Genomic DNA, 57,671 nt, shown 5'->3' with positions numbered 1-57,671 from the left:
TACTTTCAAAAGAATTTTTTTTGCTTGTGAACGATGTGTTGCAGATTTACGTGCTGTACTTTTCTTTTGCGCTACCATGAGACTCCTTTTGTTAACCTTATAGAGGTTAATTTTAATGGTTTTTCTTATGTTCGGAACGATTTCATCCGAAAGGCGACAAAATTTTAAGCCCTACTTAAGTGTAAGTCAAATAGGGTAGACGTAATTTAAATATGGCAAATGTAATCTTGAAGGTCAACATTATTCTAAGCAATTTTACGAATTTTTTAAAGCGTGGCAGCTTTTCTAAGAAAAAAGGTAAAAATATACTGCCTATAGGAGTGAAAGTGAATGATCATTTTTATTTATTCTTTCCTTTTTTTGAAAAAGATTGTGTTTTGAATCCTTTTTTGGCAAGATATTTGCTCCAGGAAGAGTGGCAGAGTGGCTGAATGCGTCTGTCTCGAAAACAGATTTACTCGTAAGGGTAACGGGGGTTCAAATCCCTCCTCTTCCGATTTATTTTTAACCCATGCAAGTGATTAATTGTGATAGCAATCATTTTTTCCATCCATCGTTTTTTGAGAAAGATTTTTTAGATTCCCACGCATGATAAAGTCAATGGGCTGCCCCTCTTCTTCAGGAGTATCCATATACAAATGATTAAGGGTCCCCTTAAAAAAGTTGAAAAGTTAATACGGCCGACTCTGAGCATTTTTAAATAGGATAGAAAAATAAGAGATGAATAAGGCCTCGTTTCGGCTTACTCTTAGCTTTCTTCTCCATCTATCAGAGCCCCGGGCTAAATTTAGAGCGTATAATCATTAAAAATCGTATGTCTTACAATTTTTGCTTATTAATAGGGTCTCCTGCCCTTTTAATACAAAGGAAGAAGCGCTATTTTGGCTTATAAATAGAGGGAAGGTGCTGGCCCACGTTTTAGCCTCATTTTCTCTGTAAAAACCGTTCATTGAATATAAAGATAAAGCTGGCGATAAAAAGAGTTTAAATCAATAAGATTATACTCTTTTTTTTTAATGTGTGTTTCCATTTTTTTACATATTTCACAAGCCTTAAAACGACCATAAAAGCCTGCACTGCCGGCTATTTTGTGGACAATGAATTGGAATTCTTCCCAAGGAAGTTGATGGGAATTATTTTTGATTAACTTTTCTAGTATGCCTAATTTTTCATAGCTAGAGCTTTCATAGGCCTTCATTAACTGCTCTGGAATTTCTGCTACCCAGTCGCCTTTAAGTTTTTCGTAAGCCTCAAGCTGGCATAACTGACCTAAGAGATAACGAGCTTCTTCAGAGCTCATCATCTTGCCTACTATATACCGTACTTTTTGGGTTGCTTTAAGCTCCTGCAGGAATGAAACATTAGGCAAATCCACATAAGCTAAAGAAAAGGAAAGTTGATCAAGCATGACTAGCTGCTCGCAGTAAGACGAATTGAAAATACAGGCATACGAGCTTTGATCCCTCATTTTCTCTTGCGCCTGGTCAAACGTCGTTACTCCACTTACGCTCACACCTAAAGCTTCCCCCTCTTTTTTTATAAAATTACAAAAGTTTTTATCCTGATCGACACATAAGACCTGCATGAATACTTCCCTTACAATTTAGCTTATAATTTGCGTTAAAAGAAAGATGAGTTTGAGCTTGATCTTTTCTACTTTTAAAGCTTGCTCGCTGGCTCCCCTACAGCTTATATGACCGCTCAATCCGCCACTAATTGATTGCTTGAATGATGATTTTAAGCCTCATGCTAAAACTGAGGTTTTCTTGACAGCCTCTCTTCCCAATCAAGCTCTATAACTTTGGGGCGGGCTGCAGCAGCAAAGCACAAGATCTATTTGACAATTAACATTCTTATCACATAAAATGCATCTATTAATTTTTTGATTTAAGTATTATGTATGAAAGCCTCATTGAATAAACCTGTTTTCCCCCTGATTTCAGGCTATTCTTCATTCTTTTCCTCCCTTTTTCTTAGCTTGTTACGCTAAAAAACTTAATTTTCTTGCCTATGGTATGAAATTAAGGAAGATCATTTAAAAGATTAGAAAATTTGCTGACCAAGGAACTTTTTATATGTCGCAACCGCAAACAACCACCTGGAAAAGTCAGTCGGGATACGTATGGTCCTTAATAGGGTCTGCGGTAGGCTTTGCCAATATTTTAAGCTTTAGTGCCCAAGTTTACAAAAATGGAGGAGGCGCATTTTTAGTCCCCTATATCCTTGCCGTTTTCATGTTAGGCGTTCCCATGCTCATGCTGGAAGGCCTTATTGGTTATACTTGGAAGCTGCCTATTGTCTCTGCTTATCATAAAGTGTTAGGAAAAAAAGGAAAAGTGCTCGGCTGGCTCTCTGTGGTTGCTTGCTTAACAATAGGCGCCTTTTATATTGTCTTAACAGCTTATTCTGCAGCCTATACCTATTTTGCGGCCTCTAAACAGATCCCTTCTGACTCTAAGTCATTTTTTTTTCAAGAATTCTTAAAGACGACTGAAAGTATTCATCAATTAGGTCCTTTATCTTTTCCAGTCTTGATTGCTACAGTATCCATGTGCCTATTAACTTATCTTGTTATGATAAGAAATGTTAGGGATGGCATTGAAAAAATATGTACCTTATTCATGCCTTTACTAGCTTTTATCATGACAGCATTTGCTATTACTACGATGTTTCTTCCAGGAGGATTAGATGCTTTAAGACATTATCTGTCCCCTGATTTTTCTCGGCTAAATGACCCTACGCTTTGGCGTGATGTGTTTGGCCAGCTGTTTTTTAGCCTTTCTTTGGGTCTAGGAATTATTGTAGGCTACTCCCGTCACACTGATCAAAAAACCAATATAGCTCAGGCAATGTTTTGGGTAACGTTAGGAGACTTTGCCGTCTCATTCATTTCTGGCTTAGCAATCTTTGGATGCCTAGCTCACATCAGCCATATACAAAAGGTTCCGTTTGAGCAAATTCTTTCCTCAGACTCTACTTTTGAAATTGGTTTTATCTTATTTCCCAAAATCTTGCAATCTTTTGGTGAGCATTGGGCTCAGATAGTGGGTACAATCTTTTTCTTCTGCATTTTCATAGCTGGCATTACGGGAGTATTTTCTATAGCAGAGAGTATTGTAGGGAATGTAGAAAAAGAATTTACGCTATCACGTAAGAAAGCTGTCACTGTTACTATGTCGGCACTCCTTAGCATGGCGGTCCTCTTTTGTTTTGGTAATGCCTCGCATATTATCGATGCCCTTGCCCCCATGGTTTTAGGCATCAATATGCTGATTGGAGGGATAGCCCTCATTATTACTTTCCAATATGCTTGCCCTGCTTTGCGAGAAGATGCTATTTGGTATAATAGCTCTCAAGCTAGCTTCTTTTCTGTATCACTACGCTATGTAGGCCCGCTGCTGCTCACTATCATTTTACTTAGCAATCTATGGCATGAATTCCATACGCTTGACTTATCATCTTGCATTCGCTGGCTCTGGTTCACGATTGCCTTGATAGGCTCTGTGCTTATGGCTTATCAAAGGAAATACCAGCCTACACATGCATAAAGGGAATAAACATAGAAGAAACCCAGGGCTCTACATTCCGAGCTAAAAACAACATCTCTAACCTATCACCTTTGCATGAAACTCTAACAGGTGTTGAATCGTTTAGGCTATTTGGAAAAAACGCTTACTATGTCAGCTCACACAGCTTTGTCTAAGCAAGCTATTCAGCGTTTTCAAATGTAGAATAGCCGTAAGTATTTTTAAATTGGGGTGAGCTAAAATGAAATAAAAAGCTTTTAGCCATCTTATCTTTAAACAAGTCATCCGCTTTCCTTCCAGCAACTAAGTAAGCTTGGGCTAGCCTACACATTTATAATGACAAGAAGCTTCTCTCTTTTTCTGCAGATTGCTAGGCTGGCAAAACAACCTTTCTTGACAGGAAGAGGCTAGGCATATTGTATTCAATTATTCGCTAGAAGAATTAAAACATTGCGACAAAAAAAGCCGTTTTTCCCAAATAAGGCAAAGAATCAATCCTATTCTTTTAACCAAATCCAAATTGCCGCGTCACTTAATCGCCAAAACTTGTGGTGTCCTGGATACTTTGGAAGGTCTCCACCCTTTCGCTGGATCTATACGAATTCGTTTGACTTGCTTTTTTAATTTTTTTTATTCTGTCTTAAAGAAATAAAAATGATAAAAGGTCATTACTACTCAAGGAGATAAAATGCATCCTATCTCTTCGGCCTCTATTGAAAGCTTGCCCAATGAATTGCTGCTCCCTATCTTAGAGGCTTGCGCAGTTCCTTCCTTATTTAGCGTCTGTAAAAGATGGCATCATCTGCTGGCTTCTGAAGTGATGCCTTCTCTTTATAAACAAATAGGTAAAGTACATGTTTCCCAAAGAGATATTAACAAGCAGGCTTTTATCTTAGATAGGATTTATAAGCTAGAAAGTAGACTTTCTGAAACAGCTAAGGTAAATGCAATTTTCAGGCAAATCTTTACTTTAGCTAGTTCTCTTTCTCCTCTAGAATTTAAAGAGAAAACAGAAGAAAAAAGAGGCTTAACTCTGGCTAATTACGCTTCTTATCTCTTGAATATTAATCGCCTTTTACTTTGGAAAAAACTTCCTGGTGGGGAAGAATATTTGAGCCGAGAAGGAATTAAGCACTTGCCTCTAGAGAAAAAAGGGAAGCTTCTTAGAAATTGGATTGAAGAAAATTGTAAAAACATCACGATTTTAGATTTATCTGGAGTAGGCTTGACTTATTTACCCCCCGAAATATGCCAGCTATCTAAGCTGCAAGGGCTTTACTTAAATCAGAACCAGCTCTCCAGCCTGCCTGTAGGAATTGGGCAGCTATCTCAGCTGCAAGGGCTTGACTTAAATCACAACCAGCTCTCTAGCCTTCCTGCAGAAATCGGACAACTGTTTCAGCTACAATGGCTTTACTTAAATCAAAACCAGTTCTCTAGCCTGCCTGCAGAAATCGGGCAGCTGTCTCAGCTGCTAGTGCTTGATTTAAGCCAAAACCAGCTCACCAGCCTTCCTGCAGAAATCGGACAGCTGTCTCAGCTGCTAGTGCTTGAGTTAAGCCAAAACCAGCTCACCAGCCTTCCTGCAGAAATCGGACAGCTGCCTCAGCTGCTAGTGCTTGAGTTAAGCCAAAACCAGCTCACCAGCCTTCCTGCAGAAATCGGACAGCTGCCTCAGCTGCAAGGGCTTAATTTAAGCCAAAACCAGCTCACCAGCCTTCCTGCAGAAATCGGACAGCTGCCTCAGCGTGCGCTTATCTTAAATCAAAACCAGCTCTCCAGCCTGCCTATAGAAATCGGACAGATGTCCCAGCTGCGAGCGCTTTACTTAAGCCAAAACCAGCTCACCAGCCTTCCTGCAGAAATCAGGCAATTGTCTCAACTGCAAAGGCTTGAATTAAATCAAAACCAGCTCACCAGCCTTCCTGCAGAAATCGGGCAATTGTCTCAGCTACAATGGCTTTACTTAAATCAAAACCAACTCACCAGTCTGCCTGTAGAAATCGGGCAATTGTCTCAGCTACAATGGCTTTACTTAAATCAAAACCAACTCACCAGTCTGCCTGTAGAAATCGGGCAATTGTCTCAGCTGCAAGAGCTTATCTTAAATCAAAACCAACTTACCAGCCTACCTGCAGAAATCGGGCAATTGTCTCAGCTTGCCAAGCTTGAATTAACGGCAAATCCTTTGAAAGATATTGCAGAAGAAATAAGGCAGCGTTTTCAATTGTAGAATGGCCATAAGTACTTTTTAAATGGGGGGTGAGCTAAAATGAAGTAAAAAACTTTTAGCCATCTTATCTTTAAACAAGTATCCGCATTTAAATCAAAACCAGCCACCAGTCTGGCAGCAGAGATCGGGCAGCTATCCAAGCTGCAAACTCCACTTAAGTGGCAACCTGCTTACCATTTTTCCTACAGAGATAAGCTAGCTATCGCAACTGCAACTGCTCTTCTTGCAGAATAATCAGCTTACCTCCCTTCCTACAGAGATTGGGCAGCTATCGAAGCTGCAATGCTTTAACTCAGATAATAAACATCTTACTAATATTCCTCCGGGAAGTAGGGCAACTTTTTCAGCTTAATAGACTTTCTTTATGATACAGCCAACTAGCCTTGCTTCCTGCACAGATAAGTCAACTTTCTCGGTTACGCGACCTGTGCTTAAGCAATAGCCAGCTTACCTCCATTCTAAGAGAGATAAGGTAATTATCTTAGCTGCAATACCTTTGGCTATGCAATAACCAGCTAACTACTCTCTTCCCGCAAGCATAGGGCAGCTGCCTTCAGCTGCAAACGCTCTACTTAAGCGGCAACCAACTTACAGCCTTTCCGGCAGAGATAGAGCAGCTACTTAAACTATTAAATTTTAAGCTAAAGGGGAATCTACTAGAAAACATTCCAGCGAAAGTAAAACAGTTTTCCAAGCTATAGCTGAAAAGGTAGATGTCTTCACAACCTATAATATTAAAAGGGCAATGGGCATCCTCCAAGGCTTTTAAGAATATAGATTAACGTAAGTTATCGGATAAGAAAACACTCTAAAGGCAGTTTTAAATTATATCTAAACTGTAAGCCAACTCATTAACGTTTGTTTTTCCCTGCAAGTCAATTGAATGCAGGGCTTACAGGGCTCGTAAGCATAGGTCCCTGCTCCGCTGATTAGATTGACAAAAAAATGTCAAGGATTACGCTGGCAATGTTGTTCGATTTGACAAGAGTTTTTTTCAATTTAATTTTAAGTCTTTCAATGATGCCCCGTTTCCTTATTAAAATCTTATCTACCTGTGTGACATTAGCTTGCTTTTCATATTCTTTCTAGGCCTAGTAATAATTCCTAACCTCTTTTTGTAAAGCTTGATAAACATTTGGTAGGATACCTATCTCTTGTCGGTAAACATTTTGCCAAAAATGTTTTTAGGCAGGTCAGAGACAGGGACTGGAGTCTCCCCATTTCCTGGTGCTAACATATAAGCAAGCATTTCCCCTTTATCATTAATAGCTAAGTGTAATTTGAATCCATAAAAGTACCCTGTAGAAGTTTTTCCTCTTTTTGCTATCTTTTTTAAAACTTGGAAGGAAGTTGGATGCGACGAGTATGGCACACTATCAATAGAGTAAGAGTGATAAGCTAAATGCCTGTCCACTCTCTTTAAGCAAGCTTGTGAATAAACAAAAAGTGGAAATAAGCATGTTTTCATTAAAGTGATGAACTTATAATAGGAAAGAACATGAGGAAAATATTAGACCTCTTTCGAAACTGGAATAAAATGTAAATTTTAGTAAAATGGTGACTCAACATTTAAAGGAGGAACCATGAAATTTGATAAGATAGAGAAATTAGATAATGAACGGTTTCGCAGATTGACAGGGGTAAAGCGTAGTACTTTTGATAAGATGGTGCAAATTTTACATGAAGCCGATACAGCCAAGAAGATTAAAGGCGGGCGTAAATATAAACTACGTTTAGAAGATATGCTGTTAATGGCCTTGGAATATATGCGCGAATATAGGACCTATTTCCATATTAGCCAAAGCTATGGAATTAGTGAAAGCTCAGCTTATAAAGCGGTGAAATGGATTGAAGATACGTTAATCAAGCATCCAGATTTTGCTTTACCGGGGCGTAAAGAGCTTTTGAAAAGCGATACGGAATATGAGGTTATTTTGGTTGATGCTACAGAAACGCCTATTGAGCGCCCTAAAAAAAACAAAAGCGCTATTATTCAGGGAAAAAGAAAAAACATACCCTAAAGACCCAAGTTGTAGTCGATAAGAAAAGTAAAAAAGTAATTTGTACCTCATATAGTAATGGCAAAAAGCATGATTTTAGGCTGTTCAAAGAATCCCAAGTTAAAATCAATCCACAAATAAGAGTGTTAACCGATTCAGGGTATCAAGGATTAAGAAAGCTGCATACCCAAACTCAAATGCCTAAGAAAAAAAGTAAGAAGAATCCTTTGACTCAAGAGGATAAAAGAACAAATCAAAGTTTATCCAGAGAAAGAGTTGCCAATGAAAACGTCATTGGCCTCCTTAAGCGATTTAAAATTATAGCAGATCGCTACAGAAATAGACGTAAAAGATTTGCACTTCGCTTCAACTTAATTGTAGCAATCTATAATTGGAAATTAAATACGTGAATTTCGAAAGAGGTCTAATGATAATTTTGATCCTCTACTTCTTTTATTGCTTTTCCATTGAGTGGTTTTTTAAGTGGCTTTCAACCAAAATTTTGTGCCATTCACCCCCGATTGCTTACAAAAATCATCTTCTCTTAAAAAACGGAGATTAACAAGTGGATATCTTTTTCAATCATTTCGACCTTCAAGCTTTAAGTTTTTTTAGTGCAAAATGCTTTTAAAACATGTGAAGGTCTTTTTTCAGCTATTTTTTTATCCGATAACTCGCGCTAAGTTAAATTACTTCCTATTGTTGGCTGGCAAAGGAGCTTAGCTAAATTATTTCTCGATAGGCTAGCTTACTTGGAAGTCTTCATCTCCTTATTGGCTTCTTCAACAGATGGATTTAAATAATCTACATCCGTGGGAAATTCATCATAATTTACATCAGCCACGTATTTGCTATAATTTTGCGTAAGCTTACGAGTAGTCTGAGAAGCACTTTCTTGAAGGGCAAGCTTTAATGCTTGCAAGTTAACTTTACGATTAGTAACAGCTAAAGATGCATACTGCCCTACAACATGAGAGGCAGCCCCTCGAGATGCTATAGCAGTACTACGACATACAGGCGCTGTTAAGCTAGTCATACATTTTCTCCTTAGAAAACATGTGTTTAATATAAATTGTTAATCCCATATTTGGCTGTCTTTTATCCAGAAGAAAGATCTATCTTTTTAGCTTAAGGAATTAAAGAGCCTAAGTGTTTAAACTTTTTGCTTAATTTAACCCTAAGTTTTTCTAACAAAAAAATCAACTTCATTCTAGCGATGTTGCGTAAATGATAAGAAGTGGGTGCAATAAAATTGCTCATTAACGCTTAAAGAGCTATAAAATTTAGCTTGCAAAAGCAAAAATATAGGCAAGCTATGGAAAAGAAGTTCACTTACTCTATACGTCCTACCTCTAAGGGGTTTGATTACAACGAAGCTTTAGTGCAAAGAGGAAGCCTAACTTTAGGGTTTATCGAACATCATTGCCAGCGTAGCCCTTGGAATTTTTTTATCAATCTAATCGGCGGAATAGTAGCTTAGGCTTACGGCCTCTGTAAGCTCTGCATTCAATTGACTTGCATGGAAAAACAAAAGTAATGAGTTGACTTACAGCTTAGGATATGGTTTGAAGGTATCTTAGAGTGTTTTCTTACCCGATAACTCGCGTTAATACAAGGCTGCGTCTTAAAGGGACGAGCTATTAGATTACTTACGCAACAAGGCCGAGCTAAGAATAAAAAGGCCTTTACTGATTTTTAAGTAGATGAATCTAAACGAACGCTTAACAAAAGAAGTTAACAATAAGAGGCTTAACTTAATATAATTTTAAATCTTTCCTATAAGGAAGGCATCATTTTCTATTAAAAATAATTTCCAAGCGCCACCTAATAAAGTATTCCCTTTAAAGCTAAGGATAATTGTCATTGTGATCACTCTCTTAGTATAAAAGACTTTTTAAATAAGCAGAACCTTTGAAAAAGAGGCGCACGGTGCTTAAAAAGTTCCGGCGCCTAGTTTGTTCACGGTCTGAATTTGAATTTTACATGATTAATAAGGAAAAGACAAAAGCGAAAAGAGAAACCGATTCGATAATACCGATAGCAGCAAAGCATTTACCAAATAAGGAAGGTTCTTTTAAAGTAGCTTGAATGCCTGTCGCGCAAACTTTACCTTGATAAATAGAGGAAAGCATGATGGCACCGCCAGCACTTAGTCCAATAAATACCGCTGATAAGGGAGAAAGTGTCCCTTCTTGAATAGCTCTGCTCATTAGCAGCATCTCCAAAAAACCGTAGATACATTGAGAGGAAGGAGCAGCAGACATACCAATAAACTTGCCGTGTCCTTCTTCTGTTCGGCTCATCGCCGCATGAGAAGCAGCGCCTGCAATATAACAGCCAATACAACTGCCAATCAAACTAAGCCCGAGAGCTATTGCAGGTCCTGCCATGCTAAAATCCATGATAATTCTCCTAATTGATGATTGAAAATGTTAATCTTTATCTTTGCTTAAAAGGCGTAAAGGATTGAATTTTTTACCGCCACCCTCGAATGAATAGTGATACCACTCAAGAAAATTAAGGCGTAAGCCATGAATGACACCTCCCATAATGCTTAAAACAATATTAGTCGCATGTCCGAGTATAAAGAGGACTGCACCTATAGCAAAGAAAGTGGCACTGGCAAATTCATTGATGGTAGAGCTAACCATTGCTCCTGCTAAGCCAAGAGCGTAAATACGTAAATAAGACATCGCATCGGCAAAAATTTGAATAATGGTCATAGGCTCAAGAAAACCTTTCCAACGATGTTGGCATAGGCCTAAAATAAAGGCTATCAATATTCCTCCGCCGACAAGATAGACTCCTCCTTCTCCCATTGATTTGGGCACACCAAATGCAAAGTGAATAATTGAGGTAGCATTCAGGTAATAAGGAATATACAGATAAGCTCCAAGCATAAATATTACCCATCCTATAGCACTCCAATTACGATCTAGATATCTAAGGAGGGAAAGAATGATATGGACAACTCCAACCATTAATGCTATTTCGAAAAGGATGTTATCGTAGAATCTAAAATACATCGGGTGCTCAACTTTTCCTTTCTTGATTACTGTGGCATTATCAAAAAATTCTGTCGGTGTTTTAGATTCTTTTAATTGAGGAATCTCTTGGACAAATTCTTCATACACATCATCTTTATGATAAAAATGATACTCCCCTTTTTTCTCTACCAGCCGATGGATTAAAGATATCTTTCTAATAGGACTATGAATATCCAAATGAATGCCAAAATATGAAGCCGTCAAGGCACCCCAAACCATACATGCTATACTCAGGATAAGAGCAAGCTTCCATACGCGATGCCCTAAGCCTTTCAAATTGGCATATTTATAACGGATGAATAGGGCCATCAGTAAAAAGATCAAGCCATATCCAGCATCGCCCACAATCATAGCAAAAAAGGCGGTAAAGGATGTTAAAACCCACCAGGAGGGATCTTTATCAGTCGAGGAAGGTGTGTCATAAATATCAACTAGATCTTCTCCAATCTTTTCATAACCTGTATTCTCAAGGTAGGTAGGAACAATTTCGCCTGGCTCTATAGCGACTTGCTCGATATGCACATCTGTCTTTTCGGCCAATAGCCTTAAATCAGCTTTTTTATCCACAGGGATCCATCCTGTAACGGCAAATAAAAAGCCTTCCAAAGACTCCGAGGAATAGCTTGACGCCGCCTGAAGATGATAGCTATTAAATTTAAATAGTAGGGCGCGATGTAAAAAACTGTTATATTTAGCATAATCCTTGAGGCGATGTTCAACGGTGCGGATCTCTTTTTTAAGGGAAGCTAAATGCTTTTTTAATTGACTCGCCGTGCGAGGAACCTGCATCTCACTCAAACCATCATACTGAATCGGTTCTTTGCTGATAGAGATAAAGTAATCTAGGCCGTGATGATTGCTATTCACGACTATCAGCTCTGTGGGGAGATCCTCGCGTTCTGCGCTTCCAGTTTTAGCAGCAAAGAATTGTATAGTTCGTTTTCCTTCTTTTTCAATAAAAGCTATATCCTCATGAGAAAAATCCCCAAATGCTTCAACACGTATAATTTCAAGATGGGTCAACCTTTCATCTTCAGTAAGCTTAATTAATTCCTGATTTAGCTGAAGAATCTCATTAGCCAGATGATCAGCAAGCTCATATTCTTCTACTTCCTCTTGCTCCATTAAAGGCAAGCTACGTAAAACCTTTATAGCAGCTAGAGTATCTTGAATAGAAGAGGGCAGCTCCGGGGTGCCTGAAGAATTAAGATTAATAAAATGAATAAGCCCAGCTTTTTGAGCTTCCTCAAAGAAATAAGCCCGCTGCTCTTCTGAGCCGACGATAAGAAATTTTTCTAGGTCAACTCTCATAGCTGTTCTCCTGCTTGAAGAGCTCTTTGTTCTAATAAATGCTTTTTACGGCCCTCGATTTTAGATTTAGCTACTTTAGCACGCGATACAGCAGCAAGCTGTTGATCCCCTAAAAACACTTTGATTTTTTTGATATTACCAAGAGCTCGTGGGATAAGGATTTTTTCAAAAAGGTTTACGCGAATAGCGACTTCACGTAATTCATTTTCTAAAGCTGCTTTCTTTTCCTGAGCAATATCAATTTTCACCTGAGCCTCTGCTAAGCCGCGCACACCGAGCACGACTCCATCCAGCCAAGGTGGAGTGTCAAATAAAGAGTAATGGAAATCTGCAAAATCGACCCCCTCAAAGTAAGGAACTTCCACGCCAGCGATATTTTCATAATGTTTATGGACGGACAATATATTTGCAGCACCCATGGGGTCAATCTCTGACTTATCAGACAAGAGCTCTGCATAGCTTTTAACCTCACCGCGCAATGCATGATAGTGATGTTCTAATTTCAAAATTTCAGAACGCGCTTCATTGACTTCAACTTGTAGCATGGCTTTCTTAAGTTGGAGCGTAGGCAAGTATTTTTGTAACTGCGCTAGCTTATTTTGCTGCATTCTAAGTTCGTTTTTCGTTAACTTAAATTCGGCCAACTTTCACTCCTACATTATTTAAGCATCTATTCCAGCTGATTCAATAGCCCACAATCTAAACACATTAAAAAATAAACAAGCAAAAAAGAAGGAGGCAACAACATTTTAAACATTTAAGGTGTATCGTTATAAGTAATTTTACCAGCTTAATTTTGCTTTCTTCTTCTCTGCCCTTATCTTGCCTCTGTCGCTACACTAGAAGGCCAATATTTGGCCACTAAAGCTTGCTTAATGCCGATTTCATCGGATTTAAAACATTCAGCTAAAATACGCCATCCTAGGTCTAAAGCCTCTTCGATAGTAAGATTTACCTCTAATTTCATCATACGCTCTTCAAATAGCTGCGCGTAATGAATCAGCTGCTCATCCCAGTGAGAGAGCTTAAAACCCATGCCTTGGCGCTCTTTAGCTTTCTTAGATTCTGCATAGAGCCGAATCATGCCGTTGGCTAGATCCCCATGATCTTCGCGAGTCACATGGCCAATCACTAGCTGTTTTAAGCGAGAGAGTGAGCCAAAAGGATCAATTTGACGGTTATGAAGATAAAACTGGCCTTCAGTAATATAACCCGTATTGTCAGGTACTGGATGAGTCACATCATCTCCAGGCATCGTAGTAACCCCTACAATAGTGATGGACCCACTCCCTTCAATTAAGACAGCTTTCTCATATCGAGAAGCTAAATCAGAATACAAGGAGCCTGGGTAGCCCCTATTTGAAGGAACTTGGTCCATAGTGATGGCTATTTCTTTAATCGAATCTGCAAAAGCAGTCATATCTGTTAGCAAAACTAGGACATGTTTGCCCTCAATAGCAAATCTTTCAGCGCAAGCTAGCGCCATATCGGGCACCAGCAAACACTCTACAGCCGGATCTGTAGCACGATGGATAAACATAACCGTTTTATTTAAAGAACCTGAAGCCTCAGCATTATCAATAAAAGCTTGATAATCTTTAAAGGTAAGCCCCATACCCCCTAAAATCACTACGTCTGCATCGGTTTGATTAGCAATCCGCATTAAAAGAGGATTGTAAGGTTCGCCTGCCACTGAAAAAATGGGTATTTTTTGAGATTTAACTAAGCAGTTAAAGACATCGATCATGGGGATATTAGTACGTACCATTTGACGAGGAACGATTCTCTTGACAGGATTAAATGAAGGAGTACCAATGTTGATACTTTCGCCAAAAATTTCAGGACCTCCATCAATGGGAAGGCCAGATCCACTTAATCGGCGTCCCAAAAGGGCATCACCAAAAGCTGCTTGCATTTGACGTTTTAAAAAAATCACTTTATCCTGAGTAGAAATACCGCGTGTATTTTGAAAGACTTGTAAGGTTACCCGTTCTCCTTCAATTCGTAAAACGGAAGCATAGACGCTACGGCCATCTTGCAAGTCAATTCGGGCTAACTCTCCTAGGCTAACGTCCGTCGCCATAAGAGTAATCAGATTTCCCCGCATGTCATTAATTCTTTCATAGACTTTTTTCATCTCAGCTGACCTTTTAGTTTGCTTTTTCAATAAGCTGCTCAATACGAGCAAATGTTTCACGATAGTGGCTTGAAGTTGTCGACATAAAGTTCATATTTTTTATCTGGTTTTGAAGGCTGTTAAAATATTGACGTGCCTCATAATGAGTCGTAAATCTAAAGGGCTTGCCAAAAACTTTATTGATTAACTTAAAAGTAATGATCTGCCTTTTGAGAGGAGAATATGCATCTTCTTTATCAAAAGCATTTTGTTGTAAATAGGCAAAATCGTAAAGCTCAGCTTTAAGAAAGATTACCATGTCTTCAATCGCGGTGCCCTCCTCGCCGACTACTTCCATACGCTTACCAATTTCATAACCTTTGCGTAAGATTGTTTCCGCTGTCTGAACCATCTCTCCCCACCCTTCACACTCCTCGTCAAGTTCCTGGCTTACTTGATCGATATATTTAGACCAAGAGATCAAAGGATCAATCGCTGGATATCTGCGAGAATCAGAACGTTCCCTCGACAGACCTAGAAACGCTCCTACAACCGCTAAAGTTGCTTGAGTTACAGGTTCTTCAAAGTTACCTCCTGCCGGTGATACAGCGCCTCCAATAGTGACCGAACCTTGCTTTCCATTTTTTAAAGAAATCGCTCCTGAGCGCTCATAAAAATCAGCAATACGAGAGGCTAGATAGGCAGGGAAGGCCTCTTCGCCAGGAATCTCTTCAAGACGTCCAGACATCTCTCTTAGAGCTTGCGCCCAGCGAGAAGTAGAATCAGCTAACAGAAGAATATCTAAGCCCATTTGGCGATAATATTCAGCAATGGTAATACCCATATAGATCGATGATTCGCGTGCCGCTACCGGCATGGAAGAAGTATTACATATAATTACTGTACGAGTCATTAAAGTCTGATCAGTATGGGGATCAATTAAATGAGGAAACTCTCGCAGAATTTCTACAACTTCGCCTGCACGTTCCCCGCAAGCTACGAGAACAACGATGTCTACGGAGGAAAATTTTGAAAGGTGATGTTGAAGGACTGTCTTACCTGCTCCAAAAGGCCCTGGGCTGCAAAAAGTGCCGCCTTTCATTAAAGGAAATTGCGTATCAATAATCCTTAAGCCTGTGTCCATCATTTTAGAGGGCTTAATCTTCTCACCTTCAAACAGTGAGGTTTTAATAGGCCATTTTTGCACCATCGTAAACTGATGCTCATAGCCATTTTCATCCATTGCTTTAGCTACTACGGTATCAATACTGTAAGTCCCTGGCTTAATAACCCAAGTGATTTTATATTTTCCAAAATGGGAAAAAGGTAACATGATATGATGCTTGAAACGCTCTTCAATAGTGGTGCCTAAAGTATCCCCCCTTGTTAGAACATCGCCTATCTTAGCTACAGGTAGGTATTCCCAATGGCGTTGCCTATCCAAGGCAGGAATATAGACGCCTCTGGATAAAAAGAAGCCTGCTACATCTGCCACATTTTCCAAAGGATTTTGAAGACCATCTAAAATAGAGGTTAACAGGCCAGGGCCCAATTCAGCTTCCAGAAGATCTCCCATGAATCTGACCGAGGTGCCATATTCAATCCCCGTCGTATCTTCATACACTTGAACTTTAGCTTCGTTCCCTATAATTTCAATTACCTCTGCCTTAAGATCAACGCCTTGCACATCAACCATAGCTATTTCGCCCTGACGAATATGACCTTCAAATTCCACCTGCAGCAAGTTGCCAAAAGCTTTCACAACTTTTCCTTTACTCAAGCTTATTTTTTCTTGTTCTACTGTTGTATCAGCGCTCATAGTTTTCCTTTAATGATAGTATCTACAATTTGTAATCCCTGTTCTTTGTCTAAAGCGCTCCACTTCTCCACGAGAATAAAGCTAGCTAGATAAGCTAATATGCTATCAAAGGAAAAGACATTTAAATCTCTTACCTTTTCAAGGGTTTTTAAACGATATTCATTTAATGCTTTTTGTAAAACTAAAGGAGTAGTATGTTTCTCATCTAGAATGTTTTTTAATTCTTCAAAACCTGCTGGAGGCTCAAATGTTTTGGAATCTTTTTGAGAAATTAATTGCACCACTATATCTTCATCAAAATTTTCAAATTGAAGCTCTTTAGCCATATCGCGCTCTAATTTTTTTGCTCTATAGGCGGTTAGGATGAGTCGTAAGTTTTTCTCAAAACTAAGGTAACTTTTTAAGAAACCTTGGGTGCTTACCACCTCTTCTCTAAAAAAAGCTGCCATAAGCTGCGGAAAATGATCAATACGAGCTTCTTTACTTTCATAGCGCTCTAAATATTCCATCATATAAGAAGGCAGCAAAGCCGCCTCATCTACAATGGTTTCTTCTAGTTCGTTCAAGTCTAGGTTACCATATTTATCGATAGGTTCTTTTTTTAGATAAGAACGAATATTAAGGAGATCATGGTAACGCCTTAAAACTTGGGTTTGGACATAGTCAGCTTCTGCAAGATTGTCCGCTAGCAATCTTTGCAAATCTCTCCAACTAATGTCAGGCTTTTCACCTAAATGGAGAGGAGGTAATGAAGTTCCCACAAAATAATATTGACGGTTCATAGTGCTTAACTACCAAAAAAGAATTTGCGAAAGTCTTTACGTACATAACGTGAAATTAAATCTTTTAAAGTTTCATCACTCATATCGATCGTCAAGCATTTGTCAATAAATTTTATCTTTACTCCGCCTTTAAAATCTCCTACCACCACGCTTTGATCTTTCAAGCGCTTAAGGATGCCATCAGCTAGCAAATCATTGACTTCTTTAGTAGAGACAGTATGCGGTACAACGGCCGACAAATCTCCGGCCAGGCCTTCCTTCTCGATGGCTTTTATCAAGGCGGCAATTAGATCAGCGATCACTTTAGGGTTAATCGTTGACTGATTAAGTAGCGTATTGAGTTGATCATTAAAAAGATTATGCTCAATTGTTTGCTTTAGAGCTTCTACAGATTGCTTAGAGGCTTGTTGTAGAGATGAATGGAATACATGGCGTTCTTGTTCAAGAGTTTTACGTCCCGCCTGAATTAAAGTTTCCACATGCTTTTCGGCTTCTTCAATGATACGATCAGCTTTTTGCTCAGCCTCTTGGATGATTTTTTTAGCTTCTTCTTTTGCAGGTTCTAAAATCTCGCTTCTCAATTGCTCGGAAATTTTTTTTATTTTATCTTGACCTTTCTCTAATGTCTTCATTGTACTCATCCTCTAGCGGTGTTATCTCTCATTATAAAAATCTGACAGCTTTAAAAAATAAAGGTGCCAAAGGGGAAAAGAGCCATTGTTATTCAGAATGTTATTTAGCTTGCTTAGATTTTTTCAAGACATTTTGCTCGCTAAAAATATATCTCCCATGGTAATAAATTATCTAGTTTTTCCTACTTAAGGACCTATGAAAAAATTATATAAATTTTTACGCTCTATTTCTTTAATAGGATTGAGTCTAATTTTACTTAGCCGATTAGAGGCCGTTGAAGAATTGGCCTCTCCAAGAATAGACCACAGTTCTAACTCTCCTAGTGTAGCTATTTTTATTCCGCCTAAGGGATGGCTGACAGCGGACCAAGAGGCTTTATCTGCGCATATCAAATATATGGTAGTTGGGCCTAAAGTACAAAATGAAATGCCTCCCACTATGAATCTATTGATTGAGCCTTATGATGGCACACTTAAGGATTACTTGAAAAGCATAAAGAAAATTAATGAGGCCCATGGAGATAGTTGGAAAGATCTAGGAATATTAAAAACAAAAGCAGGCGAGGCTAGTTTATCGCAAGTCGACATGCGCTCGAAATGGGGCGGAGAAAAACTTATGCATGCTATTATTGTCAGAAACAAGTATGCTTATGTGCTGACTGCGACTGCAGCTAAACAGGAATTCGCCAGGTTTTATCAGGAGTTTTACCAAGCATTACGCTCCTTACAGATCTATGATAACATTTTAGATGTAATAAAAGATCCTGTGAAAAAAACTCATCTTGAAAATGCTTTTGCAAAAATTCAACAGGCTTTCGATGCAGCTTTAGCTAAGGGGCAGGCTACCCCCTCTTCTCTCTCTCAAGCTAACTGGAAAGAACAAATCTTTTACCATCCTGATTTTCAGAGTCATCATTGGAGCCCTTTTAAAGCCATGCTAAAACGCGATTATAATGAGCTAAGCCCTGAAGAACAAAACGCTTTAATTGCAAACTACTACACTAAGTTACTGAATTAGAAGGAACACAACAAAAGGAAAGAAGATTTTTCATCTTATATCTCTTTAATACACAAGGAGAAAAAATTTTTTTCTCAATAGCTAATATAAAAGAAAAGAAAAAAAATTGCAGAAAATGATTTTATATGCCATAACAGCATTGATGCATATATTTATAATTTTTAACACCAACACAAGGTACCAAAGGAGTACGTAAACATGAAAAAATTCAAAAAGATGATTGCTTTGACAACTCTGTTAGCGATATGCGGTTCCACTGTAGATATTAGTGCTCAAGAATATGTTAGCAATGTAGGTGGAATTTGCTATGAAGAATCTCGCCAAGCCCATAGCTTAGCACCAGCGATTGCACTTGGAACCATTGCAGCTGTTGCTATTATTGCTGTAGCGGTACAGAATAGAAGCCACGGACATGGACACGGCCACGCTCATTAATTCACAATGTAATGCATGAGATGCTACAACCATGCAAAAAGATTACAAAGAAAGGGGCTCATCTAGCCCTTTTCTTGCTTGTTATACTCTCCTCCTGTTCAACATCTATGAGACAGTGGAAGCTTAAATGCAATAAAGCATCCTACCGCAAATTCACAGGCTCGCGTTTATACCTTCCTGCTGAGAATGCACTTTCTGAAGTAGAAGTGGAGATCATTAAAACCTCTCGAGAACAGTTAATCTACCTTAATGCTAAAGGCTTAGAGTTTCAAACTGAAAGAAAAGACCTCGCTGGACACGCTACTCTTCCCGTCGCTATTCATGTGGATGAGCAAGAACACTACTATTCGGCCTTTCTTCTCCAAGGTAACCAGCGTATTTTGTTACCTGAAAATGCCTGTTCATTAATCATCTCCTCGCTTCTTGACCATAAAAAAGTAACAATAGTGGTATCTAATCGATCGACCCTACTTACCCACGAGCATTTTACAGCCCATTACAGCAAGCTAACTTATTGACCACCAATCATCCGCCTTTTACCCCACTTCTTCTTTTAGGATCTTATTCCCTCTTAAAAAATTTTAAGAGGAGCAGAGGAGATAGCTTACAATCGCTAAGCTTATCCCCCAAATGAGAGACTTTTAAAAATAGCTCGGCATGTAATCATCGTCTTAATATAAGCCTGTTTATCATGAAAAAGCCAGCTTTCACAAAGAGCTCATCCCTGTAGGATCGTACAAACGCAGTTTCTTTAAACACAATGATTACCTCGATTAGCTTATACCTCACTCAGGAAACTTTTTTAAAATTTGCTTGCTTGTATCGATTATCAGCTCTTCGGTAGAGGTTTTTTACCTAACTCTTTCGAACAACTGAGGATAACTTAAGAATGGATATACTCGTTCATAAACTGAGGACACCTTTTATATTTTTTAACCATACAGATCATTAAAAATCTATGGTTTCAAAGGGAGCTACAAAGGCTTTATAAAGTATGCCTTTGCTCGCGAGACGCCTAATTTTATCGAAAGCACAAATAGCATTTTGATAATCCTTCTTTCCCTAAATTATTATAGCAAAAGTTTCACAATTTCTGTAAGTTTGCTCACTTTCAAACTCTACCTAGCTAATTTAAATAATCTTAGCAAGTATTTCTAGTTTAACCCCGCAAAATGACTAAAAAAGTTTGCTCTATTCCTAGGTAAGCTGTAAAATCGTGAAAAAAAAGGAACAACTATGCAAAAAGGACATATTCTTCAGTTTGATTGCCAACAATGTAAGCAACAAGTCTCATTTTCGATCTTTGAACTCGATCAGCTTAGCCATTGCATCCAATGCTCCAGCTGCTATAAAAAATATGTTTTCCATGATGAAACACTGATTAGGCAACTTAAAAAATTCGCTTTACTGTGCCGTCAAATTATCGATTCGGAAGAGATTTTAGGCAATACGGTAGTAGGGATTGATCTTCTAGATAAACATGTCAAAATTCCTTATAAATTGCTACTTACGCGTTTTACTTCTAGTTTAGACTTGCTAATAGGTGATCAACCTGTTAGCATCCGATTTCGTATAGAACCTCTTAAAGATACTCCCTTAGAAAAGGAAACTTATCATGTCTAGTCAACTTGAACAGCTTAAACAAATAACTACTATCGTGGTAGATACGGGCGACATTGATACTATAAAAAAGTTCACCCCTACAGATGCTACCACTAATCCCTCCTTAATTTTGGCTGCTACCCAACAATCGCAATATAAACATTTGCTTGATGATGCTGTCCAATACGCTAAAAAGAAAGCTGCCAATTCTAAAGAAATGCGTACTTTAATGATGGACAAGTTATTCGTTAACTTTGGAATAGAAATCTTACGACTTGTTCCCGGACGAGTTTCAACGGAAGTGGATGCGCGTCTTTCATTTGATAGGGATGAGAGCATTCGTAAAGCGCATACTCTTATAAAATTATATGAAGAGGCAGGAATCAACAAGGAACGCGTGCTTATCAAATTAGCTTCTACATGGGAAAGCACACGAGCAGCACAAGAACTTGAAAATGAAGGCATTCATTGTAATATGACTCTATTATTCAGCTTACCACAAGCCATAGCTTGTGCGGACGTTAAGGCTACTCTTATTTCTCCCTTTGTAGGGCGCATTTTGGACTGGTATAAAAAGAATGAAAATGCAAGTGGTTATGCCCCTTCAGAAGATCCAGGTGTGCAATCCGTTACCCAAATTTACAACTACTTGAAGAAATTTGGATACAAAACGCAAGTGATGGGTGCAAGCTTCCGCAATGTCGATGAAATTCTTGAACTTGCCGGCTGTGATCTGCTAACAATAGCCCCTTCCCTTTTAGAAAAGCTTAAAAATACTCAAGGCCCTGTTCCTCGTAAGCTTAATGCTGATCAAGCTCGTCATTTGAACTTAGAGAAAATTAATCTAGATGAGAAAAGCTTCCGTTTAATGTTAAATGACAATGCGATGGCTACAGAAAAATTAGCTGAAGGTATACGCAAATTTGCTGAAGATTCGGTTAAACTCGAACAATATATGGCTGATAGCTACAACTTATCTTTCTAAGGTAGCTACTCATACTAGCCAATCGAGGTAGGAAGCTTAAAGTCTTTTCAAAGTCTATCTAAAAAATTTATAAGCTTTCTACCTATAAGCTTTCCATAGATTGGTAAAGCTTATTTTTCTCTCTGTTTTCTATCTTTTCTTGTCTATCTTTCCCCACAACTTTCCTGGATTAAAAGAGTAGTTGCAAAACGATAAACCTGGTTAAGAGCAACAAGGCAAAGGAACAGCAAAAAAAAATTTGCTTAAAAAACTTTAAAAAGTTTTGTTAGCGTCTACAAAATTGAAAATAATATGCCTTCGAGCAGTTCTTTATGTCATCATATACTTAGTAAAAAGCTTGTTTTTACGGGTAGAGCCAGCCTGGAAAAAGGTTGATTACTTTTTTGGTGATGCAGATGGTAGCTTCTTTAAAAGTTATAAAATTGTGCTTAAAAAGGCTTAAGCTCTTTATTAAAAAATCAGCTTTTTAATCTCTCATTGCTATTAACGCCAACTTTCCAAACTCTTTAGCAGCGTATAAAGCTATTTAAAAGGGTATGATTAAGAATAGCTTAGGATAAACTTTAAGGGATTGGGGAAAAGCCCATACTCTTCGGGCCACCCTTTTTAAATTAGACCTAGTAACTATGACTTTAAAAAATGGAGCTATCTAGACTTTCGTAGTATTAAGGCCAGCTAGAAAGAAAGATAAGCTTTTTAGCTTCTTGCTAAATAAAAAAACCATCCATCAAGAGTTTATCTTTGATGGATAGTTAATACGCTTGGCAAAGGGTAGCGAATTGCTCCCTTTTTTAAGAGCAGTAGAAGTAGAAGCTCTATTATTTTACACAGAAACTTCTACAGGTTCATCTTCAAAGTCAAACAACAGCTCTTCCTCGTGCTCTTTGTCGACAAACTTTTTAACTCGCTTATGATAGGCAAAGCCTGTCCCGCCGGGGATGATATGTCCCATGATGACGTTTTCTTTAAAGCCCATCAAATAGTCAGTCTTACCTGCACAAGCAGCTTCTGTCAATACACGGGTAGTATCTTGGAAAGAAGCAGCTGAAATAAAGGATTCGGTGCTCAATGAAGCTTTCGTGATACCCAACAGGACAGGAACTCCTTGTCCCGCTTTACCGCCTTCTTTAATCACCTTATTATTTTCTTGCTCAAATTCTCGTTTGTCTATCTCTTCACCGAACAACATACTGGTATCGCCTGGATCCAGCACACGCACTTTTTTGAGCATCTGACGTACGATAATCTCAATGTGTTTATCATTGATATCCACACCCTGGAGGCGATAAACCTCTTGTACTTGATTCACAAGATATTTCTGTAGTTCCCGTACCCCACACACTTCCAGGATTTCATGAGGGATGACGATACCATCAGTCAGCTGTTGACCTTTAATAACATGGTCGCCACGCTGAACGATTAAGTGCTTAGTATGAGAAATGAGATGTTCTTCTTCCATTCCTGATACTTCATCACGTACTACGACTATTCGCTTGTTCTTTTGTACACCACGAAAATCTACCACCCCATCAATTTTAGCTATTTCCGCAGAGTCTTTCGGCTTACGAGCTTCAAAGAGCTCAGCCACACGAGGAAGACCTCCTGTAATATCTTTTGTTTTCAAGGCTCCACGAGGCAATCTAGCAAGAAGCTTACCACCACTAGAATATTGCCCTTCAGCTACTGAAATAATGGCTCCCGAAGGAATAGGATAAGTGCCTACAAGTTCTGTACATTCCTTATCAGCATAGATTACAATTTGAGGATGAAGTTCACCACGGTGCTGCTTGACAACCAATTCTGTCTGGCCCGTTTGCTTATTAACATCTCGTTCTGTCGAGATACCCTCCACAAGATCTTCGTATTTAACGTAGCCCGGACGATCGCAAATAATGGGAATATTGTGTTGCTCCCATTCAGCAATTTTCTTACCTAATTTCACTTTTGATCCATCGGGCACTAAAATTTTCGTACCCAATTCTACCGTGAAAGTTTGAAGAGCTTCGATCGATTTTGTGCTAAGTAATTTTTTATACTCTTCAATCGTGCGTCCTTCATCTCGTACAATGTTTAAGGACCCATTTTTGTTCAATGCAATCCACAATCCTTCATCATTTTGTACGACACGAAGATCTGTGTAGATCACTATTCCTTCTTGTTCGGTAATAATCTCAGGGCTTACGCTTGCTGAGGCAATACCACCTAAGTGGAAAGTACGCATTGTCAGCTGTGTACCAGGTTCACCAATAGACTGGGCAGCAATAATACCTACCGCTTCACCTTGACCAACAGTCCGCCCATTTGCCAAGTTAAGACCATAGCACTTGGAGCATACTCCTCGGCGCGTTTCGCAGGTTAACACCGAACGAATCCTAATATGTTCAATACCTGAGTCATCAATAGCCTCGGCTTGTTGAATAGTCAAGACATCGCCTGCTTTAGCCAGTAATTTTGTACTATCGCCGGGCAGATAAATTTCATCAGAGACAGTACGGCCAAAAATACGATCTTTTAAAGGCAATAATTCCTCTTGCCCTTGCTTAATCGCTGATACTTCAATACCATTTAAAGTTCCGCAATCTTCTTCGGTAATGATCACATCTTGGGCCACATCAACTAAACGACGCGTAAGATAGCCGGAGTCAGCAGTTTTTAAAGCTGTATCTGCCAGACCTTTACGGGCACCGTGAGAAGAGATCGAATATTCAAGAACCGTTAATCCTTCGCGGAAGTTAGAGGTAATAGGCGATTCGATAATTGCGCCTGACGGCTTTGCCATCAAGCCCCGCAATGCACCTAACTGCCTAATCTGTGACTTGTTACCACGTGCGCCGGAATCTAACATCATATATAAAGGATTACGTTTGGATTCTTTGACTTCTCCTACAAGTTTAAATAGCTCTTCAGAAACCTGTTCAGAGACTTCTGTCCAAATACTGATAGTCTTAGAGTGTCGCTCCCCATCGGTAATAATCCCTTCTTCATATTGCTTTTTAACTTGGGCTACACGCTCATGCGCTTCTTGCAAAATTTTGCCTTTAATCTCAGGAATGCGTACATCACATACTCCCATCGATAAAGCTGCTTTGGTAGCTTCAGAAAAACCTAAAGATTTTAGATTGTCAAGAAAACGTACTGTGGCTTCCAACCCAGCTTTTTTATAACAATCCATGACTAGCTCTGACATCTTTTTCTTAGGCAAGCTGTAATTTTGAAAACCCATTTCTTTAGGTACAATCATATTGAAAAGCACCCGTCCAGGTGTAGTTTCAATAATACCTGCTTCTGTTCTAACTTTGATTAACTCATGAATACGTACGCCACGGCTGTAATGCACTTTATTTGTGGCTTCATCATCTATACGCTTGCCACCCTTTTCATATTCATACCAGTTATAACTTCCACCAGCATGTAAAGCCATCAGCACTTCCTGGGCATCGCGGAAAACACGTATTTTCTGTCCATGCTCTTCAGGGAAATAAAGAGGATCATGCATCAGATAATAAAGGCCAAGGGTCATATCTTGCGAAGGAACAGCTACAGGCTTACCTGAGGAGGGCAAGAAAATGTTATCAGGAGCCATCATCAAAAGCTTAGCTTCCAATTGTGCTTCGATAGATAAAGGCACATAAACTGCCATCTGGTCCCCGTCAAAGTCAGCGTTAAAGGCAGCGCACACTAGAGGATGAATGCGGATAGCTTTCCCTTCAATGAGTACAGGCTCGAAAGCTTGAATACCTAGGCGGTGCAAAGTAGGTGCCCGGTTGAGTAGAACAGGATGCCCTTTAATGATATCTTCCAGGACGTCCCACACCTCAGGAGCATGACGTTGGATCATTTTTTTAGCTGAGCGTATGGTATAAACATAGCCCAAATCTTTCAAGCGTTTTACAATAAAGGGCTCGAATAGCTCAAGAGCCATTAGCTTCGGTAGACCGCATTGGTTAAATTTTAGCTCTGGACCGACAATAATTACTGAGCGTCCTGAGTAGTCAACCCTTTTACCCAAAAGGTTTTGGCGGAAACGCCCTTGTTTACCTTTAAGCATTTCTGATAAAGACTTAAGAGGGCGGTTACCAGCTCCCATAACTGGATGTCCATGGCGGCCATTATCAAATAAAGCATCTACAGCTTCTTGCAACATACGTTTTTCGTTGCGGATAATCACTTCAGGGGTTTTGAGCTTAAGAATAGCTTTAAGACGATTATTGCGATTGATTACGCGGCGGTAAAGATCGTTAAGATCAGAGGTAGCAAATCTACCACCATCTAAAGGAACGAGGGGTCTTAAATCAGGTGGAATGACAGGTACACATGCCATGACCATCCACTCCGGCTTATTAGTAGAGGAAACAAAGCTTTCTACAATTTTAAGACGCTTAGCTAGCTTCATGCGCGCTTGCATGGATTTAGTTTTACGCAACTTTTCTTTCAGCTCAACTAAAACAGACTGTAAATCCTCTGTAGCCAGCAAATCGGTGACAGCTTCAGCACCCATTTTAGCTTTAAAAGAATCTCGGCCATATTTTTCTTGCGCTTCTCGGTATTCGACATCGTTAAGCAATTGTTTTTTCTCAAGGTCTGTGTTACCTGGATCTGTAACTACATACTCTTCATAATAAATGACCCTCTCTAGATCGGTCGAAGACATACCCAAAACATTTCCAATACGCGAAGGCATAGTTTTAAAAAACCAAATATGCACAACGGGCACAGCTAATTCGATATGGGCCATTCTTTCACGGCGTACTTTGGAGAGAGTGACTTCGACACCACAGCGATCGCAAACAATCCCTTTATGCTTGATTTTTTTATATTTTCCGCAAGCGCATTCCCAATCGCGTGTAGGGCCGAAAATCTTTTCACAAAACAAGCCGCCTTTTTCTGGCTTAAAAGTTCGATAATTGATCGTCTCAGGCTTTTTAATTTCTCCACGCGACCATTGATTTCTGATGATGTCATCAGATGCAATTTTGATCGTGAGCTTATCAAATTGCTGCTCATCTCTTTGATTGTCTGTCATGCTTGTATCCTCTTAATAAATCTATTCAGTTACCACGGATTCTGTGCGAACATCAAGGCCTAAGCCTTGCATCTCTTTTATCAAAACGTTAAAGGATTCGGGTGTTCCTGCTTTGAGCAAATTATCACCTTTAACAATCGATTCGTATATACTTGTACGTCCCGACACGTCATCCGATTTAACCGTAAGTAACTCTTGTAACACATGTGCTGCACCATAAGCTTCAGCCGCCCAAACTTCCATCTCACCAAAGCGCTGTCCTCCCATTTGCGCCTTACCACCCAACGGCTGTTGAGTAACCAATGAATAAGGTCCTACGGCGCGTGCGTGAATTTTATCAGCCACCAAGTGAGATAGCTTTAAGATATAAATGTAACCTACGACTACGGAGTTATCAAAACGTTCGCCTGTACATCCGTCGTAGAGATAAAATTTCCCATCTCCTGGCATTCCTTGGGCTTTCATCATCTCCCAGATTTTTTCTTCTGGAAAACCTTCGAAAACAGGACTTTGCACCCAGATTCCTGCAGCACGAGCCGCAAAACCTAAGTGAGTTTCGAAAAGCTGGCCCATGTTCATACGAGAAGGCACCCCAAGAGGATTGAGGATGACTTCAATAGGCCGGCCATCTTCCATATAAGGCATATCAGCTTCCCGCACGATTCTTGAGACCACCCCTTTGTTACCGTGGCGGCCTGCCATTTTATCTCCCACTTGTAATTTACGCTTAGAAGCTACGTAAACTTTTACTTGGCGTATAATACCGGGGTCTAAATCAGTATCACCCTTCCTCATGTGCTCCACCTCAGTTTTATACTGAGTGTCCAGAGTTTGCATAGCAATGGTGTAATCATGCAGAATTTGCTTAAGCGTTTGGAAAAGCTCATTATCAGGCGTGAGAAGATCTTCAATGTTTTCTTTTTCAATTGCTTCAATCATCTCTTGATTGATTAAAGCACCTTCTTCAAGAATAACTTCCGCAGTCTTGCGATGAACAATAGTACCTGGAGACATTTCATTTAACAGCAAGGCACCTAGACGTTCGCGCCTTTCTATACGAATTTCATGAAGCTTAGCTTTGTATTCTTTTTGAATATCTTTCAAGCGAGAAGCTTCTTCCACCAACTCATCATCGGTTTTAGATAAACGGTCTCGTCTGCTGAAGACCTTCACATCCATGACTACGCCTTCAGTGCCAGGAGGCACTGTTAATGAAGCGTCTTTTACATCAGCCGCTTTCTCGCCAAAAATTGCGCGTAGTAATCTTTCTTCGGGAGCAAGTTCAGTTTCAGATTTAGGTGTAATTTTACCAACGAGAATATCGCCTGGCTTTACTTCAGCACCTATGCGTATAATACCATCATCCCCTAAATTAAGTAAAGCCTCTTCTGATACATTAGGAATGTCGCGTGTAATCTCTTCCTTGCCCAATTTCGTATCGCGAGCTGTTAATTCAAACTCTTCAATATAAATTGAAGTGAAAGCATCCTCGCGTAATAATTTTTCGGAAATGATAATGGCATCTTCAAAGTTATAGCCAAACCAAGGCATAAAGGCTACCAGTACGTTACGCCCAAGCGCAGCTTCACCTTTATCTGTGGCAGGTCCGTCGGCAATTACATCGCCGGCTTTTATTTTATCCCCTACTTCTACAAGCGGTTGCTGATTAATACAGGTACCGGAGTTCGAACGTAAAAATTTCTTCAACAGATAAACTTTTTTCTCCATACGATTATCTAAAGGAGAAATAACAATTTTTGTACCATCTACATATTCCACAACCCCTTCTTCTTGCGCTACTACTACGGCGCCAGAATCCCTTGCAGCTCTTGCTTCTAATCCTGTTCCTACTAAAGGCGCTTCAGGTTTTAACAAAGGTACACCTTGACGTTGCATGTTAGAGCCCATCAAAGCTCGGTTAGCATCGTCATGTTCAAGAAAAGGAATTAATCCTGTCACAATAGAGACTAATTGTTTGGGCGAAACATCCATATGCGTAACTTTGGATGATTCAATTTCTAACGGTTCACTGCGATAACGTGCCCATACGATTGAATCAGCAAACATATTGTGTTCATCCAGGGTAGCAGAAGCCTGGGCAATTACACAGCGCTCTTCTTGATCTGCAGTCATGTACTCGATCTCTTCGGTGACTATGCCATTGCGCACAATTAGATAAGGTGTTTCAATAAAACCAAACTCATTGATCTTAGCAAAAGAAGATAAAGAGGTAATCAGACCAATATTTGGGCCTTCAGGAGTTTCAATTGGGCAAATTCTTCCATAGTGGCTTGTATGAACGTCACGCACTTCAAAGCCAGCGCGATCTCGATTCAGGCCGCCAGGTCCAAGCGAAGAAAGACGACGTTTATGGGTAAGCTCAGCAATGGGGTTAGTTTGATCCATAAACTGAGACAATTGTGAGCGACCAAAGAAGTCTTTAAGCACACCCGAAAGACCTTTAGCGGAAACAATTTTACCGGGAGTCAAGGTATCCGAAGACAAATCAAAAAGATTCATTCTTTCTCGAATAATTTTCTCCATGCGAGCCAAGCCAATACGGCATTGATTTTGAATTAACTCACCTACAGAACGCACGCGACGATTACCTAAATGGTCAATATCATCAATATTAACATCATCGCGACCTTGCTTAAGACGAATTAAATATTTTAAAGCACCAATGACATCTTCTTTCGTCAAAGTGACGGTTTGAAGTTGCTCGTCGGTAAGTTCCAGGCCCAATTTTGAATTAAGCTTATAACGACCTACACGACCTAAATTATAGCGCTTGGGATCAAAGAATAAACGCATAATAGCAGAACGGGCGTTCGATAAAGTAGCAGGTTCACCAGGACGAATTTTGCGATAAAAATCTTTTAGAGCGGATTCATAGGAATCAGTAGGATCCTTTGCTAGCATTTTAATGATAGGGCTTGTTTCATCGGCGTCTTCAGCAATACGAATGACTTCAATACCTGCGTCTATCATGCGTTTTAACATGGCTGTCGTTAATTTTTCTGCTGCTTTACCAAATATTAAGCCACTATCTTCATCGATAACGTCTTGGGCAAGGATTTTACCTACATATTTCACGAATTCTTTTTCGTTTTTAATCTTAACTTTGCGGGTACTAAAAAACTCTTCAATAATATCGGCATTAGTCGAGTATCCCAGAGCACGGATAAAAGTTGTTGCCAAAATTTTACGACGTCTTTTCTTACGATCGATGTAAATATGGATAAGATCATTGCTATCAAATGCGCCTTCTAGCCAGCTTCCCCTATAAGGAATAATGCGGAAGGAATAGATAACATTTCCTCTTGTATGCCGCTCCTGCTCAAAGCTAATCCCAGGAGAGCGATGCAACTGAGAAACGACCACACGCTCAGCACCATTAATAATAAAGGTACCTTTATCAGTCATGACAGGGATAGTGCCCATGTACACTTCTTCTTCCTTGATGCCCGTCTCGTCTGTTAGCCGAAACTTAACCTTTAACGTGACGTTATAAGAAATTCCTCGGCGAATACACTCCTCGGGAGTATACTTAGGTACACCAAGGCTATAAGAGATGTATTCTAAGATAGTCTTTTCGTCATAAGACTTAATAGGAAACAGCTCGCTAAACACCTCCTGCAAACCGATATTTTCGCGCTCATCGGCGAACTTATTAGCTTGAAGAAACTGATTGTAAGATTTTATTTGGATTTCAATAAGGTTCGGAAGATCAATAATTTCTTTTTTATTGATAAAACTCATGCGTTGCGGCGGCCTTTTCAACATTCTGAAGGTCTCCCTGTGTAACTTAACTTAATTGTTTGGATGATAGGTGTAGAATTAAAGATAGACTGATATTTACTAATAGTATCTACCACTAACCCTAAAGGACGGATATATCGACTATATTTTTCAAGAACCAAAATATCAATTCCTAATTTACATTTTTAATTCTATACCAAAAAGCCAAACTTAAAAATAGATGAGCCCAGGTAGGGAAATATTAATTTCACTACCTGGGTGATAAAACTCAAAAAAACTTTCTTAGAGTCCTTTGAGTGTAACCTTAGCACCTGCAGTTTCTAGCTTCTTCTTAATATCTTCAGCTTCTGCCTTGGGGGCTGTTTCTTTGACCACTTTTGGAGCACCGTCTACGAGCTCTTTAGCTTCTTTTAAGCCAAGACCTGTAATCTCGCGTACAACCTTAATGACACCGATTTTTTTATCAGCTGGGGATTCAACCAAAGTCACTTGAAAATCAGTTGCTTCTGGAGCAGCAGGCGCAGCAGCTGCAGGTGCAGCAACTGCCACAGCAGCAGCAGCGGCCTTAACGCCCCACTTATCTTCAAGCATAGTTTTCAACTCAGACATCTCTAATACGCTCAATTCGCTGAGTGTATTGACTAAATCTTCTGTTTTTTTACTCACAGTACTACCTCTTTAATTTCTAAAAACTTTATGTTAATGGGTTAATTATTATCTTCGCCGGCTTGCTTACATTTATTGTCCAAACAGTAAACCACGCTTGACAACACTGCATCCATGACTGCCAATGTCTCAGACATCGGTGCTTGAAGAACGCCAAGTAGCTGCGCACGCATTTCATCTTTATTGGGCAGCTTAGCTAAGGCCTCCATTTCAGCTGCATTGTACAGTTGGCCTTCAAAACGGCCACCAATCACTTCAACAACTTTGCCATTGTCCTGGCTAAACTTGTATACATACTTTGCTGTATCAAGCGGCTCATGCCCTGCCAAAACAATTCCTATATGCCCTTCTAGTGAGTCTATATCTATATCAAGCCCTGCTGCTTTAGCTGCTTTCACTAAAATACGCTTACGCACAACTTCAATGAAGCCACCCTGCTTAGCTAGGTCGCCACGAAATTCGTTAGCTTTATTAGCTGTAAAGCCTCTGTAGCGCATGATCAAAAAAGAATCATTTTTCTGAATATGATCTTGTACTTCATCTAAAAGGAGCTGCTTTTCTTCTCTCATAAAATAACTCCTTTAAGCTTGCTCAATTGCACGCAGGTCGATTTTTAAGCCGGGCCCCATCGTAGAGGAAAGGTACGCAGACTTCATAAATTGTCCCTTCGCTGCAGCTGGTTTGGACTTCTGCACAGCATGCAAAAATGCCATTATGTTTTCTTCAAGTTTATCATGCGCAAAAGATAGCTTACCCAATCCATTGTTAATCATTCCATGGCGATCCACTTTGAACTCAATTTTACCGGCTTTGAGCTCATGAATAGCTTTAACGATATCAGTGGTTACGGTTCCAGCTTTGGGTGTTGGCATGAGTCCTCGAGGGCCAAGAACTTTACCTAACTTACCTACTTCGCGCATCATATCTGGGGTGGCAATAACGGCATCAAAGCCGCTCCATCCCCCGCTAACTTTTTCTAAAAGTTCGTCGTCACCTGCGTAGTCGGCTCCAGCTGCTAAGGCTTCTTTAACCTTTTCACCTCTGGCAAAAACGAGTATTGAAATCGTTTTTCCTGTACCATTCGGTAGTGATACAGTTCCGCGGACATGTTGATCCGTTCTACGAGGGTCCACGCCCATTTTTAAAGCCACGTCAAGCGTCTGATCAAATTTAACAGGCGGACATTTCTTTAAAATTTCGACAGCTTCTTTAACTGTGTATGTTTTAGTAACATCCACTAGTTTTGCTGCCTCCCGAATTCTTTTGCTTTGGCGACCCATATTCTCTTTTTGTTTATAAGTTTATTCAGCGACTAACTCTAAGCCCATGGAACGTGCTGTCCCTAGAACGATATGTGTAGCAGCTTCTAAATCGCGCGCATTCATGTCTTGAATTTTTTCTTCAGCCACTTTTAACGCTTGCGCCTTAGTAATTTTGCCCACTTTGTCTCGATTAGGTACGGCCGACCCTTTTGCTACACCTGTTGCTTTTTTCAATAGTTCTGCTACAGGGGGCTTTTTTGTAATAAATGTGAAGCTTTTATCAGCATACACAGTGATGACGACGGGCAAAATATCTCCTGCCATCGCCTGAGTTTTAGCATTATATTCCTTGCAAAATGCCATAATATTTACACCGGCAGAACCGAGTGCTGGACCAATAGGTGGAGCTGGATTAGCTTTCCCTGCTGGAATTTGCAACTTAATAATTTTAACAACTTTTTTTGCCATAATTTCCTTCTATCCACCATTCATCTTAACATGTGACACCCCGAGGCAGGGGTCTGAAGCAGCTAAAGCATCAAAGCTGAGTTTTTTGTCACACTCATTATATATTATCTTAATTGAAATCTTCAAGGTAGTGCTATTTAAAGCGCCGTCTCCTCATGATCTCTAGCTTGATTCTGCTTCTTCGTTAATTTCTTCCACTTGTACAAATTCTAGATCATCCACCCGTGTATCACGCCCAAAAATAGAAACCAATACGCTCAAACGGCCTTTATCATGGAAGACCTCAGAAACCGTTCCAATAAAGTTAACGAATACACCATCTATAATTTTAACTTTGTCGCCTATTTCAAACTTGTGGCGTTGAGTAACTTTTTGTTTTTTATCTTCTAGATCTCTAAGAATTTCTTCAACCTCAGCATCAGATAAAGCTGTAGGCTTATCTCCACCTAAAAACTCAATGACTCCGGCAGTCTGCTTAACATAATGCCAAGACTCATCTGTTAGAGTCATTTTTACAAGGAGATAGCCCGGCCATAAACGTCTTTCTATAATTTTCTGTTGTCCTTTTTTGACCTCAGAAACATTTTCAATGGGCAGCAAAATTTTTTCGATAAGCTCGCTCATGCCTTTGAGGTCTCGGTGCTCCTCTAATGCTTTCTTGACTTTTTTTTCATGTGTAGAGAAAACCTGTACGACATACCATTTGTGCATTAACCACCGCCGTTATTAATCTTAAACTACTAAACGCAAAGCCGACTCTAAAAACCAAAGGCACGCTTGAATGAGTAAATCCATAAAATATATACCCATTCCACAAAAAAATGTGGCACCGACCACAATAAGAGTATAAGTTTTTAATTCTTCAGGATTCGTCCAGTTAATACGTTTAAGCTCAGCTTTAATTTCGCTAACAAAGTCAGCTACTTGTATTTTTTTATTAGCCGCCACAGTTTCTTTATTTTTAGAGGCATTAAGGGTAGGCTGTTGTTTTTTCTTCGCTTCCATTAATTTTGCTTCGACTACCATATTTTACCTCCAACCTACTCTCATTGTGATTACTTCATTACGAGTGCGGAGGGATTCGAACCCCCGACCGGCGGCTTTGGAGACCGCTGCTCTACCAGCTGAGCTACACACCCTCATCATTAAGTTAAGTGTGTAGAAAATTGTAGGCTACCCACCTGTTTCTCTACACACTTACATTAACACTTACTTGATAATCTCTGATACTGTACCAGCACCGATAGTATGTCCGCCTTCACGAATAGCAAAACGCATACCTTTTTCCATGGCTACTGGAGCAATTAATTTAACAATAATCTCCACGTTATCACCAGGCATAACCATTTCTACGCCTGCTGGCAATTCAATAGTACCGGTTACGTCTGTCGTACGGAAGTAAAATTGAGGACGATAACCTGTAAAGAAAGGCTTCTTACGACCACCTTCTTCTTTAGTCAAGACATATACAGGCGCTTTGAATTCAGTATGAGGAGTGCAAGTACCGGGAGCTGCCAACACCATTCCGCGCTCGATATCAGTCTTTTCAAGACCACGAAGAAGAAGACCGACGTTTTCACCGGCACGTGCTTCATCCATCGACTTGTTGAACATCTCTACCCCTGTCGCTACAGTGTCACGTGTTTCACCTAACCCGACTAACTGCAACTTATCGTTTAATTTGACTATTCCTCGCTCCACACGGCCAGTAGCTACTGTACCACGTCCAGAAATTGAGAATACATCTTCAACAGGCATTAAGAAAGGCTTATCGATTTCTCGTGTGGGTGTAGGAATTTGCTGATCAACAGTGCGCATTAAAAGCTTAACTGCTTCCACATATTTTTCATCTCCCTCGAGAGCTTTTAAAGCAGATCCTCTAACAATAGGTACATCTTTATAGCCTTTGGATTCGAGTAACTCATGCAATTCTAATTCCACCAAGTCAAGCAACTCTTGATCGCTTTCACCTAGCATATCTACTTTGTTAAGGAACACTACGATCGCAGGAACTTGCATCTGACGAGCTAATAGGATGTGCTCGCGAGTTTGAGGCATAGCACCATCCGTGGCAGCTACCACAAGTATAGCACCATCCATTTGTGCCGCACCTGTAATCATGTTTTTTACATAATCAGCGTGACCGGGGCAGTCAACGTGTGCATAGTGGCGAGCATCAGTTTCATATTCCACGTGAGTGGAGTTGATAGTGATACCACGTGCTTTTTCTTCAGGTGTATTATCGATCGAAGCATAGTCTCTAAAAGTTGCTCCGCCTGCTTCAGCCAATACTTTTGTTATAGCGGCTGTTAAAGTTGTTTTGCCATGGTCGACGTGGCCAATAGTGCCCACGTTTACGTGAGGCTTATTACGTTGAAATGATTGTTTTGCCATTATATCCTCCGTTAAACTCCAGTAAGGACGTTAATATATTTATTTTTTCTTTTTTGCCCAGAAAAGGAATTGAACCTTCGACCGCTTGCTTACCATGCAAGTGCTCTACCACTGAGCTATCTGGGCAAGCAATTTTTGTCTGCAAACTCAAAAGCATAAAAGTTTAGCTTTTTTTATATAAAAGATCAACAATTATTAGGATCTTCCATATTCTTAACGTTGGCGGAAAATTATCCGAGCTTTCGTTAAATCATAAGGAGACATCTCTACAGTCACCACATCTCCTACCAAAACACGAATATTTTTCATTCGCATTTTTCCACATAGATGGGCTATAACCTTTAAGCCATTTTGTAAGGACACTCTAAAGGTCATATTTGGAAGCAGCTCTTCTACAGTGCCGTCCAATTTAATAGTATCTTCTTTTGCCATGCTATATTGGGGTTTATGTCTTTGAAGAAATAGAAACGATTTATTTAGTGTAGAATAAATTAACACAAATCTGTTAAATGTCAAGCATAAATGTTAAATCCATGAAAATTATTTTACTTTGGGGGAATATCGCTTAGCTAACCTCCTACTACTTTTTCTGCTATATTACACCACCCTTGCAAGGATGATTTTTATATTTATCTTAAAAAGGCGCAGCGTCTGCATTTTTTTTAAGAATTTTTGATTGTACTTCTCTTTGCTTACCCCTAAGAAACATACAAGCCAAAGAAAAATTTAATATGGCAAATAAACGATAGGAGAGCTATTATTTCCTCGGGATAATCAACCACTTAACGCAGGCTCTTTATTAAAAAGATAAAGAGCTGTAAATTAAAAATTTCATTTTTTGCAAACACTTACTAGTTGCAGTTTATTTAAGCGTGGTTAAGTTTGCTATTCCCTAAATATTTTTAGCTTTAAGATAAAGTAGATATTAGAGCTGTATACTGAATTTGATAGATTTCCTTATGTCACCCACCTTTGAAAGAAAACAAAATGAATTAAAAGCTCTTTTTGCAGCTTGCCCTAATGAAGAGTCTAAATACAAAAAGATCATGGAAATGGGGCGAACATTAACAAAGCTGGAAATGCATCTTAAGACCCCTGAGAATATCGTTAAAGGCTGCCAAAGTGTCATGTATTTACACTCTTTTTTAAAAGAGGGAAATGTCTATTTTAAAGTGGAGTCTGAAGCTTTAATTTCTGCCGGGCTAGCAGCTCTTCTTATTTATGTCTATAATGGAGAAACACCAGAATCTATTTTAACCTGTGCACCGACATTCTTAGAAGAGTTGGGTATTCGCGCTAGCTTAACACCTAGCCGTGCCAACGGCCTCTATAGTGTACATCTACGCATGAAGCAAGACGCCCTCAGATTATTAACAGCTAAGTAAATAGCTTATTGCCCGCCGATCTAAATATTAAATTTTCTTAAACTTAATCCTCTGCCCGCTTCGTACATGGCTTTTGCAATTTTACGGATGGGGCCAGTTTTAAGTTATCTATAAGAAGAAAAGCGTAAAAAATAAAATACCAGGCGCTTTTATAAGACAGGATAAAAAAAACCAAACTTTAGGCCACTTAAAGAAAAGTTTCCACCATTTTTTATTGGCTAGCAGCTAACTCCTTCATTAAGACGGATTTATTTCCTTACGCGTTTCAAATTCTAGCTTCCATTGACGCCCATCTGCTGATACACACCATAGCTCCAGTACACCCAATTCTGTCATCCGAGACTTTAACTTAACATTGATCACTTTTCCATCTCCTTCCATACGATCTAGGCATGCTTCTATGCTAGGTAACTCGGTCAGCTCCTGTTTCCAATTTTTAACTAGGGTTCCTACTGCAGGTTCTATACCATTCGACAATGTTTTAGTCGCATGGCTAAAAAAGCGAAAGGTAGCTGGCTGTCCTACTACGAGGGCAAATTCTTGCCCCGGTAAATCTTGTTCTGAGCCTTCCTCCATGCCAAAAGGTACTACACACACAGCTTTAAGAGACGGCGTAAGACCGGGCACTGCTAAGGTAGCCTCTTCTACGCCCACATAAAAGCTGCGACTTGTACCGCTTTTAATCCTTATGGCGTGCCCTCGACAAGCAAGTCCATAGCTAACAGCTCCATAGCTCACAGCGTAATCCAGATCGCCGTCTGCCAATACCTTTACCGTTTCTCTATGCATTTTTGTAGCCCAATAATTAAGTTGCTCTACTACTCTTTGGCAAAACGCTTCTGCTTTCATGGTTCCCCCGTTAAAGAGGACAGCGGTAGGCATTAGAAAATTATCCATGCTTGGGCTTTCACTTTCACCGGTCATAGACAAAAATTTAGCTAATTGGCAGGTTATACGCGCATCTTGCGCATAAGGCAAGCCAATCTGCTGCAAGCCTAAACGCTTTTCATGATGAGCACGTTCTTCGGGATTTACTATAGGCATAAAGCCTTGCAGAATTAATTCTTGGGCTTCAGGCAAGGTTATAGATGTTTTTAAAGAATTGGCTATTAATTTACGTCCTCTTCCCATAATAGTGATGTCCACTTGCTGAGAGGGTGCTAATGCAAACAGCTGTTCCTTTGCTTGTCGGCAAGCATGTGTTAAAGCTTTAAGTTGCCATTCATCAATAGAATGGCCTTGCTCTTCTAATTTAGATTTTGCAAGGTAAGCTAACGCTAGATCTATATTGTCTCCACCCAGTAATAAATGGGATCCTACGGCAATGCGTTTTAACCCTACCTCTCCCTCTTGATCAATTACGGAGATGACACTAAAATCGGTAGTTCCTCCCCCAATATCTACTACTAAAATATGATCTCCCACTTTAAGGATTTTACGCCAATCTTGGGCATGTCTATGTAGCCATGCATAGAAGGCTGCCTGAGGTTCTTCTAGAAGAATAATAGCGGGATATTCCGCTAAAGCTGCAGCTTCTTCGACAAGTTGGCGGGCTCGCGGGTCAAAAGAGGCAGGAACCGTAATTAAGACCTGCTGCTCTTTAAATGGAACTTGCGGCATATTTTTTTCCCATGCTAAGCGCATGTGCCGCAATAATTCCGAACAAGCCTGCAAGGGACTTATTTTCAAGCTCTCTTCATCAAAATCTGGAGGAAGAAGGGGGTCATGGGGATTAATGCTAGGATGACAAAGCCAGGATTTTGCTGACGAGATGAGCCGAGTAGGCAGCTCAGCTCCTCTATGACGAGCATACGATCCTACACATTTGTTAGAGCTAAAAAAATCTGCTAACTCTAGAGGAATTGCAGAAAGCTCCTCTGATAAGGGAAAGTATAAAAAAGAGGGAAGAGCCTTGCTCTCACCTAAGGTTGTAGCCTCCATGACCTGGGGAATAGAAAATTGATGAATAACGGGGTTATTATCATCAACTTGCGTATAAGCTAAAGTGCAATTAGTCGTTCCAAGATCAATACCGATAATATAATGGCTAGAAGAGACCATGATTAAAATACCTTATATACAATATAGAGAGAAAAAATATTTTTTTAATTATCCTTTAACTTCAATTTCTGCAGGACAAATAATTTCGGAGGCTTGTTCTGCCATTTTCATCGGCAAAGATCGTTTATGAGCTTTCCAGCCTTGGTGAACAATAGTTCCTATATAGGGAGGCTCTCCCCTAACTTGGCCTGATACTTTTATAGCTGCAGTATCATATCCTTTGGGTACTGTAATCATTGCTCCCTCTTTTTCTAGCATGATAGGACGTATGGTTACCAGTTCTTCCAAGTTCTTACTACATTCTTGATGAATTTGGCGTACAGCCGCGCCTACTTGAGCATCAGTAAAAGCATGAATATCCTCTTTTAAGAAATCAATAAGCCGCCCTGACTGCTGCAATAAAGCGAGCAAGCGCAAATGTGAATAGTCTTGCTTGGGGCTTTCTAAATTTTTCACCGAATCATCTAGAAAAGCCAAAGCCTTAGTGGGCTCCTTCCAAGCTTTAATAAATGCTTTTATAGCTAATAAAAAATTCATGGTAGTTTCTCCTAAATGTCGATTCTTTTTTCGATAAGTTCATAGGCTTCATACACGGAGGATAAATAGCCGGTATGTACAAAAATCTCAAGCAATAAACATAGAAGAAAAAATACAAATACTAGACTTAGCAGTAATTTTCCTCCAGGCACACGAAAATAAGCGGGATATCCTTTAGAATATCGGCCTATCCAAACCATTAAAACAGGAATAAAGCCATTTAAGATTGTATCTCCATAACCGCCCGAAGAATCTAGAGCGACTACAAACACTCTTTCAAATTGAGTAGCAAAAACAAGTGTAGGCACGATGATTAAGATGCCTAATATTACATTCCCTATTCCTATCTTTTTAATTTTTAATCCATCGGAAAGGAAATCAAATAGCCCTAAAGCAATCCCTAAAAAAGAAGTGACAACGGCAAAAAAAGCAAAAAAATGAGCAATACTTGCTACATACTTTCCGTGCACATGTTCATTTAAAAAAAGAGTGGCAGGCTTACCATCAATCAAGGCTTGAGCCAAGCCATGGGTCCCTTCTACGGGAACAATCCCCAACATCATACATTGCCATAAAGCATATACTATAAAGGTAATAGAAGTCCCTCCAATAATTGCTAAACGTAAGCTCTTTAAGTTCTTTTTTAAATAAGGAGTCAAACTTGGCACCATTGTTTGATAGCTAAAAGAGGCCAACATTAAAGGAATAGCTAATAGAAAACCTGTCCAATGACTATATTTCAAATAAGTAACTTGTACTTCGGGCATCCCTATGCTAATTAAGGCTACATAGGAAGCAAGCATTGCCATAAATAAAATTGCATTGACTCGGCCTACAATAGCACTCCCTAAATAGAGAACGAGCCCAAAAGTTAAGATATAAATCGTACACCCTAGCTCTTTAGTCAAGGGAAGATTGAAAACGCTGTCGAAAGCTATAGCTAATTGATGGCCTCCTGCTGCTGTATAGGCAACAAGCGAGGCATAACAAATAAAGAGATAAAGAATCCAGCTAATCCCACGTCCCATATTTCCTAAAAGACGGTGTGTCATGGTATCAACATGGACACCTTCTTCCATCCACAGGCTAACTTCCAATAAAAGTAGACCTGTAATTGTCATCATTATCCAACAGATAACCATGACCACTAAAGAAGGTATAAAGCCATTCACACCTGTGGCAACAGGTAAAGCAAGCATTCCTCCACCAATACAACAACCCGCTACAAGAAACATAGCTGACAAAACGGTTCCTTTAGAAGGAACGAGACTTTTTTCCACAACTCTCCTTAATAAATTTTAAAATTAGTGAGATGATCATAGATAATTTAGTGATAGTCATCAAGAGGAAACAGCTACAGAACTAATAGTAGGGTGCTATGCAATGCAGTTTATCTTTTGCCCTCTTAAAAGCTAGCCAAGCTCTCTACTTTTTTCCTTTCCAGGAAGATACTTTCAAGACATCAAAGAAGATTGAAGTAAAAAATTTTCTAAGCTTTTCAATAAAGCTTGTTATAATAGCGACATCCATCCAGCAACTCATCTATTTGTTCAAGGTCCTTGAAAGGCAGTCTATCCATCTTTAAGCTTTTGTTTCATTCAATCCCCTCTTTTATTAAAATAAAAAAGACTTAAAGAGTGAATATGCCAACCTTCTTATTAAAAATTCAAAACCTCTCTTTTTCTTTCGGAGAAAAAAAGATATTAAAAAATCTTTCGTTAGATATATCACCTAACGAAGTCATCTCTTTAGTAGGATGGTCAGGATCAGGGAAAACGACTCTCTTTAAACTCCTTGCAGGCCTATTACCGACTGAAAAAGGGGTGATTAGCATGGCCACAGGTTACCCTGCAGAATCCATTGCTTTTATGGCGCAAGAAGATCTGTTGCTTCCTTGGAGAACAATTCTAGAAAACTTACTCCTGCCTACAGAATTAGGGAAAAAGCCTTCTTCTAGCTTATCCCTCCAGCAAAAAGCATTAAGCTTGCTCTCAGAAATGGGCCTCCAAGAAAGTGCTAATCTATATCCTGAGCAACTTTCTGGAGGAATGCGCCAACGGGTTTCTCTCGCCCGTGCTCTTTTGCAACAACGCCCTCTCCTGCTGCTGGACGAGCCTTTTAACAAGCTAGATGTAGTACTTCGTGAGCAGATCTATGAACTATTACGTAAACTTAAAGAGAAATTGAATTGTACCATTTTAATGAATACCCATGACTTTCGTGATGCTATTTATCTGGCAGACCGTATTTTATTGCTGCATGATGGAATTATTTATAAGATATGGAAAATAGAAAATAACGTGCGGCATGATCCACTCCACTATGCAACCCTTTCAGAGGAAATCCGGCAGGCCCTCTTCAATTTGATAAATTAAGCTGATAAGTAGGATCTTCTAATTTTCCTCCCTTAAATGGCCTTGCTAGGTAAATAATCTAGCAGCTCGTTTGTTTAAGGCGCAGCCTTATGCTACTAAGTTAGCACCCCTAGCCCTTTAGGTATTCCAATTTTTTTATCTTATTCCTAAACAAAAACTTACGCTATAGTTCTGCTTACTGATAAGCCCTTTCCTAAAGAAAAAATTCCCTCCCAAGCTCTAAATAACTTTCCACGCACTATTTCTTTTTCTCCAGCCAGGTCTTGTCAGTTTTTAGGCTGCAGGTTCCTTCCCCTCGTGGAGGTACTAAGGGATTTATGCTTTGAATAGAGGATGGGTAGCAAGCTTATCTATCATAAGCTTTCTGCCTATAAGGAACTTTTAGGCGCTTTGGCAACTTAAAAGATCATCCAGTTCGTTATTAAATCATCCGCTTTATTGCTCTTTGTCAAATCCCTCAAAATAATCTTCTATGGATTTGGACACATGCTTAAGTAGATCTTCCTTCAAATTCTCCGCTTGTCTTTCTAAAACTAACAGATTTTGCATTCTCCTTCCTCATCAAGCTTCATCTTACAAAAATCAAAGGCTATATCTGTTAGGGAAGGGTATGGTTTAACTTCTTTACGTTCTTGCCCAAGCTTTTTAGTGCATCTACAGATGCATATCTAACTAGGATAGACGAATAGTAAGCAATCTTGAGTATTAGCCCGCATAGAATATGCCTCTGCTAACTTTATTAAGCATTATAGTTATCCAACTCTCTAATAGATAAAAAATCAAAAAAAGTAATATTTTATATAAAAATCAAACTAAAATAATATTTTCTTGTTTTAATTAATAGATCTATAGCTTATGGTTAGCTGCGGATAAATTTTTGAATTAAAGCTTGGAAAGCAAGGATAGCCTATAAACGCTTGGCTATAGCTTCTTGCTAAAAATAAAACATCAATATTTCCTAGGATTGATTAGATTGTTAAATAATGAAAGCTTTGCTATTAGCCTTATAAAACATTAAAGAAAGGGCTTAACCTCATGCAAGTTCCAAATCTCTCTCCCCATCCTCTATCAAAGATTTCACCTGAAATTCCCGTGTCTGCGCTTTCCCCCGAGCTCCACAAGAAGTTACAAAATCCTGAACTTTACGCTATGGTAGAGGGTACTCTATGTGGCCGGCTGGTTAAATTGCTTCTAGCACGCTGTAATACCACTTTAGAAAAGCATTTATATGTATACAAAGCTAAAGGAGTTGTGCTCTCAGAAAGCTTACAGATTATATTGGGAATAGCCCAAGCCACAGATAATCAAGAAGCTCTTGATATACTTTATAAGTATAATCCTAACTTAGATTCCATCTGCTCTATTAAACTTATAGCTCATCGATTTAGCATTGTCGGTAAAAGCCAAATAAATGGGCAGTCTTTTGAGTTAGAAGGTTCTGATCATCGCATTACCTTTCAAGCTCTTTATAATTCGCTTAAACAGCATCTAGATCTTCCTGAGCAAGAGATGATTCTTCCGATTATTGAAATGATCTTAAAAGTTGAAAAAGATCCCACTATAATGCCAGAAATTCTTTTAGAAGCCTATCATCAAGGCAAAACAATTTTATTGCCTTTGGTATTTAAGTTAATGACAGCCTGTCACATTTATGGTTTTCTCATTAAAGGCAACCGGCTAATCAAGCTTAATAAAGGACTTCATGCAGACCTACCTACTGGGCTACATGTTTATAGAATAGCTGATCCTTCTAAGATTAATATTGAATACATTCATAGGTTACTGAACACGAACGTATTAAGAACATATTTTGAAAAAGGTGTGGATAAAGAACTGGGTCTTATTCACGACCATTATATCCCTACTACCCTTCAAAAAGGAGGATTCTGTTCTTGGTCTTTAGCCAAAATGGCTTTACGCGGAAGCTTTATTTTAGAAGGGATAGAGAATGAAGAAATAAAATATAAAAAATGGAGTCAAGCCGATCGTTTTGCCACACTCATCGATTATCTAAAGCAAGAAAATATAGATCCCCACTTAATCGCTTCGATGTGGTGTAGAACTAAAGACCAAAAAATTAAAGAAGCTTTGGAAGATAGATTAACAACTACGCATATAGCTAATGAAAAATCCACATCTCTTCATTTAGCAGCAGAAAGCAATAACTTTCCAGTGGTAGAAAAGTTATTGATGGAGGGAGTAAATATCAATGAAGAAGACTCTGAAGGCTGGACACCCTTAATTGCCGCGGCTTGCCAGGGTCATGTTGAAATGGTGGAATACCTATTGGAAAGAGGAGCCCACGTTAATAAAACGGGTAAAACAGGCCTTAGTGCCTATTGCCACCTATTGTCTCAGATAGGTGAATGCTCTAAAAATCCCAAAATGGAAAGCCGTATCAATAAGGTTGAAAAGGTTTTAATAGAGAAAGGAATTGATACAGATCTTTCCAATGGTTTTAAATGGATGTTCCGACGCCATGCAGAAAGGTTTTAAAACTTTTACTTTTGCATTCTCTGCAGCCTTTCTACCACCACCTCAATCTTTGGCCTTGCTGATGGGGCGGGGTCACACATTTCTATGATAAGTCTTTCCAAATCACTCTTCGCTTTTTGTTTTAGTTTTTCTAAGTCTTCTTTATAACCTGCCTCCGTTAAGTAGAAGGTAAGTGGAATAGGGTCCCTACCCACCTTCCAGGGAGCAGATCCATGGCTGATGAACATTTCTAGCAAACTGACCCCTAGCGCATAGACATCTGCAGGTCTAGCATCCTTAACATGCTCTTCCTCTGAATATTCTGGTGGGATATAACCTGGCGTGCCTAAGGAAACTTCTCTCTTGCTGGCGTCGCTATTCTTATGGACAGTATCAAAATCCCCTACAGCAGCCTCTACTGCTTTGGGATTGGAGGGATCCCATTGCAAGAAGATGTTTTCAGGCTTAAGATCCCGATGAACCCATCCTTTCTCATGCATTATTTGAATTCCTTGTGCAAGTTGAAGGGCTATTTTAGCATGCAGTTGCTTGTGAAGCTGATTGCTTTTAATAAAAGAGAACACCTTTTCACCAGAAAAGGGGTAATACTTAGATATAAAAGCCTCCTTGCGTCCCCCTGCTTTTTGGGCACTCCAGATAGAAACAGGTTTTTTAGGCATTGATTTCCATGCCACATGTTCCATTTGACAAATGTGCGGTTGGCCTTTTACATCCTCTATAAATTGGATTATATTTACTCTCTCTACCTCATCAAGAGGCTCGAATAAGACCCCTCTGACTTTGATTTCTTTAGTGTCTATATCTTGCATTAACTTAGCTCTTTTATATCCCCCTTTACCCAGTAAACCTGCTTTTAATTCATTTCCAATGCGCATCCATTCTTCTTTTTTCAGGTGAACTGCAATCTTCCCGTCAGGGTAAACAGTATATGAGTGCGTCAATCCTGCTCCTTTAGCACTAATTTTCGTAATTAAATCCCTGGGGCTTTTCTTTAGAATTTCCTTCAAACTAACAATATCTTGTTCAATAGCCTTAAAGTCAAATCGCTTTGATTCCTCGCCCATCATTTTTAATGGCTGGCTAATTTGCCCTTCTACTGTAGCAAGCTCTGTAGGGTGATTAGATTCTACGTCTGCATCTAACGCTAGGGTTTCTAATATTTTATCTAATTCCTCACTAAGCTGCTCTGAATCACTTTGGGATAAGTTTGTTTCTAATAGAAACGGATTTGTTTGGGATTCCTCTACTCTTGAAGCAATCTCTTGGTGCCTATTAATCTTTTCCTCAAGGTTATTAATCTGTAAATAGAGATCATCTTGCTCTGGCGATAATTTGAAATTTCCTTCGCTTAGTATCTTTTCAAGATCGCTAAGTTCCTCTCTAATTGCATTTAAATCTTCTAAGCTTGGCTCTTCATCTAGCTTTTGATTTAAACGATACAACTCCTCCTCAATCTCACTAAGAGCGGCTGCTTCCTTGGTAAGGTCTACATTTACTATAGATTTTTCAGCTACAGCTTCTGTTTCCTTCTCTTTACCTTTCATCTTTCTTTTTATTTCTCTTTCTTCAGGTGTCATAAAGGCTAGAGGAATGGCTATCTTTCCTGGGGCAGCTTTACTGGCTTGGGATGGTTGCTCTTTATGGTTTTTTTCAAAAACTCTTCTCAATTTTTCAACATTTACGGGCTTTGCACGCCCTTTGGCCTCCTCGTTTGCTGAAGTAATTTCTTTCGACGGAGGCTTTTCTTCGAGCTGTTGAGGCTTATTTGATTTCTGTTCTGGCTTTGTCCTTTTAAGAAGACCTCTTTCGGAAGGCCTGTTTAAGAAATAATCGATCTTCGCCAGGATTTCTTTAGCTTTTTCGCTTACCTTTACTTGCCCCGGCATCTTTCTCTCCCTGGATACTTGCTCTCTAGTAGTAGCAGGTTGAGATGCTTTTTCTTCCCAAAAATTTAAAACTTTACCATAGTCATTATTCATAACTATCCTTTACTAATTGTTAATAAAAAACAACTTTACCAATAATTTAATTATAAATTATAAATTTAATTATTAAAATAATTTGTTTGTTAAAATTAAAATCAAACAATCATAAGTTATTAAAATTCAGCAGAATCAACTGTATGTATTATAATAAAAAAAATAATAAGCATTATTTAACAAAAAAAATTTATTAATTTTTTAAAAAATCTAACGCTATCTAATTAATTTATTTACAAAAAAAACATTTTTAAATATTTATTCATGAGACAATTTAATTTAAAAAACATAGTTATCTAAATTAAATAACTTTTATTTACGCGCAGCAACTGGCAATTAGTCTTCTGGAAAAAGAGGATTATTAAACTAAAAGGGCAACTTAAACAGAATTTCAGAAAGGATGCGAAATAACCAATGATCCAAAAATGCTAGCTGAATATGCTAAGCTAAGTGGTTGCTAGGCGATCAAAGAAGGCTTTACTTGCAAAGAAGTGAGCAAGCAAGAAGCGCATAACTGCCATAAAGATTTAGCTAAAATAGGATTAGCTTTTAAAATGGTAAAAAGAGACCTGGAAATACAGCAATCTACTTTCCTAAGGAGCTGAAACAAAAAGCGAGGAGTGATTTAGAAGAGCTCATCATAGGAATGTGCAACCCGACCGCGGAGCAAGACCAACGATTGATGAAGTGGTAGAAAGACTGCAGAGCATGTAAAAGCAAAATTTTTAAAATCCTTTCGCATGGCGTTGGGCCATCCATCTAAAACCATTGGAAAGGTCGGTGTCAATTCCTTTCTCTATTAATAATTGCTTAACTTTTTTAATACGTTTTTCCATGTTAGGATTTTTAGAGCATTTACCTTGTCGAGATAATAGATGACAATAAGCGTTAAGGCCTGTTTTACCCGTTTTATTAACGTAGGCTCCTCTTTCCAACAGGTATTCCACCATTTCAGCATGACCTTGGCATGCTGCGGCAATTAAGGGTGTCCAGCCTTCAGCGTCTTCGCTATTGATATTTTCTCCATTCATCAATAGCTTTTCTACCACTGAAAAGTTATTGCTTTCTGCTGCTAAATGAAGAGATGTGGATTTTTCATTGGCTATATGCGTGGTTGTTAATCTATCTTCCAAAACTTCTTTAATTTTCTGGTCTTTAGTTCTGCACCATAGAGAAGCAATTAAGTGGGGATCTACATTTTCTTGCTTTAGATAATCGATGAGTGTGGCAAAACGATCGGCTTGACTCCATTTTTTATATTTTATTTTTTCATTTTCTATCCCTTCTAAAATAAATCCTCCGCGTAAAGCTAGTTTGGCTACAGACCAAGAACAGAACCCTCCTTTTTGAAGGGTAGTAGGAATATAGTGGTCGTGAATAAGGCCAAGCTCTTTATCCACACCTTTTTCAAAATAAGTTATTAATGCATTCGTGTTCAATAATCTATGAATGTATTCAATATTAATCTTAGAAGGATCAGGTATTTTATAAACATGTAGGCCAGTGGGTAGGTCTTCATGAAGTCCTTTATTAAGCTTGACTAGACGGTTGCCTTTAATGAGAAAACCATAAATGTGGCCGGCTCTAGATAAACTAAATAGCAAAGGTAAAAAAATTGTTTTACCTTGATGATAGGCGTCTAAAAGAATTTGATCCTTTGTATAAGGATTTTTTTCAACTTTTAGGATCATTTCAATAATAGGAAGGATTACCTCCTGCTCAGTAACATCTAGATGCTGTTTAAGGGAAGCATAAAGAGCGTGAAAAGTAATGCGGTGATCAAAACCTTCTAAGTCAAAAGACTGCCCATTTATTTGGCTTTTACCGACAATACCAAATCGATGAGCCATAAGTTTAATATGGCAGATGGAAGCTAAGTTAGGATTATACTTATAAAGTATATCAAGGGCTTCTTGATTATCTGTGGCTTGGGCTATTCCCCATACGGTTTCTAGCCTTTTTGAGAGTACAATTCCTTTAGCTTTGTATGCATATAAATGCTTTTCTAAAATGGTATTACTGCGTGCTAGAAGCAATTTAATCAGCCGGCCACATAGAGTACCCTGGACCATGTCGTAAAGTTCAGGATTTTGTAACATCTTGTGGACCTCGGGGGAAATCTCAGACACAGGAATTTCAGGTGAAATCTTTGATAGAGGAGCGGGGGAGAGATTTTGAACTTGCATAAGGTTAAACCTTTCTTTAATGTTTTATAAAGCTAATAGCAAAGCTTTCATTATTTAACAATCTAATCAATCTAGCTAATCAATCCTAGGAAATATTAATGATTTATTATTAGCAAGTAACTATAGGCAAGCGTTTATAGGCTATCCTTGCTTTTCAAGCTTTAATTGTAAGCGGTCACGGGGATTATCAATTATTTTTTGATAAGTAAAACAATTTCTAGAGTTCATATTTACTTAATCATATAATGGTAAAAAGAGACCTGGAAATACAGCAATCTACTTTCCTAAGGAGCTGAAACAAAAAGCGGAGGTGGATTTAGAAAGGCTCATCATAGAAATGTGCAACTCCTGCCCCAAGAACAAGGCCAACGATTAATGAAGTGGTAGAAAAACTGCAGAGCATATAAAAGCAAAATTTTTAAAACCTTTCTGCATGGCGCCGTGCCATCCATCTAAAACCATTGGAAAGATCTGTATCAATTCCTTTCTCTATTAAAACCTTTTCAACCTTATTGATACGGCTTTCCATTTTAGGATTTTTAGAGCATTCACCTATCTGAAACAATAGGTGGCAATAGGCACTAAGGCCTGTTTTACCCGTTTTATTAACGTGGGCTCCTCTTTCCAATAGGTATTCCACCATTTCCACATGACCCTGGCAAGCCGCGGCAATTAAGGGTGTCCAGCCTTCATCATCTTCGCTATGGATATTTTCTCCATCCATCAATAGCTTTTCTACCACCGAAAAGTTATTGCTTTCTGCTGCTAAATGAAGAGAGGTGGATTTTTCATTAGCTATATGCGTAGTTGTTAATCTATCTTCCAAAGCTTCTTTAATTTTTTGGTCTTTAGTTCTACACCACATCGAAGCGATTAAGTGGGGATCTATATTTTCTTGCTTTAGATAATCAATGACTGTGGCAAAACGATCGGCGTGACTCCATTTTTTATATTTTATTTTTTCATTTTCAATCCCCTCCAAAATAAATCCTCCGCGTAAAGCCATTTTGGCTAAAGACCAAGAACAAAATCCTCCTCTTTGAAGGGTAGTAGGGATATAATGGTCGTGAATAAGGCCAGGTTCTTTATCCACACCTTTTTCAAAATATGTCCTTAATACATTCGTGTTCAATAATCTATGAATGTATTCAATATTAATCTTAGAAGGATCGCCTATTATATAAACATGTAAGCCTGTTGGTAGGTCTGCGTGAAGTCCTTTATTAAGCTTGATTAGCCGGTTGCCTTTAATGAGGAAACCATAAATGTGACAGGCTCTAGATAAACTAAATAGCAAAGGCAAAAAAATTGTTTTGCCTTGGTGATAGGCATCTAAAAGGATTTGATCCTTTGTATGAGGATCTTTTTCAACTTTTAAGGTCATTTCAATAATAGGAAGAATCATCTCTTGCTCAGGAAGGTCGAGATGCTGTTTAAGCGAAGTATGAAGAGCTTGAAAGGTAATGCGATGATCAGAACCTTCTAACTCAAAAGACTGCCCATTTATTTGGCTTTTACCGACAATACCAAATCGATGAGCCATAAGCTTAATATGGCAGATGGAAGCTAAGTTAGGATTATACTTATAAAGTATATCAAGGGCTTCTTGATTATCTGTGGCTTGGGCTATTCCCCATACGGTTTCTAGCCTTTTTGAGAGTACAATTCCTTTAGCTTTGTATGCATATAAATGCTTTTCTAAAGTGGTATTACTGCGTGCTAGAAGCAATTTAATCAGCCGGCCACATAGAGTACCCTGGACCATGTCGTAAAGTTCAGGATTTTGTAACATCTTGTGGATCTCGGGGGAAATCTCAGATAGGGGAATTTCAGGTGAAATCTTTGATAGAGGATGGGGAGAGAGATTTGGAACTTGCATGAGGTTAAGCCCTTTCTTTAATGTTTTATAAGGCTAATAGCAAAGCTTGCATTATTTAACAATCTAATCAATCCTAAGAAATATTAATGATTTATTGCTAGCAAGTAGCTATAGCCAAGCGTTTATAGGCTATCCTTGCTTTCCAAGCTTTAATTCAAAAAATTATCCGCGGCTAACTATAAGCCCTATATTTATTAATTAAAATAAGAAAATATGTTTTTTAGTTTGATTTTCCTATAAAACTTCATTTTTCTAATTCCTTACCTAGTAGAGAATCCAACCTTGTTGTGTAAATGATCTATTATTTTGTTTGGTTAAATTATAGGTGTTATATCAAGCTTTACCCCCTTTAAGTTAATGCCTAATGTCTTTTAAGGATTTTAAGCTTCTCTATCCTTTTCATAGCTAAAAGTCTTAACCTAGAGCCCCGCTCGCTGAAAAGCTAGCTTCATAGAACGCCAACCTCTACCAAAGTCTTTCTTAAAACGAGACATTACCGTTTCGGTAAGCATCTTCTATATACTCCTAAAGCTTCTTCCCAAGCTGCCTGGCATGATCCTCTTGCCAAAGCGTGGAATGGCTTTCAAAGCACTCCTTTTTTTCTCGCTCTTGCCCATCTCGTAGCTTAGCCTTCCTCTTCACGAGAGAAATTATAAAAGGCTTATACCTCGACTATAAATTGAGCAGCAGAAAGCTTATTTATCATAAACACCATCTCCATAAGCAGCCTTTACATTCTTTGTTAGCTCAATAATCATAGGATTAGCCACCGAATCACTCAACTTACGTGCAGAGGTGTTGGAAAATTATTCGGTAGACCTACTATTTTTGAAAATAGAATAAAGAAATGGGACCAAATCATCTAGGGCATTTATAACGATTATTTTAATCAACTGAAACGCATAAGCGACAGCTACGTCACGATCCAATCTTTTAGATGGTTCGGCTACCCGCTTTCTTAATAACGACCTTCTGAAAATCAAAAGACCTATAGCAAGTTGTTATAAAGCAAGTGCGCTATCTAAAACAAGCCAAAGAGGGAACATTGATTATCGTTAATAAGTACAGAAGTAAAGCTCTATATAAATGAAAGCCTTATTATCGAAAAGCAAATGGCAGGTATTAGTTCATCTTCAAGCCCTATTGGCTATGAGGACCATCCTTTTCCGATAGGATGGGAAGGAGTCGAAAGAGGCATGCATTCTTAAGATCTGAAAATCAAAGAAGAAGAAAAGGTAGCCTTTGCTCCCTAAAAATCAACGGACTAGGACACTTATTTAACAAGTAGCTACCCATCAAGTGAAGCTTAAGTAAGTATTAGCTGATAATCGGTTGGGCACTAAAGATAAGATGGAATTTAAAATAGCTTGTAATGATGAAAGTTTGCTAAAGTAATAAATAAAACAAGGAGGTAAAACATGAAAAAAATATTAGCGTCTCTATCTATATTTTTAAATTGCTCACTGCTAACTGCGGCTCCTAGTCCTACTAGGCATGAAAATTTCCACTCCTCTCAGACCAGGTACAACAGGCCTGCTTCATCGATCGTCTACTTAAACGCCGATAATTTTCAACAAATTCTTAGTAATCCTTTACCTATCATTCTAGATGTTTACACCGATTGGTGCGGTCCTTGTAAGCAACTAGCTCCTATTTTTGAGGAATTAAACAAGGAATTAGGTAACCGTTATCTATTTGTTAAGCTCAATGCTGATCAGCAAAAAAATTTATCCGATCATTTCAATATTCAAGCTCTTCCTACCCTTATTTTTATCAGGGACGGCAAAGAGCTCGGTCGATCTTCTGGATTTGTGAATAAAAGCCAACTAGCTTCAATGATCAAAAGCTATTTTGGTCATTAAAATAGCTCATAGGTTCTCCGGTGATTCCTTTTATTAGGAAGGTCGGAGAACTTAAAAAAAAGCTTTTAAATAAACAAAACTTCGCTTTTAGATAAATGAGCTGGAGAAGTATCAAAAAGAAAAGCTCAACTGAAGGCTCCCTACTAAAAATTCATTTTACAATTCTTCCATCCATCTTTTTAGATAAGCACACTCTTGCCTTGAAATCTGCTGAGATTCTGCCAAGAGCGGAACTGTCTTTAACCAAGCCTGTTTTTCCCACCTAATGGTCGCAGCGCTCTTTTCAGAGTGACAATGAGCATAAAGTTCAAAAGCTTCTTCAGGATAAGCTTTACAGTAATCAATGCTTTCTTGCATAGCTAGCTTAAAAGCCTCTAACCTGTTAAAATCATGTCTACTGATAAAAATCAATTCGCTGTAAACAGGGTGACCTAATTGCGTTACTTTAAAACAAGAGTTCTTTATATTTAATGCCTCTAGATGTTCACCTTCAATATTCCAAAAAGCTCCATAAATGACATCGACATGCCGATTGGCTAAGAGGGTGACAAGATCGAAATTTACATTGATAATTTTCTTGGGAAGTAGATCATTAGCATGCAATAAGCGCTGTAATACTTTTAGATTGTTACCCCCTAAGCTATAACCTATGATTTTGCCGGACAAATCCTTAGGGGAGCTTATTCCCTCTCCTTGGCGGAAAATAAAGCTATTCAATGGTTGGCCCACTAAAACGCCTGCTAATTTCAAACCAGCACCTTTTTGCTGGGCCTGAATAAGATCAGGTAGATAGTAGAGGGCTAAATCTGCTTTTCCTGCTATCACATAAGGTACGCTATCCGCAGGATCATTAAGTTCTATTATCTGCAATTGAATGCCATGTTTAGCAAAAATTTTTCTTTGTATGCCTGCATAAATAGGCACATGATTGCTATTGGGAAACCAATCTAGTAATAAACGTAGTACCTGCTTTTCTGGCAATGCAGTTTGCATGGGAGAAGGAAAAACTCCTATCATCCATACGAGAGCTAAAAATAAGCCTATTACCCATCCTTTCATCGTTTGATGTCTTTTATAGCGATATTCTGTGTAGGCAATGATACTATAAAACCAGAGGCTAACCATAATCAGGCAAAGAAGAGCTCCGAAAGTGATTTCAAGCTCTGTAGCTCTTCGGCTTTTTAGCATTAATACTCCTAAGCCAGATTGTGCACCAGCCCATTCTCCTGCTATAGCGCCAATTCCCGCGCCTGCAGCTGCAATCCGAAATCCTGCAAAAATATGGGGCAAGGAATAAGGTAGCTGTAATTTGGTAAACGTTTGCCATCTTGTAGCCTGATTGATGTAAAAGTAATCAAGTAAATCCTGAGGGGTGCTCATTAAACCCTGATAGATATTGAGGGTAAGAGGAAAAAAAATCATCAGGGCAGTGGGTAAGATAATAGCCATATCTGACCACCCAAACCATACGATCATAATAGGGGCTAAAGTAAACATAGGAATTGATTGAAGCACGACAAAGAAGGGCTGCAGGACTGTCCTAGCAGATTTATAAAGATACATGATCCAGGCTAAAGGAAAAGCAATGACTGAAGCCAACAAAAAGCCACCCGCCATTTCTCGCAAGGTGACCTTACTATTCCTCATAAGAAGATCTGAACTTTGCCACATCTGCACTACAATCGAAGAAAAGGGAGGTAGAACGAATTGATACTGAATAAAATAGTGGCTTGTTAACTCCCACAAACAACAGAGGATGATTAGCGACAGTCCTGCCACAAGAAAATTCTTTTTCATAAATTTTGCTAATAAAAGGGCAAAAGTCCTTTTTATTGCCCTATAAGCATGCTTAGCTTTTTTATGGAAACTTATTGCTACCTTCAACTGCATATCATAGTTTAGAATTTTTAATGATATAAACACATAATAAGTCCTGCGGCCGCAATTACCCTTAGCGAGGGATAAGAATCTTGTAAGCAATGGAGAAGGAAGGGTATTGATTGTGACGAAGATATATGCATCATACCTTCTAAAATACGCTCTTTCATTTCTCTATCAGCTTCAGGAAAAGCTTGTAATAAAGTTTCCAAAGCTTTCTCGCTTCTCCCCCATCTTGCCATTATTAAAGCAGCTTGCACCCGCACTTGTACTTCCTCATCATTCAAAAGCTCTTGCACTAGATCTATGGCCGTATGATCGCCTTCTGAGAGCAAGGTTACTGAAGCCAGAGCAGTAATCCCCCATGTTTTTTCTTTCAAAAAAGATTTAATAGCTTGCTGGGCTTGCGAATCTCGCATGATAGCCAAAACATTTAGAATTTCAAGGCGTGTCATTTGATCTATAATAGCAGGAGAAACATCAGGGTCATCGAAATGCCTTAGCCGATTAGGCACAAGAGCACGCACATGATTTTTTTCATCCCATGACCATTTTTCTTTAAGATGAGTAAGCCCCTGGCATAAAGCCTGGCATGCTTTTCGAATTTCTACACGCTGGCTAATTAAACCCAAAGCTAAGTTTATGCTTACATAAGGATCGGCAGATTTATTAAATTGCTCTTCAATCAAAGGGAAGGCATATTTTCCACAAGCTGCAAGGTTTGCCGCTGCTATAATACGCACATCTCTCTTAGGGCTTTCTAACCATTTAATAAAAGCTTCAGGGCCTTTTAGAGAACCATTTAACGTCAATAGCCAAGCGGCTTTTATGCTAACTAGGGGGTCAATATCTTCCAATTTCTTTTCCACTAAAAGCCATAATGATTCTCCTTTAACTTCTTGAATGCGTAGATAACCTATCACCCACAAGGCCGCCTGGCGCACTTCGGCATGAGAATCATGGATTAAAGGTATAATTAAATCGATAGCATCTTTCATATCGCCATGGGCGATCACCTCGCAGGCTAGCAAGCGCAGAGCCGCACGTTTATCTTTTGCTAAACGCGAAACATCTTCTCGGGTAGCCACGCCCCATAAATTGACTAGAGATTCAATAACCACTCTGGTTTCTTCCGCCGTGGTGGTAGTTTTTTGTAATAGATCCAGCAATTCTTGCTTGGCTTCTTTTACTTTCATTAAACCGAGCGAACGAATGACTTGCAGTCTTACATTCCAGACTGTTTCTTCACGGAATAAGCGAAGCATTTCCTCTTTAATCTCTTGATCACGGTAATGCGCACTCATTTGAGCAGAAGCACTCCTTAGAGCTGAATTTTTATCTTTCAGCCCTTTTAATAGAATTTTAACACCTTTTGCATCCTGAGAAAAAAAAGCAGAGAGGATGGCCATAAATCGAATGGTAGGTAAAGAAGAGAAAGTAGCATGTTCGATCACCCCCCATGCTAAAGTTTCTATTAAAGCCCGATTATCTTTCTCCTCAGGGAAAATTTCTATGTAATTTTTCCATGTAGCCAACATCTCTTTTTCATCGCCCTGCTTAGCAAGAGCTTTAATATAGACTGCCCATAATGTTTTACTGTGAGGAAATAAATAAAGACCTTCTTTAGCTTCTTGACTAGCCGATCCAAAGTCTTGAATGCGTAGATGGGCATGAGCCGCTTGGACATATGTTTCTTCATTTCCATAGCCAGCTGCTGAGCAAAGGAAAGCAAGGCTACACCCTATCCAAAAAATTATCTCTCGCATAAACAAAATTTAACTACTTATTATATAATTTAATTAGAAAATCATGTTTGCAAACATTAAGTTGAACATTCCTTGAACATTCTCTGTAAGCGTTAAAAAGCAATTGTTATGTAGCCTCAAGGCTTGCTTTATAGCAGTCACTTTTCGCTTTAGCGCTTAAAAAGCTGTGCATGAAGGGCATAAGGTTTAAGAATTATCACTCCACCTATCATTTTTTTATAATAGCAAAGAAATCCTTTAAGGATGGGCAAAATATCCTGAGGAGTTTCTATGAATATAAAACGAACTACTCTATTTAAAAACCACTTTTCCTTTCAATAAAATAGCTTTTAAGCAAGAAACTAGGGTTTTGAACATAAATCTTACATTTTCTATTAATAAAATTTTAATTTCCCTCAAAGGATAAAACTGCAGGAGTAGAATGCAGCTTCAGCATCGATGGGCTATTCAAACTCTTAGAGGATAAAATTTATATTCTGCCCGCAGCTCTGCCGAGTCATACCTTTCAAAGAAACTGCGTCTACATAACCAAAAAAGAAATTAGCCTTTTTCCAGGCTGATCTTACTCGTAAAAACAAGCTTTTTACTAAGTATATGATTACATAAAGAGCTGCTCGAAAGCGTATAAGCTAAAAGCTTCATCTATTTATTCGTTTTAAAACATTTTTCATGGAATAAATGAATTAATTCTATCCTAACGTTTCTAACTTACGTCCTCCTATCAAATGAAAATGTAAGTGAAAAACCGTTTGTCCTGCTAAAGACCCATTATTAGTTAATAACCGATAACCCTCAGTCAGATGGTGTGTTTTTGCTAACAGCTGAGCTACTTGTACAATCTCACTAATTAAAGGCAAATCTTCTACTTGGACGGATTGAAGATCAGCAATTTCCTTTTTTGGAATAATTAAAATATGTACGGGTGCGACAGGATGAATATCTTTAAAAGCCAGAATGCGTTCATTCTCAAATACTTTGTCTACCGCAATTTTACCTGCTATGATTTGTGCAAAAACATTGGCTGTCATAATTTTATTGTCTACTTTTTAAGTACATAATTTAAAGCTTTTAAAGCATCGTTGTAAGTTTCCCACACAGAGATAAACCTTCCTTTGTGACAAAAAATGGCTCCTTTTATCCCGCTCACCTCTTTTAACTCCTCTTCTAAGAGCCCGGCCCATTCGCTAGGGAGAGGAGAGCGTACCTTCATTTTATCTTCATAGGTAGGAGGAATGCCTCGCAATTTCCAATGCGGTCCTGCTGGCATAATTACAAATTTTGCAGGATGATTAGCTCCTCCTAATTCAAAAAATAATTCCAACCAAGGAATATTCTTCTCAAACATTAGACAATCGTCTTGCTTCTCCATGGCTCTCGAGACAATTTCCCGGCAGGAGAGAATATAGTTAAATCGATTAAGTATACGATTAAGATATTGATAAGCAAAATCTAGTGCATCAAAAAAAGCTTTATCTTGTGTGGCATCATCGGCATCCTGCTTAATAGGGGTAAAGCTAGAAATAATGTTAGAATAAGTACACAGGCCATAAATTTGAGGATCCCTACCATTATCATGAGCATCCACTCCCAAAATTAGATTTGCATTAAAGCAATCATACTCTTTAGGGGTAATGATATGTTGGTCTTTAAGATAAAGAAGAACCATTCCTGCGCTACTCATGGCTCCTTGATAATCTGCTTGATGATGGTCAAACAACTTATTTTCAGGATCATAGCATCCGCCCACATCACATACATATTCACATTTACTTAAAAGCTGAGGATCCCGTGTGCGTATAATTTGCTCACGGTCGATTAAATTATAGAGAAGTAAAAGGGCACAAGCAGTCACCTCATCGGCATGAAAAGTTCCGCTATGGGTTCCTACACTTCTGGGAAGCTTTTGATTATTCATAAATTAAATTTGCTATCTTGATCTGGTGTAAGGAAAAAATTATGTCACAAGCAAAATTTTTATTAAAACAAAATCCAAGAGCTTGTTTAAACTTTAGCTCAAATAAATTAGCCGTAATTTTTTTCGCGCTATTTTAAAAGGCAAGATAACTTATAAACAAAACTATTCTCTCGTAAGCGGTCACGGGATATAAAAGGTTTTTTAGATAACAGAAGGCATGGGTTGCTTGGTACGAGCGGCATATATAGCGTCTGCTAGAAAATCTAGAAT

Annotated in this window: 43 protein-coding genes and 3 tRNA genes; 15 read left to right on the top strand and 31 right to left on the bottom strand. The window is 38.9% G+C overall.

The features are described 5' to 3' along the window. Positions 1 to 409: 409 nt before the first annotated feature. A tRNA-Ser gene (locus tag NEOC84_RS03260) sits at positions 410 to 496 on the top strand. 450 nt (positions 497 to 946) lie between these two features. Here NEOC84_RS03260 and NEOC84_RS03255 read toward each other — a convergent pair. Beyond that, on the bottom strand, positions 947 to 1,585 hold the full coding sequence (locus tag NEOC84_RS03255; protein WP_166155257.1) for a hypothetical protein: 639 nt from the start codon (positions 1,583 to 1,585) through the stop codon (positions 947 to 949). 490 nt (positions 1,586 to 2,075) lie between these two features. On the opposite strand from NEOC84_RS03255, the gene NEOC84_RS03250 reads away from it, so the two are divergent. The 4 genes from NEOC84_RS03250 (at position 2,076) to NEOC84_RS03235 (ending at position 8,170) form a co-directional block, all read left to right on the top strand. Next, positions 2,076 to 3,548: a sodium-dependent transporter gene (locus tag NEOC84_RS03250; RefSeq protein ID WP_166155255.1), complete on the top strand. Its 1,473-nt coding sequence runs from the start codon at positions 2,076 to 2,078 to the stop codon at positions 3,546 to 3,548. Positions 3,549 to 4,215: 667 nt separating this feature from the next. Next, positions 4,216 to 5,760 (top strand): leucine-rich repeat domain-containing protein, encoded by a 1,545-nt coding sequence (locus tag NEOC84_RS03245; RefSeq protein ID WP_166155253.1) that lies wholly within the window; start codon positions 4,216 to 4,218, stop codon positions 5,758 to 5,760. A gap of 223 nt (positions 5,761 to 5,983) precedes the next feature. Beyond that, a complete protein-coding gene (locus NEOC84_RS10050) occupies positions 5,984 to 6,112 on the top strand; it encodes a hypothetical protein (RefSeq protein WP_278248297.1) in 129 nt (42 codons plus the stop codon). A 1,231-nt stretch (positions 6,113 to 7,343) separates the two neighbouring features. Continuing rightward, positions 7,344 to 8,170 (top strand): IS5 family transposase gene (locus NEOC84_RS03235; protein WP_242678176.1). Its coding sequence is split into 2 segments (ribosomal slippage): positions 7,344 to 7,731 and positions 7,731 to 8,170, totalling 828 coding nucleotides; the frame shifts between segments, so codons are not numbered across the junction. A gap of 338 nt (positions 8,171 to 8,508) precedes the next feature. Here NEOC84_RS03235 and NEOC84_RS03230 read toward each other — a convergent pair. Continuing rightward, positions 8,509 to 8,796 carry a hypothetical protein gene (locus NEOC84_RS03230; RefSeq protein WP_166155249.1) on the bottom strand — a complete coding sequence of 96 codons (288 nt, stop codon included), beginning with the start codon at positions 8,794 to 8,796 and terminating at the stop codon, positions 8,509 to 8,511. 279 nt (positions 8,797 to 9,075) lie between these two features. Between NEOC84_RS03230 and NEOC84_RS03225 the strand changes: the two genes are divergently transcribed. After that, the gene (locus NEOC84_RS03225; RefSeq protein ID WP_166155247.1) at positions 9,076 to 9,240 is read left to right on the top strand and encodes a hypothetical protein; all 165 of its coding nucleotides are present in this window, start codon (positions 9,076 to 9,078) and stop codon (positions 9,238 to 9,240) included. Positions 9,241 to 9,739: 499 nt separating this feature from the next. Here NEOC84_RS03225 and NEOC84_RS03220 read toward each other — a convergent pair whose 3' ends face one another. The 7 genes from NEOC84_RS03220 to NEOC84_RS03190 all read right to left on the bottom strand — a co-directional run bounded on the left by NEOC84_RS03220 (position 9,740) and on the right by NEOC84_RS03190 (position 17,467). Beyond that, on the bottom strand, positions 9,740 to 10,165 hold the full coding sequence (locus tag NEOC84_RS03220) for an ATP synthase subunit C (RefSeq protein WP_347566633.1): 426 nt from the start codon (positions 10,163 to 10,165) through the stop codon (positions 9,740 to 9,742). A 27-nt stretch (positions 10,166 to 10,192) separates the two neighbouring features. Beyond that, positions 10,193 to 12,118, bottom strand: a complete 1,926-nt coding sequence (locus NEOC84_RS03215; protein ID WP_166155243.1) for a V-type ATPase 116kDa subunit family protein — start codon at positions 12,116 to 12,118, stop codon at positions 10,193 to 10,195. Then, positions 12,115 to 12,762 carry a V-type ATP synthase subunit D gene (locus NEOC84_RS03210; protein WP_166155241.1) on the bottom strand — a complete coding sequence of 216 codons (648 nt, stop codon included), beginning with the start codon at positions 12,760 to 12,762 and terminating at the stop codon, positions 12,115 to 12,117. Before NEOC84_RS03210 ends, NEOC84_RS03215 begins: the two co-directional genes overlap by 4 nt. A 173-nt stretch (positions 12,763 to 12,935) precedes the next feature. After that, positions 12,936 to 14,255 carry a V-type ATP synthase subunit B gene (locus NEOC84_RS03205; protein ID WP_166155239.1) on the bottom strand — a complete coding sequence of 440 codons (1,320 nt, stop codon included), beginning with the start codon at positions 14,253 to 14,255 and terminating at the stop codon, positions 12,936 to 12,938. Between the two features lie 13 nt (positions 14,256 to 14,268). Beyond that, the gene (locus NEOC84_RS03200; RefSeq protein WP_166155237.1) at positions 14,269 to 16,053 is read right to left on the bottom strand and encodes a V-type ATP synthase subunit A; all 1,785 of its coding nucleotides are present in this window, start codon (positions 16,051 to 16,053) and stop codon (positions 14,269 to 14,271) included. After that, positions 16,050 to 16,835 (bottom strand): DUF2764 family protein, encoded by a 786-nt coding sequence (locus tag NEOC84_RS03195; RefSeq protein ID WP_166155235.1) that lies wholly within the window; start codon positions 16,833 to 16,835, stop codon positions 16,050 to 16,052. The genes NEOC84_RS03200 and NEOC84_RS03195 overlap by 4 nt, the downstream gene beginning before the upstream one ends. A gap of 5 nt (positions 16,836 to 16,840) precedes the next feature. Continuing rightward, positions 16,841 to 17,467 carry a V-type ATP synthase subunit E gene (locus tag NEOC84_RS03190; RefSeq protein WP_166155233.1) on the bottom strand — a complete coding sequence of 209 codons (627 nt, stop codon included), beginning with the start codon at positions 17,465 to 17,467 and terminating at the stop codon, positions 16,841 to 16,843. A gap of 196 nt (positions 17,468 to 17,663) precedes the next feature. Here NEOC84_RS03190 and NEOC84_RS03185 point away from each other — a divergent pair, with 196 nt between their 5' ends. The 5 genes from NEOC84_RS03185 to tal all read left to right on the top strand — a co-directional run bounded on the left by NEOC84_RS03185 (position 17,664) and on the right by tal (position 21,507). Then, positions 17,664 to 18,485, top strand: coding sequence for a hypothetical protein (locus tag NEOC84_RS03185; protein ID WP_166155231.1), 822 nt, complete (start codon positions 17,664 to 17,666; stop codon positions 18,483 to 18,485). Between the two features lie 198 nt (positions 18,486 to 18,683). Then, positions 18,684 to 18,920, top strand: coding sequence for a hypothetical protein (locus NEOC84_RS03180; RefSeq protein WP_166155229.1), 237 nt, complete (start codon positions 18,684 to 18,686; stop codon positions 18,918 to 18,920). 107 nt (positions 18,921 to 19,027) lie between these two features. Further along, complete coding sequence (locus NEOC84_RS03175) at positions 19,028 to 19,438, top strand: hypothetical protein (RefSeq protein ID WP_166155227.1); 411 nt, start codon at positions 19,028 to 19,030, stop codon at positions 19,436 to 19,438. Positions 19,439 to 20,156: 718 nt separating this feature from the next. Continuing rightward, positions 20,157 to 20,543: a hypothetical protein gene (locus tag NEOC84_RS03170; protein ID WP_166155225.1), complete on the top strand. Its 387-nt coding sequence runs from the start codon at positions 20,157 to 20,159 to the stop codon at positions 20,541 to 20,543. Beyond that, complete coding sequence (tal, locus tag NEOC84_RS03165; protein ID WP_166155223.1) at positions 20,536 to 21,507, top strand: transaldolase; 972 nt, start codon at positions 20,536 to 20,538, stop codon at positions 21,505 to 21,507. The genes NEOC84_RS03170 and tal overlap by 8 nt, the downstream gene beginning before the upstream one ends. Positions 21,508 to 22,330: 823 nt before the next feature. On the opposite strand, the gene rpoC is transcribed toward tal, so the two are convergent. The 12 genes from rpoC to infA form a co-directional block, all read right to left on the bottom strand. Further along, a complete protein-coding gene (rpoC, locus tag NEOC84_RS03160) occupies positions 22,331 to 26,530 on the bottom strand; it encodes a DNA-directed RNA polymerase subunit beta' (RefSeq protein WP_166155221.1) in 4,200 nt (1,399 codons plus the stop codon). Positions 26,531 to 26,551: 21 nt separating this feature from the next. Further along, positions 26,552 to 30,313, bottom strand: coding sequence for a DNA-directed RNA polymerase subunit beta (gene rpoB / locus NEOC84_RS03155; protein WP_166155273.1), 3,762 nt, complete (start codon positions 30,311 to 30,313; stop codon positions 26,552 to 26,554). A 261-nt stretch (positions 30,314 to 30,574) separates the two neighbouring features. Next, positions 30,575 to 30,958, bottom strand: a complete 384-nt coding sequence (gene rplL / locus NEOC84_RS03150) for a 50S ribosomal protein L7/L12 (RefSeq protein ID WP_039385535.1) — start codon at positions 30,956 to 30,958, stop codon at positions 30,575 to 30,577. A 41-nt stretch (positions 30,959 to 30,999) separates the two neighbouring features. Beyond that, positions 31,000 to 31,527 carry a 50S ribosomal protein L10 gene (gene rplJ / locus NEOC84_RS03145; protein ID WP_042244067.1) on the bottom strand — a complete coding sequence of 176 codons (528 nt, stop codon included), beginning with the start codon at positions 31,525 to 31,527 and terminating at the stop codon, positions 31,000 to 31,002. Positions 31,528 to 31,539: 12 nt separating this feature from the next. Then, complete coding sequence (gene rplA / locus NEOC84_RS03140) at positions 31,540 to 32,238, bottom strand: 50S ribosomal protein L1 (protein WP_166155219.1); 699 nt, start codon at positions 32,236 to 32,238, stop codon at positions 31,540 to 31,542. Between the two features lie 21 nt (positions 32,239 to 32,259). Then, entirely contained in the window at positions 32,260 to 32,688 is a 429-nt protein-coding gene (gene rplK, locus NEOC84_RS03135) for a 50S ribosomal protein L11 (protein WP_039385540.1), read from the bottom strand. A 162-nt stretch (positions 32,689 to 32,850) separates the two neighbouring features. Further along, positions 32,851 to 33,399, bottom strand: a complete 549-nt coding sequence (gene nusG, locus NEOC84_RS03130) for a transcription termination/antitermination protein NusG (RefSeq protein ID WP_039385542.1) — start codon at positions 33,397 to 33,399, stop codon at positions 32,851 to 32,853. 21 nt (positions 33,400 to 33,420) lie between these two features. Further along, the gene (secE, locus tag NEOC84_RS03125; RefSeq protein WP_166155217.1) at positions 33,421 to 33,714 is read right to left on the bottom strand and encodes a preprotein translocase subunit SecE; all 294 of its coding nucleotides are present in this window, start codon (positions 33,712 to 33,714) and stop codon (positions 33,421 to 33,423) included. Between the two features lie 40 nt (positions 33,715 to 33,754). Further along, a tRNA-Trp gene (locus NEOC84_RS03120) sits at positions 33,755 to 33,827 on the bottom strand. 70 nt (positions 33,828 to 33,897) lie between these two features. Beyond that, the gene (gene tuf, locus NEOC84_RS03115; RefSeq protein ID WP_166155215.1) at positions 33,898 to 35,082 is read right to left on the bottom strand and encodes an elongation factor Tu; all 1,185 of its coding nucleotides are present in this window, start codon (positions 35,080 to 35,082) and stop codon (positions 33,898 to 33,900) included. 54 nt (positions 35,083 to 35,136) lie between these two features. Next, a tRNA-Thr gene (locus NEOC84_RS03110) sits at positions 35,137 to 35,208 on the bottom strand. 87 nt (positions 35,209 to 35,295) lie between these two features. Beyond that, a complete protein-coding gene (infA, locus tag NEOC84_RS03105; protein WP_039385545.1) occupies positions 35,296 to 35,514 on the bottom strand; it encodes a translation initiation factor IF-1 in 219 nt (72 codons plus the stop codon). A 527-nt stretch (positions 35,515 to 36,041) separates the two neighbouring features. Between infA and NEOC84_RS03100 the strand changes: the two genes are divergently transcribed. Continuing rightward, on the top strand, positions 36,042 to 36,467 hold the full coding sequence (locus NEOC84_RS03100) for a SufE family protein (protein ID WP_166155213.1): 426 nt from the start codon (positions 36,042 to 36,044) through the stop codon (positions 36,465 to 36,467). A 237-nt stretch (positions 36,468 to 36,704) separates the two neighbouring features. Here NEOC84_RS03100 and NEOC84_RS03095 read toward each other — a convergent pair whose 3' ends face one another. From NEOC84_RS03095 to NEOC84_RS03085, 3 genes are read right to left on the bottom strand one after another with little or no spacing between them, the layout of a single operon-like run. Further along, positions 36,705 to 38,528, bottom strand: coding sequence for an Hsp70 family protein (locus NEOC84_RS03095; protein ID WP_166155211.1), 1,824 nt, complete (start codon positions 38,526 to 38,528; stop codon positions 36,705 to 36,707). Positions 38,529 to 38,576: 48 nt separating this feature from the next. Next, on the bottom strand, positions 38,577 to 39,065 hold the full coding sequence (locus NEOC84_RS03090) for a DUF2760 domain-containing protein (protein ID WP_166155209.1): 489 nt from the start codon (positions 39,063 to 39,065) through the stop codon (positions 38,577 to 38,579). A gap of 11 nt (positions 39,066 to 39,076) precedes the next feature. Beyond that, complete coding sequence (locus NEOC84_RS03085; protein WP_347566630.1) at positions 39,077 to 40,345, bottom strand: aromatic amino acid transport family protein; 1,269 nt, start codon at positions 40,343 to 40,345, stop codon at positions 39,077 to 39,079. A gap of 363 nt (positions 40,346 to 40,708) precedes the next feature. Between NEOC84_RS03085 and NEOC84_RS03080 the strand changes: the two genes are divergently transcribed. Beyond that, complete coding sequence (locus NEOC84_RS03080) at positions 40,709 to 41,440, top strand: ABC transporter ATP-binding protein (protein WP_166155207.1); 732 nt, start codon at positions 40,709 to 40,711, stop codon at positions 41,438 to 41,440. 1,035 nt (positions 41,441 to 42,475) lie between these two features. Beyond that, positions 42,476 to 43,936 (top strand): ankyrin repeat domain-containing protein, encoded by a 1,461-nt coding sequence (locus tag NEOC84_RS03075; RefSeq protein ID WP_166155205.1) that lies wholly within the window; start codon positions 42,476 to 42,478, stop codon positions 43,934 to 43,936. Positions 43,937 to 43,941: 5 nt separating this feature from the next. Here the strand turns inward: NEOC84_RS03075 and NEOC84_RS03070 are convergent, their stop codons facing one another. The 3 genes from NEOC84_RS03070 to NEOC84_RS03060 all read right to left on the bottom strand — a co-directional run bounded on the left by NEOC84_RS03070 (position 43,942) and on the right by NEOC84_RS03060 (position 49,980). Beyond that, complete coding sequence (locus NEOC84_RS03070; RefSeq protein ID WP_166155203.1) at positions 43,942 to 45,915, bottom strand: protein kinase; 1,974 nt, start codon at positions 45,913 to 45,915, stop codon at positions 43,942 to 43,944. 725 nt (positions 45,916 to 46,640) lie between these two features. Beyond that, positions 46,641 to 48,101 (bottom strand): ankyrin repeat domain-containing protein, encoded by a 1,461-nt coding sequence (locus NEOC84_RS03065; protein WP_166155201.1) that lies wholly within the window; start codon positions 48,099 to 48,101, stop codon positions 46,641 to 46,643. A gap of 418 nt (positions 48,102 to 48,519) precedes the next feature. After that, a complete protein-coding gene (locus NEOC84_RS03060) occupies positions 48,520 to 49,980 on the bottom strand; it encodes an ankyrin repeat domain-containing protein (protein ID WP_166155199.1) in 1,461 nt (486 codons plus the stop codon). A gap of 1,418 nt (positions 49,981 to 51,398) precedes the next feature. On the opposite strand from NEOC84_RS03060, the gene trxA reads away from it, so the two are divergent. Further along, on the top strand, positions 51,399 to 51,842 hold the full coding sequence (gene trxA / locus NEOC84_RS03055; RefSeq protein WP_166155197.1) for a thioredoxin: 444 nt from the start codon (positions 51,399 to 51,401) through the stop codon (positions 51,840 to 51,842). A 156-nt stretch (positions 51,843 to 51,998) separates the two neighbouring features. On the opposite strand, the gene NEOC84_RS03050 is transcribed toward trxA, so the two are convergent. From NEOC84_RS03050 to NEOC84_RS03035, 4 genes are all read right to left on the bottom strand, one after another. After that, the gene (locus NEOC84_RS03050) at positions 51,999 to 53,639 is read right to left on the bottom strand and encodes an ABC transporter substrate-binding protein (protein ID WP_166155195.1); all 1,641 of its coding nucleotides are present in this window, start codon (positions 53,637 to 53,639) and stop codon (positions 51,999 to 52,001) included. Between the two features lie 110 nt (positions 53,640 to 53,749). Next, entirely contained in the window at positions 53,750 to 55,486 is a 1,737-nt protein-coding gene (locus NEOC84_RS03045; RefSeq protein ID WP_166155193.1) for a HEAT repeat domain-containing protein, read from the bottom strand. Positions 55,487 to 56,175: 689 nt separating this feature from the next. Continuing rightward, positions 56,176 to 56,514: an HIT domain-containing protein gene (locus NEOC84_RS03040; protein ID WP_166155191.1), complete on the bottom strand. Its 339-nt coding sequence runs from the start codon at positions 56,512 to 56,514 to the stop codon at positions 56,176 to 56,178. A gap of 11 nt (positions 56,515 to 56,525) precedes the next feature. Further along, positions 56,526 to 57,401, bottom strand: coding sequence for an MYG1 family protein (locus tag NEOC84_RS03035; RefSeq protein ID WP_166155189.1), 876 nt, complete (start codon positions 57,399 to 57,401; stop codon positions 56,526 to 56,528). Positions 57,402 to 57,671: the final 270 nt, after the last annotated feature.

The organism is Neochlamydia sp. AcF84, from assembly GCF_011087585.1.
In the GTDB taxonomy this organism is placed as follows: Bacteria; Chlamydiota; Chlamydiia; order Chlamydiales; family Parachlamydiaceae; genus Neochlamydia.
This window is presented reverse-complemented; position numbering and strand designations above follow the sequence as displayed.

Bases quoted from the DNA above. Each gene is read 5' to 3' on its own strand.
- rpoC (WP_166155221.1), bottom strand. From the start codon at position 26,530: ATGACAGACAATCAAAGAGATGAGCAGCAATTTGATAAGCTCACGATC.
- infA (WP_039385545.1), bottom strand. From the start codon at position 35,514: ATGGCAAAAGAAGATACTATTAAATTGGACGGCACTGTAGAAGAGCTG.
- NEOC84_RS03225 (WP_166155247.1), top strand. From the start codon at position 9,076: ATGGAAAAGAAGTTCACTTACTCTATACGTCCTACCTCTAAGGGGTTT.
- tuf (WP_166155215.1), bottom strand. From the start codon at position 35,082: ATGGCAAAACAATCATTTCAACGTAATAAGCCTCACGTAAACGTGGGC.
- NEOC84_RS03175 (WP_166155227.1), top strand. From the start codon at position 19,028: ATGAGACAGTGGAAGCTTAAATGCAATAAAGCATCCTACCGCAAATTC.
- NEOC84_RS03080 (WP_166155207.1), top strand. From the start codon at position 40,709: ATGCCAACCTTCTTATTAAAAATTCAAAACCTCTCTTTTTCTTTCGGA.
- NEOC84_RS03075 (WP_166155205.1), top strand. From the start codon at position 42,476: ATGCAAGTTCCAAATCTCTCTCCCCATCCTCTATCAAAGATTTCACCT.
- NEOC84_RS03040 (WP_166155191.1), bottom strand. From the start codon at position 56,514: ATGACAGCCAATGTTTTTGCACAAATCATAGCAGGTAAAATTGCGGTA.
- NEOC84_RS03180 (WP_166155229.1), top strand. From the start codon at position 18,684: ATGAAAAAATTCAAAAAGATGATTGCTTTGACAACTCTGTTAGCGATA.
- NEOC84_RS03045 (WP_166155193.1), bottom strand. From the start codon at position 55,486: ATGCGAGAGATAATTTTTTGGATAGGGTGTAGCCTTGCTTTCCTTTGC.
- tal (WP_166155223.1), top strand. From the start codon at position 20,536: ATGTCTAGTCAACTTGAACAGCTTAAACAAATAACTACTATCGTGGTA.
- NEOC84_RS03215 (WP_166155243.1), bottom strand. From the start codon at position 12,118: ATGAGAGTTGACCTAGAAAAATTTCTTATCGTCGGCTCAGAAGAGCAG.
- NEOC84_RS03205 (WP_166155239.1), bottom strand. From the start codon at position 14,255: ATGAAAAAAGTCTATGAAAGAATTAATGACATGCGGGGAAATCTGATT.
- NEOC84_RS03185 (WP_166155231.1), top strand. From the start codon at position 17,664: ATGAAAAAATTATATAAATTTTTACGCTCTATTTCTTTAATAGGATTG.
- secE (WP_166155217.1), bottom strand. From the start codon at position 33,714: ATGGTAGTCGAAGCAAAATTAATGGAAGCGAAGAAAAAACAACAGCCT.
- NEOC84_RS03050 (WP_166155195.1), bottom strand. From the start codon at position 53,639: ATGAAAAAGAATTTTCTTGTGGCAGGACTGTCGCTAATCATCCTCTGT.
- NEOC84_RS03065 (WP_166155201.1), bottom strand. From the start codon at position 48,101: ATGCAAGTTCAAAATCTCTCCCCCGCTCCTCTATCAAAGATTTCACCT.
- NEOC84_RS03255 (WP_166155257.1), bottom strand. From the start codon at position 1,585: ATGCAGGTCTTATGTGTCGATCAGGATAAAAACTTTTGTAATTTTATA.
- rplA (WP_166155219.1), bottom strand. From the start codon at position 32,238: ATGGGTCGCCAAAGCAAAAGAATTCGGGAGGCAGCAAAACTAGTGGAT.
- NEOC84_RS03170 (WP_166155225.1), top strand. From the start codon at position 20,157: ATGCAAAAAGGACATATTCTTCAGTTTGATTGCCAACAATGTAAGCAA.
- NEOC84_RS03090 (WP_166155209.1), bottom strand. From the start codon at position 39,065: ATGAATTTTTTATTAGCTATAAAAGCATTTATTAAAGCTTGGAAGGAG.
- NEOC84_RS03190 (WP_166155233.1), bottom strand. From the start codon at position 17,467: ATGAAGACATTAGAGAAAGGTCAAGATAAAATAAAAAAAATTTCCGAG.
- NEOC84_RS03095 (WP_166155211.1), bottom strand. From the start codon at position 38,528: ATGGTCTCTTCTAGCCATTATATTATCGGTATTGATCTTGGAACGACT.
- NEOC84_RS03250 (WP_166155255.1), top strand. From the start codon at position 2,076: ATGTCGCAACCGCAAACAACCACCTGGAAAAGTCAGTCGGGATACGTA.
- NEOC84_RS03230 (WP_166155249.1), bottom strand. From the start codon at position 8,796: ATGACTAGCTTAACAGCGCCTGTATGTCGTAGTACTGCTATAGCATCT.
- NEOC84_RS03070 (WP_166155203.1), bottom strand. From the start codon at position 45,915: ATGAATAATGACTATGGTAAAGTTTTAAATTTTTGGGAAGAAAAAGCA.
- NEOC84_RS03060 (WP_166155199.1), bottom strand. From the start codon at position 49,980: ATGCAAGTTCCAAATCTCTCTCCCCATCCTCTATCAAAGATTTCACCT.
- NEOC84_RS03245 (WP_166155253.1), top strand. From the start codon at position 4,216: ATGCATCCTATCTCTTCGGCCTCTATTGAAAGCTTGCCCAATGAATTG.
- nusG (WP_039385542.1), bottom strand. From the start codon at position 33,399: ATGCACAAATGGTATGTCGTACAGGTTTTCTCTACACATGAAAAAAAA.
- NEOC84_RS03200 (WP_166155237.1), bottom strand. From the start codon at position 16,053: ATGAGCGCTGATACAACAGTAGAACAAGAAAAAATAAGCTTGAGTAAA.
- rplK (WP_039385540.1), bottom strand. From the start codon at position 32,688: ATGGCAAAAAAAGTTGTTAAAATTATTAAGTTGCAAATTCCAGCAGGG.
- trxA (WP_166155197.1), top strand. From the start codon at position 51,399: ATGAAAAAAATATTAGCGTCTCTATCTATATTTTTAAATTGCTCACTG.
- NEOC84_RS03195 (WP_166155235.1), bottom strand. From the start codon at position 16,835: ATGAACCGTCAATATTATTTTGTGGGAACTTCATTACCTCCTCTCCAT.
- rplJ (WP_042244067.1), bottom strand. From the start codon at position 31,527: ATGAGAGAAGAAAAGCAGCTCCTTTTAGATGAAGTACAAGATCATATT.
- NEOC84_RS03100 (WP_166155213.1), top strand. From the start codon at position 36,042: ATGTCACCCACCTTTGAAAGAAAACAAAATGAATTAAAAGCTCTTTTT.
- NEOC84_RS03035 (WP_166155189.1), bottom strand. From the start codon at position 57,401: ATGAATAATCAAAAGCTTCCCAGAAGTGTAGGAACCCATAGCGGAACT.